Origin of the sequence: Pseudomonas sp. CVAP#3, assembly GCF_018986375.1 — a bacterium.
GTDB lineage: Bacteria > Pseudomonadota > Gammaproteobacteria > Pseudomonadales > Pseudomonadaceae > Aquipseudomonas > Aquipseudomonas helvetica.
On record NZ_JAHMSC010000015.1, the window covers coordinates 55,324 to 112,473 of the forward strand.

At 60.4% G+C, this 57,150-nt stretch carries 52 protein-coding genes (2 of these 52 cut by a window edge); 27 read left to right on the forward strand and 25 right to left on the reverse strand.

The features are described from left to right. Positions 1–53, forward strand: the end of a protein-coding gene (locus KRR23_RS21995) for a plastocyanin/azurin family copper-binding protein (RefSeq protein ID WP_216744231.1). 268 nt of this gene lie to the left of the window's left edge; the window shows 53 of its 321 coding nt (coding positions 269–321); its start codon lies off the left edge, out of view; the stop codon is at positions 51–53. 1,153 nt (positions 54–1,206) lie between these two features. On the opposite strand, the gene KRR23_RS22000 is transcribed toward KRR23_RS21995, so the two are convergent. The 4 genes from KRR23_RS22000 to glcD all read right to left on the reverse strand — a co-directional run bounded on the left by KRR23_RS22000 (position 1,207) and on the right by glcD (position 6,493). Continuing rightward, positions 1,207–2,604: a VOC family protein gene (locus tag KRR23_RS22000; RefSeq protein WP_216744232.1), complete on the reverse strand. Its 1,398-nt coding sequence runs from the start codon at positions 2,602–2,604 to the stop codon at positions 1,207–1,209. A 110-nt stretch (positions 2,605–2,714) separates the two neighbouring features. Then, complete coding sequence (glcF, locus tag KRR23_RS22005) at positions 2,715–3,932, reverse strand: glycolate oxidase subunit GlcF (protein WP_216744233.1); 1,218 nt, start codon at positions 3,930–3,932, stop codon at positions 2,715–2,717. Positions 3,933–3,935: 3 nt separating this feature from the next. Further along, on the reverse strand, positions 3,936–4,994 hold the full coding sequence (gene glcE, locus KRR23_RS22010; RefSeq protein ID WP_216744234.1) for a glycolate oxidase subunit GlcE: 1,059 nt from the start codon (positions 4,992–4,994) through the stop codon (positions 3,936–3,938). Next, positions 4,994–6,493, reverse strand: coding sequence for a glycolate oxidase subunit GlcD (glcD, locus tag KRR23_RS22015; RefSeq protein ID WP_216744235.1), 1,500 nt, complete (start codon positions 6,491–6,493; stop codon positions 4,994–4,996). The genes glcE and glcD overlap by 1 nt, the downstream gene beginning before the upstream one ends. A gap of 240 nt (positions 6,494–6,733) precedes the next feature. Here glcD and KRR23_RS22020 point away from each other — a divergent pair, with 240 nt between their 5' ends. Further along, positions 6,734–7,807 carry a diguanylate cyclase gene (locus KRR23_RS22020; RefSeq protein ID WP_216744236.1) on the forward strand — a complete coding sequence of 358 codons (1,074 nt, stop codon included), beginning with the start codon at positions 6,734–6,736 and terminating at the stop codon, positions 7,805–7,807. A 576-nt stretch (positions 7,808–8,383) separates the two neighbouring features. Next, on the forward strand, positions 8,384–8,686 hold the full coding sequence (locus KRR23_RS22025; RefSeq protein ID WP_216744237.1) for a hypothetical protein: 303 nt from the start codon (positions 8,384–8,386) through the stop codon (positions 8,684–8,686). 53 nt (positions 8,687–8,739) lie between these two features. Here KRR23_RS22025 and KRR23_RS22030 read toward each other — a convergent pair whose 3' ends face one another. Next, positions 8,740–9,351 (reverse strand): glutathione S-transferase, encoded by a 612-nt coding sequence (locus tag KRR23_RS22030; protein WP_216744238.1) that lies wholly within the window; start codon positions 9,349–9,351, stop codon positions 8,740–8,742. Between the two features lie 166 nt (positions 9,352–9,517). On the opposite strand from KRR23_RS22030, the gene KRR23_RS22035 reads away from it, so the two are divergent. After that, entirely contained in the window at positions 9,518–10,414 is an 897-nt protein-coding gene (locus KRR23_RS22035) for a patatin-like phospholipase family protein (RefSeq protein ID WP_216744239.1), read from the forward strand. Here KRR23_RS22035 and KRR23_RS22040 read toward each other — a convergent pair. Beyond that, a complete protein-coding gene (locus KRR23_RS22040; RefSeq protein WP_216744240.1) occupies positions 10,387–11,307 on the reverse strand; it encodes a MurR/RpiR family transcriptional regulator in 921 nt (306 codons plus the stop codon). The two genes, KRR23_RS22035 and KRR23_RS22040, sit on opposite strands and share 28 nt — an antisense overlap. A gap of 312 nt (positions 11,308–11,619) precedes the next feature. On the opposite strand from KRR23_RS22040, the gene iolC reads away from it, so the two are divergent. From iolC to KRR23_RS22120, 16 genes are all read left to right on the forward strand, one after another. Continuing rightward, on the forward strand, positions 11,620–13,557 hold the full coding sequence (gene iolC / locus KRR23_RS22045) for a 5-dehydro-2-deoxygluconokinase (protein ID WP_216744241.1): 1,938 nt from the start codon (positions 11,620–11,622) through the stop codon (positions 13,555–13,557). 212 nt (positions 13,558–13,769) lie between these two features. Beyond that, on the forward strand, positions 13,770–14,663 hold the full coding sequence (gene iolE / locus KRR23_RS22050) for a myo-inosose-2 dehydratase (RefSeq protein ID WP_216744242.1): 894 nt from the start codon (positions 13,770–13,772) through the stop codon (positions 14,661–14,663). Further along, a complete protein-coding gene (gene iolB, locus KRR23_RS22055) occupies positions 14,660–15,469 on the forward strand; it encodes a 5-deoxy-glucuronate isomerase (RefSeq protein ID WP_216744243.1) in 810 nt (269 codons plus the stop codon). Before iolE ends, iolB begins: the two co-directional genes overlap by 4 nt. Before the next feature lie 30 nt (positions 15,470–15,499). Then, complete coding sequence (locus KRR23_RS22060) at positions 15,500–17,002, forward strand: CoA-acylating methylmalonate-semialdehyde dehydrogenase (RefSeq protein WP_216744244.1); 1,503 nt, start codon at positions 15,500–15,502, stop codon at positions 17,000–17,002. Positions 17,003–17,029: 27 nt separating this feature from the next. Continuing rightward, positions 17,030–17,851 (forward strand): TIM barrel protein, encoded by an 822-nt coding sequence (locus KRR23_RS22065; protein WP_216744245.1) that lies wholly within the window; start codon positions 17,030–17,032, stop codon positions 17,849–17,851. A 154-nt stretch (positions 17,852–18,005) separates the two neighbouring features. Next, positions 18,006–19,937, forward strand: a complete 1,932-nt coding sequence (gene iolD, locus KRR23_RS22070; protein ID WP_216744246.1) for a 3D-(3,5/4)-trihydroxycyclohexane-1,2-dione acylhydrolase (decyclizing) — start codon at positions 18,006–18,008, stop codon at positions 19,935–19,937. Positions 19,938–19,971: 34 nt separating this feature from the next. Continuing rightward, entirely contained in the window at positions 19,972–20,982 is a 1,011-nt protein-coding gene (locus KRR23_RS22075; protein ID WP_216744247.1) for a Gfo/Idh/MocA family protein, read from the forward strand. A 130-nt stretch (positions 20,983–21,112) separates the two neighbouring features. Next, on the forward strand, positions 21,113–21,973 hold the full coding sequence (locus KRR23_RS22080; RefSeq protein WP_216744248.1) for a sugar phosphate isomerase/epimerase family protein: 861 nt from the start codon (positions 21,113–21,115) through the stop codon (positions 21,971–21,973). Between the two features lie 212 nt (positions 21,974–22,185). Further along, a complete protein-coding gene (locus tag KRR23_RS22085; RefSeq protein ID WP_216744249.1) occupies positions 22,186–23,238 on the forward strand; it encodes a Gfo/Idh/MocA family oxidoreductase in 1,053 nt (350 codons plus the stop codon). Positions 23,239–23,595: 357 nt separating this feature from the next. Then, positions 23,596–24,522, forward strand: coding sequence for a sugar ABC transporter substrate-binding protein (locus KRR23_RS22090; protein ID WP_216744250.1), 927 nt, complete (start codon positions 23,596–23,598; stop codon positions 24,520–24,522). 70 nt (positions 24,523–24,592) lie between these two features. Next, positions 24,593–26,158: a sugar ABC transporter ATP-binding protein gene (locus KRR23_RS22095; RefSeq protein WP_216744251.1), complete on the forward strand. Its 1,566-nt coding sequence runs from the start codon at positions 24,593–24,595 to the stop codon at positions 26,156–26,158. Positions 26,159–26,334: 176 nt separating this feature from the next. Further along, a complete protein-coding gene (locus tag KRR23_RS22100; RefSeq protein WP_216744252.1) occupies positions 26,335–27,357 on the forward strand; it encodes an ABC transporter permease in 1,023 nt (340 codons plus the stop codon). 179 nt (positions 27,358–27,536) lie between these two features. Then, positions 27,537–28,886, forward strand: a complete 1,350-nt coding sequence (locus KRR23_RS22105) for a carbohydrate porin (RefSeq protein WP_216744253.1) — start codon at positions 27,537–27,539, stop codon at positions 28,884–28,886. A 325-nt stretch (positions 28,887–29,211) separates the two neighbouring features. Beyond that, complete coding sequence (locus tag KRR23_RS22110; protein WP_019691009.1) at positions 29,212–29,616, forward strand: TraR/DksA C4-type zinc finger protein; 405 nt, start codon at positions 29,212–29,214, stop codon at positions 29,614–29,616. Between the two features lie 215 nt (positions 29,617–29,831). Continuing rightward, positions 29,832–31,442 (forward strand): methyl-accepting chemotaxis protein, encoded by a 1,611-nt coding sequence (locus KRR23_RS22115; protein WP_216744254.1) that lies wholly within the window; start codon positions 29,832–29,834, stop codon positions 31,440–31,442. A gap of 135 nt (positions 31,443–31,577) precedes the next feature. Beyond that, a complete protein-coding gene (locus KRR23_RS22120) occupies positions 31,578–31,781 on the forward strand; it encodes a hypothetical protein (RefSeq protein WP_216744255.1) in 204 nt (67 codons plus the stop codon). Between the two features lie 42 nt (positions 31,782–31,823). Here KRR23_RS22120 and KRR23_RS22125 read toward each other — a convergent pair whose 3' ends face one another. Both KRR23_RS22125 and KRR23_RS22130 read right to left on the reverse strand, forming a co-directional pair. After that, a complete protein-coding gene (locus KRR23_RS22125; RefSeq protein ID WP_216744256.1) occupies positions 31,824–32,054 on the reverse strand; it encodes a hypothetical protein in 231 nt (76 codons plus the stop codon). A gap of 107 nt (positions 32,055–32,161) precedes the next feature. Then, entirely contained in the window at positions 32,162–32,413 is a 252-nt protein-coding gene (locus tag KRR23_RS22130; protein WP_253912210.1) for a hypothetical protein, read from the reverse strand. Between the two features lie 431 nt (positions 32,414–32,844). Between KRR23_RS22130 and KRR23_RS22135 the strand changes: the two genes are divergently transcribed. The 4 genes from KRR23_RS22135 to KRR23_RS22150 all read left to right on the forward strand — a co-directional run bounded on the left by KRR23_RS22135 (position 32,845) and on the right by KRR23_RS22150 (position 35,208). Further along, the gene (locus KRR23_RS22135; protein WP_123583363.1) at positions 32,845–33,294 is read left to right on the forward strand and encodes a hypothetical protein; all 450 of its coding nucleotides are present in this window, start codon (positions 32,845–32,847) and stop codon (positions 33,292–33,294) included. Continuing rightward, positions 33,295–33,498, forward strand: coding sequence for a hypothetical protein (locus KRR23_RS22140; RefSeq protein WP_054596749.1), 204 nt, complete (start codon positions 33,295–33,297; stop codon positions 33,496–33,498). Positions 33,499–33,617: 119 nt separating this feature from the next. After that, positions 33,618–34,631: an ABC transporter substrate-binding protein gene (locus KRR23_RS22145; RefSeq protein ID WP_216744257.1), complete on the forward strand. Its 1,014-nt coding sequence runs from the start codon at positions 33,618–33,620 to the stop codon at positions 34,629–34,631. 139 nt (positions 34,632–34,770) lie between these two features. Then, positions 34,771–35,208 carry a DUF3995 domain-containing protein gene (locus KRR23_RS22150; RefSeq protein WP_216744258.1) on the forward strand — a complete coding sequence of 146 codons (438 nt, stop codon included), beginning with the start codon at positions 34,771–34,773 and terminating at the stop codon, positions 35,206–35,208. A gap of 86 nt (positions 35,209–35,294) precedes the next feature. Here the strand turns inward: KRR23_RS22150 and KRR23_RS22155 are convergent, their stop codons facing one another. From KRR23_RS22155 to KRR23_RS22185, 7 genes are all read right to left on the reverse strand, one after another. Further along, positions 35,295–35,663: a Na+/H+ antiporter subunit G gene (locus tag KRR23_RS22155; protein ID WP_216744259.1), complete on the reverse strand. Its 369-nt coding sequence runs from the start codon at positions 35,661–35,663 to the stop codon at positions 35,295–35,297. After that, a complete protein-coding gene (locus KRR23_RS22160; RefSeq protein WP_216744260.1) occupies positions 35,660–35,938 on the reverse strand; it encodes a K+/H+ antiporter subunit F in 279 nt (92 codons plus the stop codon). Before KRR23_RS22160 ends, KRR23_RS22155 begins: the two co-directional genes overlap by 4 nt. Next, positions 35,935–36,423, reverse strand: a complete 489-nt coding sequence (locus KRR23_RS22165) for a Na+/H+ antiporter subunit E (protein WP_216744261.1) — start codon at positions 36,421–36,423, stop codon at positions 35,935–35,937. Before KRR23_RS22165 ends, KRR23_RS22160 begins: the two co-directional genes overlap by 4 nt. Next, positions 36,420–38,105, reverse strand: coding sequence for a monovalent cation/H+ antiporter subunit D (locus KRR23_RS22170; protein WP_216744262.1), 1,686 nt, complete (start codon positions 38,103–38,105; stop codon positions 36,420–36,422). The genes KRR23_RS22165 and KRR23_RS22170 overlap by 4 nt, the downstream gene beginning before the upstream one ends. Further along, positions 38,102–38,446: a Na+/H+ antiporter subunit C gene (locus KRR23_RS22175; RefSeq protein ID WP_003202835.1), complete on the reverse strand. Its 345-nt coding sequence runs from the start codon at positions 38,444–38,446 to the stop codon at positions 38,102–38,104. The genes KRR23_RS22170 and KRR23_RS22175 overlap by 4 nt, the downstream gene beginning before the upstream one ends. Further along, positions 38,446–41,364, reverse strand: coding sequence for a monovalent cation/H+ antiporter subunit A (locus KRR23_RS22180; RefSeq protein WP_216744263.1), 2,919 nt, complete (start codon positions 41,362–41,364; stop codon positions 38,446–38,448). Before KRR23_RS22180 ends, KRR23_RS22175 begins: the two co-directional genes overlap by 1 nt. A 173-nt stretch (positions 41,365–41,537) precedes the next feature. Continuing rightward, positions 41,538–42,566, reverse strand: a complete 1,029-nt coding sequence (locus tag KRR23_RS22185; RefSeq protein ID WP_216744264.1) for a DMT family transporter — start codon at positions 42,564–42,566, stop codon at positions 41,538–41,540. On the opposite strand from KRR23_RS22185, the gene KRR23_RS22190 reads away from it, so the two are divergent. Both KRR23_RS22190 and KRR23_RS22195 read left to right on the forward strand, forming a co-directional pair. Next, a complete protein-coding gene (locus KRR23_RS22190; protein ID WP_216744265.1) occupies positions 42,561–43,124 on the forward strand; it encodes an XRE family transcriptional regulator in 564 nt (187 codons plus the stop codon). The two genes, KRR23_RS22185 and KRR23_RS22190, sit on opposite strands and share 6 nt — an antisense overlap. Before the next feature lie 71 nt (positions 43,125–43,195). Then, on the forward strand, positions 43,196–44,623 hold the full coding sequence (locus KRR23_RS22195; RefSeq protein ID WP_216744266.1) for an FAD/NAD(P)-binding protein: 1,428 nt from the start codon (positions 43,196–43,198) through the stop codon (positions 44,621–44,623). Positions 44,624–44,651: 28 nt separating this feature from the next. Here the strand turns inward: KRR23_RS22195 and KRR23_RS22200 are convergent, their stop codons facing one another. The 3 genes from KRR23_RS22200 to KRR23_RS22210 all read right to left on the reverse strand — a co-directional run bounded on the left by KRR23_RS22200 (position 44,652) and on the right by KRR23_RS22210 (position 47,853). Continuing rightward, a complete protein-coding gene (locus tag KRR23_RS22200) occupies positions 44,652–45,767 on the reverse strand; it encodes a Gfo/Idh/MocA family protein (protein WP_216744267.1) in 1,116 nt (371 codons plus the stop codon). A gap of 212 nt (positions 45,768–45,979) precedes the next feature. Beyond that, positions 45,980–46,747, reverse strand: coding sequence for an SDR family oxidoreductase (locus tag KRR23_RS22205; protein ID WP_216744268.1), 768 nt, complete (start codon positions 46,745–46,747; stop codon positions 45,980–45,982). A 38-nt stretch (positions 46,748–46,785) separates the two neighbouring features. Continuing rightward, the gene (locus tag KRR23_RS22210) at positions 46,786–47,853 is read right to left on the reverse strand and encodes a phosphotransferase family protein (protein WP_216744269.1); all 1,068 of its coding nucleotides are present in this window, start codon (positions 47,851–47,853) and stop codon (positions 46,786–46,788) included. Between the two features lie 189 nt (positions 47,854–48,042). Here KRR23_RS22210 and KRR23_RS22215 point away from each other — a divergent pair, with 189 nt between their 5' ends. Further along, positions 48,043–48,435, forward strand: a complete 393-nt coding sequence (locus KRR23_RS22215; RefSeq protein ID WP_216744270.1) for a DUF4280 domain-containing protein — start codon at positions 48,043–48,045, stop codon at positions 48,433–48,435. Positions 48,436–48,444: 9 nt separating this feature from the next. On the opposite strand, the gene KRR23_RS22220 is transcribed toward KRR23_RS22215, so the two are convergent. The 7 genes from KRR23_RS22220 to tssE form a co-directional block, all read right to left on the reverse strand. After that, positions 48,445–48,987 (reverse strand): toxin-antitoxin system YwqK family antitoxin, encoded by a 543-nt coding sequence (locus tag KRR23_RS22220; RefSeq protein WP_216744271.1) that lies wholly within the window; start codon positions 48,985–48,987, stop codon positions 48,445–48,447. Positions 48,988–49,000: 13 nt separating this feature from the next. Then, the gene (gene tssI, locus KRR23_RS22225) at positions 49,001–51,010 is read right to left on the reverse strand and encodes a type VI secretion system tip protein VgrG (protein WP_216744272.1); all 2,010 of its coding nucleotides are present in this window, start codon (positions 51,008–51,010) and stop codon (positions 49,001–49,003) included. A 44-nt stretch (positions 51,011–51,054) separates the two neighbouring features. Next, positions 51,055–51,564 (reverse strand): hypothetical protein, encoded by a 510-nt coding sequence (locus KRR23_RS22230; RefSeq protein WP_216744273.1) that lies wholly within the window; start codon positions 51,562–51,564, stop codon positions 51,055–51,057. Between the two features lie 89 nt (positions 51,565–51,653). Then, entirely contained in the window at positions 51,654–54,203 is a 2,550-nt protein-coding gene (gene tssH, locus KRR23_RS22235; RefSeq protein WP_216744274.1) for a type VI secretion system ATPase TssH, read from the reverse strand. 2 nt (positions 54,204–54,205) lie between these two features. Beyond that, on the reverse strand, positions 54,206–55,231 hold the full coding sequence (gene tssG / locus KRR23_RS22240; RefSeq protein WP_216744275.1) for a type VI secretion system baseplate subunit TssG: 1,026 nt from the start codon (positions 55,229–55,231) through the stop codon (positions 54,206–54,208). Next, positions 55,195–56,985 carry a type VI secretion system baseplate subunit TssF gene (tssF, locus tag KRR23_RS22245; protein ID WP_216744276.1) on the reverse strand — a complete coding sequence of 597 codons (1,791 nt, stop codon included), beginning with the start codon at positions 56,983–56,985 and terminating at the stop codon, positions 55,195–55,197. The genes tssG and tssF overlap by 37 nt, the downstream gene beginning before the upstream one ends. Then, positions 56,969–57,150, reverse strand: partial view of a type VI secretion system baseplate subunit TssE gene (gene tssE / locus KRR23_RS22250; RefSeq protein WP_216744277.1) — the 3' portion only. It continues 262 nt past the right edge of the window; 182 of the gene's 444 nt are visible here — the last part of the coding sequence; the start codon falls outside the window, past its right edge — the gene reads right to left on this strand; the stop codon is at positions 56,969–56,971. The genes tssF and tssE overlap by 17 nt, the downstream gene beginning before the upstream one ends.

Below are 57,150 nucleotides of genomic sequence, written 5' to 3' on the forward strand. Positions count from 1 at the left end.
GCGCACTGCACCCGCAAATGGTTGGGAAGATTATTGTCAGTGGGGCGAAGTGAGGGGAGGGGCGTTGCAACGTGGCCAAAAAAAGGCGATCCAGGGGTTAATGCTGGTCAGTAAGAAAGCTCAGCGTCTGGACACTCTGTGCTGATCCGAAATCCCCCTCACCCTAACCCTCTCCCCGGAGGGGCGAGGGGACTGACCGAGGAGCTCTTCCGAAATATTGCGACCTGAAATATCGAGTTGAACTCAGGACTAGAAACCACTGGAGATCAGCTCCCTTCCCCCTCTCCCCACTGGGGAGAGGGTTGGGGAGAGGGGTGGATTTTGGATCAGAACAGAGCCTGTCAGGCGCAACTGACAGACATCAACCCTAGGGGGTTCCCTTTTTTATTGCGGCGCCAACACCTGCGCTTGCAACCGTCGCCCGATCACATCCAGCAAATCACAACCGTCGCGCAGCGGAATCGCCAACACCCGCGCGAAGTCCTGCAAAAACACGTTGTCGTTTCGCGAGACCCACCCGGCACAAGTTCACCAAAACCGCTACAACGTGCAGGAAATGTCCGAAGCCTGTGTTTCTGCTGATGATCCGCCTATCTCCGTGATTAATTTGTGCCTTGACGGCCTTGCGAGTGGTCTCAACGTGATTCGACAAGGTCTGTCGACTGTCGTCATTGTTTACTGATGGATTTTACGGATGAAGCCACTGATGCCCCCTAAGCGCTCTATAAAAAACATACTGGCCGTAACCGCAATATCCATGTCTCTCACTGGCTGTGTCGGGGTAGTGGTATCAATGCCAGAGCAAGAAAAAGAGCGCATCCCCTTGACCTACCAGAAAACAGACAGCGACCTGACCACGCGAGAGTGGTGTGGTATCACGCTATGGGCTGTCATTCTCCCCATTCCATTAAAGTTGCCTGTGTGCAAGCTTCACGCTGGACAATCCTTGGAATCTCCATTTTATGCATGCGGCCCTCTTATGGTATTAGGGCCTATCGTTCATGGTTATCAGGGAAATGCACTGTGCGGAGTATTTCCTAAGTGAATGTATGAAGGGGCGCCTGTAAAAATGATTGTCATTTTACTTTCGTCGTTAAAGTCTCAAAAAGACCACTACGTCGCGCACTCTGCGGCTTGCTGTGTAGGTGCTGCTGCCCTCGAAAACTCTTAGGGCTGGCGTGCCGGTTTCGGTGGGGCAAGAGTCGCCTAGCTCAGCGACGGCAAATTAAGTGCGGCGCAGCACTCCTCAATCGACCTCCGCTGCGTATCGGCATACAACGCCAGTTCATCAATAGTCGATCGTCCCAATGCTTGTTCAAATGCTTGCCGGTTCGAATGCTCGCCATAGTGAGTCTGCGCGGCATCCCCGAGATTCGACTGGAAAATCCCCGCTGCACTGACCGGTAGAAAATCTTCGTACACCAGCGGCACTGCACGGATGTACTCGGCCTTCAGCAAGCCTTGCAACGATGTAGCCCCCAATTCGTCGCTAACAGCCGCCAAGCCTTTTTCGGTGACGAAGTAGCGGAAGTAAGCCAGGCCTTGTTCGCGCATTTCGCTGTAGCTGTCCGGGAATGCCTTGAAATGCTGTTCCATCAAACTGTTGTAGCGCGCCGCGTTGGCTTCGTTGGGGAAGTCCTTGAGTTCATCGCGGGCGGCGTTGAGCAGGCGGTCGTAGAGTGCGCGGCCTTCAGGCGTGAGTGCAGCGCCGCGTTGTTCGATTTCACCGAAGCGGGCGCTGTGGCTGCCGTGGGCTTGCTGCTGATCGGTGAACGCAATCGGCTCGTCCAGCGCTTTGAAACTGGTCTGGCGCAGCAGGATCGGGCACTGGCGGCGCGGCGGGCCTTCGATCACCGCTTTGGGGGTGATGCCGTGTTCCGGCATTTTCGCCTGCACGATATCGATATCCAGCGTGCGTGGCGTCAGGTGGTTGATGTGCGGGCCTTTGAAGGCGACCACGTCGGCGATCAGCCGATGCTGGGCGCTGAGTTGCTGGTATTGCGCGGCGGTGACGGTGGCGCGGTGGTGCCAGCGGAAGGTTTCCAGGGCCTGTTCGACAAAATCCTCGGCTTGTTGCTCGTTGAGTCCGCCGTGTTGTTCTGCGTGCTTGATCAGCGTTAGCGCCTGTGCGGTGAAGATCGAACGCTTGGCCAGCACCGATTCGGCAAACGCACGCAGCTCGGGGTTTTCGATCAGCTCCAGGCGCAGCAGCGAGGTGAATACCCGGAACGGGCTGACTTGCAATGAACTTTCATGCACGGCGCGGAACGCCGTGGAATGCACCGGCACCCCGGCCGGTGTCAGGTCGTAATAGCCGACCGGTTGCATGCCCATCACTGCGAACAAACGGCAGAGGGTCGCCAGCTCTTGCGCGGTGCCGACGCGGATCGCCCCGTGGCGCTCCAGGTCCAGTCGCTCGATTTCGCCTGTGCTGCGTAACTGTCGGGCAATCGCCGGATCGCTGTCGAGCACCTGGGCGTTGGTCTGCGCCACCAGTTCCATCAAGGCGCCGTACAGCGGCACTTCTTCGCGGTACATGTCTGACATCGCCCGCGAGAAGCGTTGGCGGATCAGGTCTGGGCTGACGAAGTTCTGGTTGCTCATAAACACGAATCCCGGCGCAGTGACAGTGGAGTAGACCGATTCTGTTCGGCACAGGCGGCGCTGACAAACGAAGTTTCTTCTGAACTTCATTCTGCAAATGACTGCTGCGTTCAGCGCAAAACCTGATCCACCAGTTCGATCCAGTGCCTGACCTGCGTCCGTCCGGCGCTGGCGAGGTGGCTCTGGCAACCGATGTTGGCGGTGACGATCAGCTCCGGCCGGCCGCTTTCCAGAGCGTTGAGCTTGTTGTCACGCAGTTGCCGGGCGAGCACCGGTTGGGTCAACGAGTAAGTCCCGGCCGAACCGCAACATAGGTGACTGTCGGGCACGCTGGTGAGATTGAATCCGAGGCGGGTCAGTAGTTCTTCGACTGCACCACCGAGTTTTAGCGCGTGCTGCAAGGTGCACGGGCAGTGGAAAGCGATGCGTCGTTCGGTGGCTGCGCACACTCGCTCCAAGGGTTCGTTGCGCAGGATCTCCACCAGGTCTTTGCTCATCTCGCTGACCCGTTTGGCTTTGGCCGCGTAGGCCGGATCGGTTTTGAGCAAATGCCCGTAATCCTTGATGAACGCACCGCAGCCGCTGGCGGTTTGCACGATGGCTTCGGCGCCGTTTTCCAGCGCGGGCCACCAGGCATCGATGTTCTGGCGGGCGCGATTGAGCCCCTGTTCCTGAGCATCGAGGTGATAGTCCAGCGCCCCGCAGCATCCGACCTGGCTAACGGTGCTGACGCTGATCCCCAGTCGATCGAGCACCCGCGCTGCGGCAGCATTGGTGTTCGGTGACAAACCCGGCTGCACACAGCCTTCGAGCATCAGCACTGTTCGCGAATGTACCGAGGTTGGCCATTCTCCCGCTGACGGAATGTCGTGCGGCAGTTTGGCTTCGAGATCGCGCGGCATCAGCGGCCGGAAGGTTGCACCGATCTGCAGCAAGGCCTTGAACAGCCCGGGATTCGGCGCCATCGCCCGCAAGCCCTGGCGCAACATGCGCTGGCTCGCCGAGCGCGGTACCGCCTGATCGACCACGGCGCGGCCGATGTCCAGCAGGTTGTGATAATCGACTCCGGACGGGCAGGTGGTTTCGCAGGCGCGGCACGACAGGCAGCGATCCAGGTGCAATTGGGTCTGGGCGGTGGCGGGGTGGCCTTCGAGCACTTGCTTGATCAGGTAGATGCGCCCACGCGGGCCGTCCAGTTCATCGCCGAGCAACTGATAGGTCGGGCAGGTGGCGTTGCAGAACCCGCAATGCACGCAGGTGCGCAGAATGCTTTCGGCTTCTGCCGCGCGGGGTAGGCGTTTGGCCTGTTCGCTGAGGGTGGTCTGCATGCTTCAGAACTCCGCGTACATCCGGCCAGGGTTGAACAAACCCTGAGGGTCGAGTTGGGCCTTGAGTTGTTGGTGGTAACGCAACAGCGCAGGCGCCAACGGCTGGAACGGGCTGTCGCTGACACCGTGGCTGTAGCAGGTGGCATGGCCGCCCAGATCAGCGGCCAGCGACTGGATGTTCAGCGCCTCGGATTTCAACCAGCGTTGCGCACCGGCCCAATCGATCAGCTGTTCGCCGGGCAGTGTCAGTGGACCGAGATTGTTGGGCAGTGACAAACGCCAAAGCGGCAAGCCTTCATCGAAAAACTCCAGCTGTTGTTCATTCAACGCCTGCCAGTAAGCAGAGTCCAGCACCTCGCCACCGAGGCGTTGATGGGCAGCGCTGACCGAACCTTCGCCGCCCTCCAGCCGCAGGTGCAATTGCCGGCCGTCATGGCACGCCGCGCTGATGGGCAGCGGTTGCTGGCCCCATTCGGCGAGTTTGCTCAAGGCGTGGGCGCTGTCGAGTTCCAGGCTGATGCTCAGGCACTGGCGCGGTTTGGGCAGGACCTTGAGCGAGACTTCGGTGATTACTCCGAGGCAACCGAAGCTGCCGGTCAACAACCGCGACAGGTCATAACCGGCGACGTTTTTCATCACCTCGCCGCCAAAACGCAGCTGTTTACCGTTGCCGGCGATCAGCCGGGTGCCGAGCACAAAGTCACGCACCGAGCCGGCCCACGGGCGACGCGGGCCCGATAGCCCCGAGGCGATCATGCCGCCGACCGTGGCGTCCTCACCGAAGGAGGGCGGTTCACAAGGGAGCATTTGCCCGGCCGCATCCAGCGCCGCCAGCAACTCCCTCAGCGGAGTGCCGCAGCGGGCGCTGATCACCAGTTCGGTCGGGTCATAGCTGACGATGCCGCAATGGACGCGGGTGTCGAGCACCTCGCCAGCCACCTCGCGACCGAGGAAGGCCTTGCTGCTGGCGCCTTGAATGCGCAGCGGCGTGGCGTTCTCCCGGGCCTGGTTGATCTGTTCCAGTAATTCCGCGCTGGCATCCCGGTCCTGTTCGGCATGCATCAGAAACGCTCCAGATCGGGGAAGGGCAGTTGCCCGCCGTGGACATGCATCGCACCGAACTCGGCGCAGCGGTGCAGCGTGGGAATGTTCTTGCCGGGATTGAGCAGGCCTTTGGCGTCGAACGCGATTTTGATTGCGTGAAACACCGTCAGCTCGTCGCTGTTGAACTGCGCGCACATCTGATTGATTTTCTCCCGACCGACACCATGCTCGCCGGTGATGCTGCCGCCGACCTTGACGCAGAGTTCGAGGATTTTGCCGCCGAGGGCTTCGGTGCGTTCCAGTTCGCCGGGCTGATTGGCGTCGAACAGGATCAGCGGGTGCATGTTGCCGTCGCCGGCATGAAACACGTTGGCGACTCGCAAACCGTATTCACTGGCCAGTTCGGCAATCCCCTTGAGCACCCGAGGTAACTCGCGTCGCGGGATGGTGCCGTCCATGCAGTAGTAATCCGGCGACAAGCGCCCGATTGCCGGGAACGCCGCTTTGCGTCCGGCCCAGAACTTCACCCGTTCCGCCTCGTCACGCGCCTGGCGCACTTCACTGGCGCCGGCCTGTTCCAGCACGGCGCGAACCCGCAGGCAATCATCGCGTACATCGGCTTCGACGCCATCGAGTTCGCACAGCAGAATCGCTTCGGCGTCCACCGGATAACCGGCGTGAACGAAGTCTTCGGCGGCGCGCAAGGCCAGGTTGTCCATCATCTCCAGACCCGCGGGGATGATCCCGGCGGCGATGATTTCCGCCACGGCGCCTCCGGCTTTTTCCACGGAGTCGAAACTCGCCAGCAGCACTTTGGCGGCCTGCGGTTTGGGCAGCAGTTTGACCGTAACTTCGGTGATGATGCCCAGCAATCCCTCGGAGCCGTTGAACAGCGCCAACAGGTCAAAACCCGCTGAGTCCAGTGCGTCCGAACCCAAGGTCAGGTGTTCGCCTTCAATCGTCAGCACTTCCAGTTTCAGCACATTGTGGACGGTCAGGCCGTATTTCAGGCAGTGCACACCACCGGCGTTTTCCGCGACATTACCGCCAATCGAGCAGGCGATCTGCGAGGACGGGTCCGGCGCGTAATACAGGCCAAGCGGTGCGACGGCCTGGGAAATCGCCAGGTTGCGTACCCCCGGCTGAACCCGTGCGGTGCGGGCGGCGGGGTCGATGTGGAGGATCTGGTTGAAGCGCGCCATCACCAGCAGCACGCCTTTTTCCAACGGCAGCGCGCCTCCGGACAACCCGGTGCCGGCACCACGCGCCACCACCGGCACCCGATGGGCGTGGCAGAGTTTGAGCACGGCTTGAACCTGCTCGACATAACGCGGCAGCAGCACCAGCATCGGCGTGGTTCGATAGGCCGAGAGCCCGTCGCACTCGTAGGGTTTGAGCTCTTCTTCGCAGTAGAGAATGTCCAGTTCCGGCATCTGCTCGCGCAAGGTGTTGAGCAAGGCATCCTTGTCGACCGGAGGCAGGGCCCCGTCGATGCGTTCGTCGTAGAGAATGTTCATCAGATGACAAGCCTCGTAGCAGCGGCCGAACGCAGCCTTCGGCAGCTGCTACGGGTGTGTGTTCAAGCCCGGGTTCTTTGTCATTTATAGTCAAAATTTCGACAGTGGGCCTGCCGGCAGGGCTATTTCGGGCCGCCAAGCGGTGATGGCTATTTGATCTCGCCCTGATAGACTTCCAGACATCCCTGTCCGAGTTACTCGAAGTTTCAGGTCAGTAGTGAAGAGGAGCTTTGTCCCCTTATGCACCATAACGGAGGAAAGGGACTTTCACTGGCACGGAGGCTTTACACATCGCGAACCCTGGGAATGGTCCTGGGCCTGCTCTGCGTGGGCGCGGCGATCATTCCACTCAAACCGCCGCATTGGCTGTTGGCGCTGATGCTGTTCAACGGCCTTGTCTGGCCGCACCTGGCCTATCAATGGGCGCGCCGTTCGCCCACGCCTTATCACGCCGAACACCGCAATATTCTGATCGACGCGTTCATGGGCGGATTCTGGGTCGCGGCCATGCAGTTCAACCCCTTACCCAGCACTGCCACGTTGTCAATGATGGCGATGAACAACGTCGCCATTGGAGGCCTGCGTTTTCTACTCCTCGGCACGGTGGCTCAGTTGCTGGGGATGGGCGTTGGGTGGCTGATCTTCTTTCCCGTGTTCATCGCGCAAACCAGCCCTGTTCAGTTGTATGCCTGTTTGCCGTTGCTGACGTTTTACCCCTTGGTGTTGGGCTGGATCTGCTTTCGTCAGGCCCACACGCTGGGCAAACACAAACGCGAACTGTTGGCCCTGAGTCGCACCGACAGCCTCACCGGGCTGTTGAACCACGGCGCCTGGAAAGATGCGCTGGAGGTCGAGTTCCAGCGTTGTCAGCGCCAGCAGCGGGGCGGTGCGATTGCCTTGATCGACATCGACCACTTCAAAACCATCAACGACAGCTACGGCCATGTGGCTGGCGATATCGTGTTGCGTCAGTTGAGCAAAATCCTCAAGCAAAACCTGCGCGCCAGCGATGTGGCCGGGCGTTATGGCGGCGACGAGTTCTGCGTGATCCTGCCCGACGTGCCACTGGCCCATGCTGCCCAGGCAATGGACGCCTTGCGCGATCGGTTTTCGGGGGTGGGTTACGAACAGAATCCGGCGTTGAAAGTCAGCCTGAGCATTGGTCTGGCTGCGTTTGACCCGATGCACACCGAAGCCCTGCAATGGCTCAACGATGCCGATGAGGCGTTGTATGCGGCCAAGACCACCGGGCGTAATCGGGTGATTTGCCATGCCGATGGGCTGGTGCAGCGGGTGGCGATGGGGGCGGTTTGAGGGTGTGCCTCTTGAGGCCACCCCTCACCCTAACCCTCTCCCCAGAGGGGCGAGGGGACTGACCGAGGTGTTCTGGCAAATGACTGCGACCTGAATAACCGAGTTGAACTCGGGTACTAGAAACTATGGGTTGTTGATCACAGGTGTGTTCGGCGCGATTTTTCAGGTCGCAGTAACTCCCGAAAACACCTCGGTCAGTCCCCTCTACCCTCTGGGGAGAGGGCTAGGGTGAGGGGTGGTTCTCAACCTGATCGCAACCCTCAAAATCCCCCCACAACTTTCCAAGACCTTTCCGACACCGTACCCTGTTGCCGCGTCTCAGCGTCGGGTCCTATAGTTCGAGCTCGCGGAAAGAATCCGCGAACGACCTTGGCCGGTCGGACAATGATCACGCTTCAGCGTCAAAAACACCGTTGCAGACGCTTTTTTTGTGTCTGCAACATCGTGTTATGGCAGCTGTGCGCGGGACACCTTTGGGTGTGCCGGTGTGGTCGTTACCGGTCGGCCAACCCTCGCACAGCTGCCACCTCTCTCGTTTGGCCGCGAATGGTGGAAGCTCAACAAAGAGTAAAAACCATGAACGACCAAGTCATGCCTCGCTACCTCCCCGTCGACACCTACGACTCCGCAACCCCCGTGCTCTTCATCAACACCCACAAAGAACTCAGCGACCTGGCCGCCTGCGCCGCGCACCGCTTTACCGTGGTCCGCGACCTGATGGACACCTTGACCAGCCTGTCCCTCAAAGGCATTTCCGATTGCGACCTGACCCGCGTCACCCGTGGTGTGCATTTACTCACCCGTGAAGGTTGCGCGGTGCTGGAAGTGATTCAGCTGCGGGTGGGGCAGTTGGAGGAAGGGTACAAAACGAAGCCCTAGCGGCTACCGCCAGTCAGTTAAGAATTTGAATGACCAAATCCCACAGGTCAGTCTCAGGTAATCGGTGTACTGACGAACGCCGGCAGCTGTTCGGCGTAAGCAGTGAACGCGCGGATCTTCGGAAACTGCGCGTCACTGACCTGATCCGGCACTACCAGATTGCTGAAGCTCCAGGCCACGGCGAGGGTGATGCCGTCCTGCCCGAGGGAGCCATCCATCTTCAGTGGCTGCTTTTCCAGTTCCCGTTCCAGCGCTGAATACGCTGCCAGCAACTGTCCGCCAACGCGCTCCAGCCACGGTGCATGCTGTTTTTCGGCCGGCCGCAAAGTGCGCTCGTAGTAGATCTGCACCGACTTCTCGCAGGCCGCCAGGGCCAGGCCGATCAGCCGCAATGAACGCACGCGCTGGTCCAGTTGCGTCGGCATCAGGCTCTTGTCTGGTCCGCTCAAGGCTTCCAGGTAGTCGATGATCAAGGTCGAGTCCATCAGCACTTCGCCGTTGTCCAGCACCAGCGTCGGGGCCTTGACCACCGGGTTGATCTGCTGGAATTCCGCAAAATGCCGGAACACCGACACCGAGGCATGCTCGAACGGGATATCGAGCGACTTCAGGCTAATGGCGACGCGTCTTACATAAGGTGAGTCGAGCATTCCGATCAGCTTCATGTACAGCTCCTTTGATAATGCGTAGACAGTGCGCCGCCAATTTAGCGGCAAACCCATGACCTTCGCCACTGTCACAAACGTTTAATGCGCTGGCATCGAACCGACTGCCCTTGGGCTCAACCGCTATGCTTGAGTATCTAAACCCGAACGGTTCTGGAGGTCTGTCATGCCCGCCGAAAAAACTGCGCTCGTCCTTGCCGGTGGCGGCAGCCTCGGTGCGGTTCAGGTCGGCATGTTGCAGGCGCTGGTCGAAGCGGGCGTATCGTTCGATATGGTGATCGGTGCCTCGGTCGGTGCCATCAACGGTGCGTACTTCGCTGCGCGCCCGAACGCGCAAGGGGTGGCCGAGCTGGCGGATTTCTGGCGCGGTTTGCGCAAGGCCGATGTGTTTCCGTTTTCGTTGCTCGATAGCCTGTCGGCGATTTTTCGGCGCAGGGGCTTTCTGTTGCAGTCTGCGGCGCTGGAGCATCTGGTGCGGCGGGCATTGCCCTTCAAGCAGATCGAAGACACCGAACTGCCGCTGCACATCGTCACCACCAATTTGCTCACCGGCGCCGAAGAACTGCTGTCCAGCGGCAGTGTCGAGCAGGCGTTGCTGGCCAGCGCGGCGATTCCATTGGTGTTTCCGTGTGTGCAGATCGGCGGCAAGCTGTTGATCGACGGCGGCGTGGCCAGCAATACGCCGATTGCCAGTGCGGTGTACCTGGGCGCGACGCGGGTTGTGGTGGTGCCGACCGGTTTTGGTTGTGACTGCCCCAGTCCGCCCTCGGGGCTGGTGGCGTTGGCGCTGCACACCTTGAACCTGATGAGCATGCGTCAACTGGTGCGCGACATTGAACTGTATTCACCGCGAGCGGCGATCCATGTGGTCGCGCCGCTGTGTCCGCTGGGGATCTCGGTGTTCGATTTCACCCAGACCGATCAACTGCTGCAGCGCGCTTATCAGTCAACCCAGGCCTGGATCGAAAGCGGCGGGCTGAATCGCGCCGGGGTGCCGGGCTCATTGCAGGCCCACACCCATCATGGCGGTGAGGGTCAGTCCTCGAACCCGACCTGCTCGTGAATCTCATCCATTTTCAGCTCCAGGCGATAGGCCACGGCGATGAACAGCGCCTGGCACAGGCACAAGGTCGCACTCAAGGAGCGGAATGCAAACGAGGAACCTTCATTGACCAGCAGCACGGTATTTGCCCGTTTGGCCAGCGGCGACAGGTTGCTGTCGGTGATGATCAGGGTTTTCGCCTGATGGTGCTGGGCGATACGCAGGCAGTGTTGGGTTTCCTTGCCGTAGGGCGTGAAGCTGATGGCAATCACCAGGTCATTGGCCCGTACGCTGCGCATTTGCTCGCGGTAGCTGCCGCCCAATCCCGAGATCAGGTGAATGCGCTTGTTGGTGTGCTGCAGGTTGTACACCAGGTAATCGGCTACCGCGAACGAACGGCGCACCCCGACCACGTAGATGTTGTCGGCATTCACCACCAGGTCCACGGCTTTCTCGAAGGACTGGTCATCCAGCTCCAGGCCCAGGCGTTCGATGCCTGACAGCGTGGCGTTGATGCACTCGCGCGCCAGGTCGCCGCCGCTGGCCTTCTGCGATTTGTTGGCGATCATGCTGCGAATGCGCTGCTGGTAGTTCTGCACCGGCGTGGTCTTGTGGGTGTACGCCTCGCGGAACAACGCCTGCATTTCGCTGAAACCGCTGAAACCAAAGCGCTGGGAGAAACGCACGATGGCCGAAGGGTGCACTTCGCATTCGCGGGCGATGTCGCTGATTCGGTCGACCATGATCCGGTCGCTCTGCTGGCTCATGTAGCTGGCGATGCGTTTGAGCTGGCGCGGCAGGCTTTCGTATTCGTTGGTGATCAGCTGCAGCAAGCGTTCGGCATTGATCGGGGGGCTGGCGAGGTCGCTTTGCGGCGTGGTCTCGGCGGTAGCCGGCTGATCGGTGCGGGACATAAATGATCCTTCTGGCTTGTTCTTATTGGGCCGCTCGGTGAAGCGCTGCCCATGACAATAGGTTGGCTGTGCGCAGTCTACAGGGTAGGCGTGAATAAAATCTTGAGCCGTGGGTCAGCCGGACATGTGCTGAAACGATGCACGGTGTCTGGAGCGGTTCTGTAAAAGTTTATTGGAAAAAATATTCCACGTAAAAATTTATTGGAATAAATATTGATTTGTGAGCGCCACACGTTTTAGTCTGCATCCACCAAGAGTGTTCGGCGCCACCATCGCCCCGAACGCAGGCTGATAAAAATAACAGGAGCCAGCATGGGCCAGACTCGTTTTGCCAGTGGGCGTCAATTGGATCTGATTTGCCTCGGGCGCCTTGGCGTCGACCTCTATGCACAGCAAGTCGGTGCACGGCTGGAGGATGTCTCGAGCTTCGCCAAATACCTCGGAGGTTCGTCCGCCAACATCGCCTTCGGCACGGCCCGGTTGGGGCTGAAGTCGGCCATGCTCAGTCGGGTGGGGGATGACCACATGGGGCGCTTCCTGGTCGAATCCCTGGCCCGTGAAGGTTGCGACGTCAGCGGCATCAAGGTCGATCCGGAGCGCCTCACCGCCATGGTTTTGCTGGGTCTCAAGGACCGCGAAGCCTTTCCGTTGGTGTTCTACCGCGAAAACTGCGCCGACATGGCCCTGCGCGCCGAAGACATCAGCGAAGCCTTTATCGCCTCCAGCAAAGCCTTGCTGATCACCGGCACGCATTTCTCTACCGACGGAGTCTACAAGGCGAGCATCCAGGCGCTGGAGTACGCCGAAAAGCACAACGTCAAACGCATTCTCGACATCGATTACCGCCCGGTCCTTTGGGGCTTGGCGGGCAAGGCGGATGGCGAAACCCGTTTCGTCGCCGACCAGCAGGTCAGCCAGCACGTACAGAAAATCCTCCCGCGTTTTGACCTGATCGTCGGCACCGAAGAGGAGTTTTTGATTGCCGGTGGCAGCGAGGACTTGTTGAGTGCACTGCGCAACGTCCGTGCTCTGACGGCGGCGACCCTGGTGGTCAAGCTCGGGCCGCAAGGCTGCACGGTGATTCACGGGGTGATTCCGGTTCGCCTTGAAGACGGCGCGATCTATCCCGGTGTGCGGGTCGAAGTGCTCAACGTGCTGGGCGCTGGCGATGCGTTCATATCGGGCTTCCTCAGTGGCTGGCTAGAGGATGCCAGCGATGAGCGCTGCTGCCAGTTGGCCAATGCCTGCGGCGGGCTGGTGGTTTCTCGCCACGCCTGCGCCCCGGCGATGCCGACCCGCGCCGAACTGGATTACCTGTTCAACAGCCCGGTGCCGATCACCCGGCCGGATCAGGACGCAGTGCTGCAACGCCTGCATCAGGTCAGCGTGCCGCGCAAAAACTGGAAGCAGCTGTTCATCTTTGCCTTCGACCATCGTGGGCAACTGGTGGAGCTGGCGCAAAAGGGCGGTCGCGACCTGAGCAGTATTTGCGAGCTTAAGCAGTTGTTCATCAAAGCCGTGGAGCGCGTCGAAGCGGATTTGCGTAAACAGGGCATCGAAGCGGATGTCGGTCTGCTGGCTGACCAGCGTTTCGGTCAGGACTCGCTGAATGCCGCCACCGGTCGCGGCTGGTGGGTGGCGCGGCCGGTGGAGGTGCAGGGCTCACGGCCGCTGGCCTTCGAACATGGTCGTTCGATCGGCAGCAACCTGATCGCCTGGCCGCAGGAACAAATCATCAAGTGCCTGGTGCAGTTTCACCCGGACGACGAACCGCTGCTGCGTCTGGAACAGGAGGCGCAGATCAAGGGTTTGTATCAGGCGGCGCAGGTCAGCGGCCATGAGTTGCTGCTGGAAATCATCCCGCCCAAGGATCACCCGTCAGCGCATCCGGACGTGCTCTATCGCGCGATCAAGCGCCTGTACAATCTGGGCATTTTCCCGGCCTGGTGGAAGATCGAGGCGCAAAGCAGCGAGGAGTGGAAACAGCTCGACGAGCTGATCCAGGAGCGCGACCCCTATTGCCGAGGCGTGGTGCTGCTGGGGCTGAATGCACCGGCGGCAACACTGGCCGAAGGCTTTGCGCAAGCGAGCCAGAGCAAAACCTGTCGCGGGTTTGCAGTCGGCCGGACGATTTTCCAGGAGCCGAGTCGAGCGTGGCTCGCCGGTGAGATCGATGACGAAGCGCTGATCCAGAGAGTACAGGGCACGTTTGTCGAACTGATCAATGCCTGGCGCACCGCCCGCGCTTGACGATTGTTTTGTGGCGACGGGCTTGTTGTGGCGAGGGAGCTTGCTCCCGCTCGGCTGCGAAGCAGTCGTAAAACCTGTCGACTTGGTTTACCTGTTGCACTGTGCTGTCCGGTTTGGGCTTGCTTCGCAGTCCAGCGGAAGCAAGCTCCCTCGCCACAAGTGTTCGGTCGAAACTTTCAGCGTTTATTTAGAAAACAATAAAAGGTGCAGCCATGCCCGCTATCCGAATTGGCATCAACCCGATTTCCTGGAGCAACGACGATCTGCCGGCACTCGGTGGGGAAACGCCGCTGAGCACTGCCCTGAGCGAAGGCAAGGAAATTGGCTACGAAGGTTTTGAACTCAACGGCAAGTTTCCCAAGGACGCCAAAGGGGTAGGCGATGTACTGCGGCCTTACGACCTGGCGCTGGTCTCCGGCTGGTATTCCAGCCGTCTGGCACGGCGTTCGGTGGCTGAAGAAATCGACGCCATCGGCAGTCATGTCGAGTTGCTGGCGAAGAACGGCGCCACGGTGCTGGTCTACGGTGAAGTCGCCGATTCGATTCAGGGCCAGCGGATGCCGCTGGTCGAACGCCCGCGTTTTCACAGCGAGCAGGCCTGGCAGGCATACGCCGACAAACTCACCGAGCTGGCGCGTTTCACCCTGTCCCGGGGCGTGCGCCTGGCGTATCACCACCACATGGGCGCTTACGTCGAATCGCCGGCAGACATCGATAAACTGATGTCCCTGACCGGTAGCGAAGTCGGGCTGCTGTTCGATTCGGGCCATTGCTACATGGGCGGTGGCGAACCGCTCGAGGTACTGCGCAAACACATCGGACGCATCTGCCATGTGCATTTCAAGGACGTGCGCAAACCGGTGGTGCAACTGGCGCGCAACAATCTCTGGAGCTTCCCTGACTGCATCATCAACGGCACGTTCACCGTGCCGGGCGACGGTGATATCGACTTTGCCGCGCTGCTGGATGTGTTGCTGGCCGCCGATTATCACGGCTGGCTGGTGGTCGAAGCCGAGCAGGATCCGGCCGTCGCACCGAGCTACGTCTATGCCAAGAAGGGTTACGAGACTTTGCGCGCCTTGCTCGATCAGAGGACCGGACAATGAGCCTGCTGGTCAAGAGCAACGCCAAGGGCCGGACCCTGGTCGAGTTACCCGCCGGAGCGCTGGAATACGTCGGTTTCGCCGCCTACCGCCTGAGCCTCGGCGAAACCTTGCCGGTCAGTGCGGGCGATAAAGAACTGTGCCTGGTGCTGCTCAGCGGCCGGATTGATGTCAGTGGTGAAGCGCCAGGGCAGGGCGCGTTCAACTGGGACAACATCGGCGACCGCCAATCGGTGTTCGAAGACAAATCACCGTTCGCCGCTTACCTGCCACCTGGCAGTCAGGCGCAGATAGTCGCACTCAGCGAAGTACAGATTGCCGTGTGCGCCGCTCCCGGTTCGGCCTCGGCAGGTTTCGGCCCACGCCTGATCACCCCCGACAGCATGAAGCGCAGCGTGCGCGGCAAGGGCGCCAATACCCGTTACGTCTGCGACATCCTGCCCGACACCGAGCCTGCGCACTCACTGCTGGTGGTGGAGGTGCGCACGCCGTCCGGGCATTCGTCGAGCTACCCGCCGCACAAGCACGACACCGACGACCTGCCGCATCAGAGCTTTCTCGAAGAGACCTATTACCACCAGATCAACCCGCCGCAAGGCTTTGTTTTTCAGCGGGTCTACACCGACGACCGCTCCATCGATCAGGCCATGGCCGTGGAAAACAGCGATCTGGTGGTGGTGCCCAAGGGTTATCACCCGGTCAGCGTGCCTTACGGCTACGAGTCGTATTACCTGAATGTCATGGCCGGCCCGAAACGGGTCTGGCAATTCCATAACGATCCGCAGCACAGCTGGCTGCTGGACCTCTGAATTCTGAAGACTGAGTGGAGAACAATAACAATGAGTGATGCCCCGGTTATCGGCCACTACCTGAACGGTCAGGTACAGGACACTGGCAGTGAGCGCTTCAGCACTGTTTTCAACCCGGCCACTGGCGCGATTCAGGCGCGGGTCGGGTTGGCCAGCCAGCAAACCGTCGATGAAGCCGTGGCTTCGGCGCTGCGGGCGTTTCCGGCCTGGTCCGAGCAATCGTCGCTGCGCCGCTCGCGGGTGATGTTCAAGTTCAAGGAACTGCTCGACCGTCATCACAATGAGCTGGCGGAAATCATCAGCCGCGAACACGGCAAAGTCTTTTCCGACGCCAAGGGTGAAGTCACTCGTGGTATCGAGATCGTCGAGTACGCCTGTGGTGCGCCGAACCTGCTGAAAACCGAATTCAGCGACAACATCGGTGGTGGCATCGACAACTGGAACCTGCGTCAGCCGTTGGGCGTTTGCGCCGGGGTCACGCCATTCAACTTCCCGGTGATGGTGCCATTGTGGATGATTCCGCTGGCGCTGGTCACCGGCAACTGTTTCATCCTCAAGCCTTCGGAACGTGATCCGTCGGCCAGTTTGCTGATGGCGCGTCTGCTCAGCGAAGCCGGTTTGCCGGACGGTGTGTTCAACGTGGTGCAGGGCGACAAGAGCGCGGTCGATGCCTTGTTGCAGCACCCGGACATCGAAGCGATTTCGTTTGTCGGCTCGACGCCGATTGCCGAGTACATCCACCAGCAAGCCACGGCCCGTGGCAAACGCGTGCAAGCGCTGGGCGGGGCGAAGAACCACATGATCGTGATGCCCGACGCCGATCTGGATCAGGCCGCCGATGCCTTGATTGGCGCTGCATTCGGCTCGGCCGGCGAACGCTGCATGGCAATCTCGATTGCCGTGGCGGTAGGCGATGTTGGCGACAAACTGATTGCCAAACTGCTGCCGCGCATCGATCAGTTGAAGGTCGGCAACGGTATGCAGGGCGACAGCGACATGGGACCGCTGGTTACCGCCGAGCACAAGGCCAAGGTCGAAGGTTTCATCGATCAAGGCGTGGCCCAGGGTGCGCAGCTGATTGTCGATGGCCGCGACTTCAAGGTGCCGGGTGCGGAGAATGGCTTCTTTGTCGGTGCGACCCTGTTCGACAAAGTCACGACCGAGATGAGCATCTATCAGCAGGAAATCTTCGGTCCGGTGCTGGGCATTGTTCGGGTGCCGGATTTCGCCAGCGCCGTAGCGCTGATCAACGCCCATGAATTTGGCAACGGTGTGTCGTGCTTCACCAGCGATGGTGGTATCGCCCGGGCGTTTGCCCGCACCATCAAGGTCGGCATGGTCGGCATCAACGTACCGATTCCGGTGCCCATGGCCTGGCACTCGTTTGGTGGCTGGAAGCGCTCGTTGTTCGGCGATCACCATGCCTATGGCGAAGAAGGCATTCGTTTCTACAGCCGCTACAAAAGCGTCATGCAGCGCTGGCCGGACAGCATCGCCAAAGGCCCTGAATTCAGCATGCCCACTGCCAAATAAACACCTTGAGTGCGGAGAACAAGAATAATGAGCCAGCCCCTGCGTTTCGCCCTGAACCGTATGGTCGCCCCACGTTTGTCGCTGCCTGAATTCATTGAACTGGCGGTAGCCCTGAAAGCCGATGCCATCGAGATCCGCAACGACCTCAAGGGCATCGAAATTGAAGACGGTACGCCGGCCGAGCGCGTGCGCCAGTTGTGCCGGGCCAACGGGATCAGCGTGCTATCGATCAATGCGCTGTACCCGTTCGATGTCTGGAACGACGAGCGCCGCGCGCACGCCCTGAAACTCGCCGCCTATGCCCGCGATTGTGGCGCGCAAGGGCTGGTGATGTGCCCACTGAATGATCGTGCCGATCCACGCTCCGACGCTGAGCGCAGCGCGGGCCTGCGCACCGCGTTGAGTGAACTGGCGCCGATTCTGCGCGAATACGGGATTCTCGGTTTCATCGAACCGCTGGGCTTCGAGGAATGTTCACTGCGGCGCAAACGCACGGCAGTGGACGCGATCAAGTCTATTGGCGGGCTGGATGTGTTCCGTCTGGTGCATGACACCTTCCACCATCATCTGGCCAGTGAACACGAGTTCTTTCCCGAACTGACCGGGCTGGTGCACATCTCCGGTGTCGAGGACGCGCAAGCGCCGCTGGCGACCATCCGTGACGGCCATCGGGTGCTGGTGGGCGAGGGTGACATCCTCGGCAACGCGGCGCAGATCGATACCTTGCTCAGCACCGGCTATACCGGTTACCTGTCGTTCGAACCGTTTGCCGAGAGCGTGCATGGGCTGGTGGATATCCGGCAGGCAATCGGCGCGAGCATGGATCACCTTAAGAACTCCCTGGCCTGACATAGCTATCGGGTTGATGGAGAACCCATGTGGGAGCGAGCTTGCTCGCGATGGCGATTTACCAGGCACCACCGTGTCGCGCCCATCGCGAGCAAGCTCGCTCCCACACTGGATCTCCTCGCGGCCCCTGGATTTGAATTTACAAGGTGCGCACATGACCACAACACGACTGACCATGGCCCAGGCCCTGGTGAAATTCCTCGATAACCAATACGTCGAGGTCGATGGGGTTCAAAGCAAATTCGTCGCCGGGATCTTCACCATTTTCGGCCACGGCAATGTGCTCGGCCTCGGCCAGGCGCTGGAGCAGGACAGCGGCGACCTGATCGTCCATCAGGGCCGCAACGAGCAGGGCATGGCCCACGCCGCCATCGGTTTTGCCAAACAGAATCTGCGTCGCAAGATTTACGCCTGCACCTCCTCGGTCGGCCCCGGTGCGGCGAACATGCTGACCGCTGCGGCGACGGCCACCGCCAACCGCATTCCCTTGCTGCTGTTGCCCGGCGATGTCTACGCCAGTCGCCAGCCGGACCCGGTGCTGCAACAGATCGAGCAGTTTCACGACCTGAGCATCAGCACCAACGATGCCTTCAAAGCGGTGAGCAAATACTGGGACCGCATCAACCGCCCCGAACAACTGATGAGCGCCGCGATCCATGCCATGCGCGTGCTCACCGATCCGGCGGAAACCGGCGCGGTGACGCTGGCCTTGCCGCAAGACGTGCAGGCCGAAGCCTACGATTACCCCGATTACTTCCTGCAAAAACGCGTGCACCGCATCGACCGTCGCCCGGCCACCGAAGCCATGCTCGGCGATGCCGTGGCACTGCTCAAAGGCAAGCGCAAGCCGCTGATCATCTGCGGCGGCGGGGTCAAATATTCAGGCGCGAATGCCGCGTTGCAGGCATTTGCCGAGCGTTTCGACATTCCATTCGCCGAGACCCAGGCCGGCAAGAGTGCGGTGGTTTCCAGTCATCCGCTGAACGTCGGCGGGATTGGCGAAACCGGCTGCCTGGCGGCGAACCTGCTGGCCAAGGAAGCCGACCTGATCATTGGCATCGGCACCCGCTACTCGGACTTCACCACGTCGTCGAAATGGCTGTTCCAGCATCCCGAGGTGAAGTTTCTCAACCTGAACATCAGCCCTTGCGATGCGTTGAAGCTCGATGGCGTGCAGGTGCTGGCCGACGCCAGATCCGGCTTGCAGGCGTTGTCTGAAGCCTTGACCGATTACCGCTCCAGTTGGGGCGATCAACCGCGTCAGGCCAAGGCGCAACTGGATGAAGAGGTCGATCGGGTCTACCAGGTCGAGTACCAGACCCAGGACTTCATCCCGGAAATCAACGACCACATGGACCCGGCGGTGCTGCGCGAATTCATCGAGCTGACCGGTTCCTGCCTGACCCAAAGCCGTGTGCTCGGCGTGTTGAACGAAACCCTGGCTGATGACGCGGTGATCGTCGCGGCTGCCGGCAGCTTGCCCGGCGACTTGCAACGCAGCTGGCGCAGCAAGGGTGTGAACACCTATCACGTCGAGTACGGTTATTCCTGCATGGGGTACGAGGTCAATGCCGCGCTCGGGGTGAAACTCGCCGAACCGACGCGCGAAGTCTATGCGCTGGTGGGCGACGGCTCCTACATGATGCTGCACTCGGAGCTGGTCACCTCGATCCAGGAGCGGCGCAAGATCAATGTGATCCTGCTCGACAACATGACCTTCGGCTGCATCAACAACTTGCAGATGGAGCACGGCATGGACAGCTTCGGCACCGAGTTCCGTTTCCGCAACCCTTCCACCTGCAAGCTCGATGGCGGCTTCGTCCCGGTGGACTTTGCCATGAGCGCGGCGGCTTACGGCTGCAAGACCTACAAGGTCAACACTGTCGAGCAAATGCAAGCGGCCTTGGCCGATGCGCGGTTACAAACGGTGTCGACGCTGATCGACATCAAGGTCCTGCCCAAGACCATGATTCACAAATACCTGTCCTGGTGGCGGGTGGGCGTGGCGCAAGTCTCCACCAGCGCCCGCACCGATGCGGTAGCCAAAACCCTTAATGAACGACTGGCCAAGGCCCGTCAGTACTGATTGCTCTGCCATATCAACAGGAAGGAGTCTTCGCATGTCTTTAAAGCTAGGCGTCATCGGCACCGGCGCCATCGGTCAGGATCACATCCGTCGTTGCAGCCAGACCCTGCTCAACAGCCAGGTGGTGGCGGTTACCGACATTAATCTGCAGCAGGCCGCCAAAGTGGTTGCCGACCTGAAGCTGACCGCCGAGGTGTACCCGGACGGTCACGCGCTGATCAAGGCGCCGGAAGTCGAAGCGATTCTGGTCACCTCCTGGGGGCCGAGCCACGAAGAGTTCGTGCTGGCGGCGATTGCGGCGGGTAAACCGGTGTTCTGCGAGAAGCCGCTGGCGGTGACTGCCGAAGGTTGCCGCAAGATCGTCGAGGCGGAAGTGGCCCACGGCAAACGTCTGGTGCAGGTCGGTTTCATGCGCCCGTACGACGAGGGCTATCGAGCACTCAAAGCGGTGATCGACAGCGGCCAGATCGGCGAGCCGCTGATGCTGCATTGCGCTCACCGCAATCCGACCGTGGGTGAGAACTACAAGACCGACATGGCGATCACCGACACGCTGATCCATGAACTGGATGTGCTGCGCTGGTTGCTCAATGACGATTACGTGTCGGTACAAGTGGTGTTTCCGCGCAAGACCAGCAAGGCCCACGCCCACCTGAAAGACCCGCAAATCGTCCTGCTGGAAACCGCCAAGGGCACGCGCATCGATGTCGAAGTCTTCGTTAACTGCCAGTACGGCTATGACATTCAGTGCGAAGTGGTTGGCGAGACCGGCATCGCCAAGCTGCCGGAGCCGTCGCAGGTGCAGATGCGCAGCGGGGCCAAGCTGTCCAACGCGATTTTGATGGATTGGAAAGACCGCTTCATCGCTGCTTATGACGTTGAGTTGCAGGCCTTTATCGATGGCGTACGCGCCGGGCAGGTCGGTGGGCCGTCGGCCTGGGACGGTTTTGCCGCGGCGGTGGCGGCGGACGCCTGCATCGAAGCGCAGCAGAGCGGGGCGATTGTCAACGTCGCGCTACCAGACCGCCCCCGTTTCTACGGCTAACCACATGATCGTTCCCACGCTCCGCGTGGGAATGCCGCCATGGACGCTCCGCGTCCGCTCCAGGATGTGACGCGGAGCGTCACGGGATGCATTCCCACGCAGAGCGTGGGAACGAGAGGAGAGCTGAAAAATGCGCATCGCACTAGACCCCTACATGTACCGCACTCTGTCCCTGGGCAAGATGGTCGACAAGGTCGCCGAGCTGGGTTACGAGCACATCGAGCTTTCGCCCCGGGAAGATTTCCTGCCGTTCTACAAGGCCCCGCGCGTCGACAAGGCGCGGATCAAGGAGTTTCGCAAAGCCCTGAGCGACACCGGAGTGAAGCTCTCGTCCTTGCTCCCGATGTACCACTGGGCCGCCGCCGATGAAGGCTTGCGCGTGGCGGCGGTGCGTAACTGGAAGCGCGCGATCCAGATTGCCGTCGAGATGGGCTGTGAACTGGTCAATACCGAATTCACCGGTCAGTCGGACAACCCGTTGGTTTGTGAAAATCAGTTCATGCGCTCCATGGACGAACTGATTCCCGAGTTTGAACGCGAAGGCATCAAGCTCGATATCCAGGCGCATCCGTATGATTTCTGCGAGCGTAATAACGAGTCGGTCGACATCATTCGTGGCCTCGATCGCGACTGGATCAACTACCTCTATGCCGCGCCGCACACCTTTTTCTACGACGATGGCAAAGGCGACATCGCCTCGATGCTCAAGTACGCGGGCTCCAAACTCAGCCACCTGATCATTGCCGACACCTACAACCACAAGGCTTCGTCAGGGCTGCGCTACATCGTCAACCCGCCGGGCGTTACGGCCACGGTGCACCAGCATCTGGACATCGGTCAGGGCGAGGTCAACTGGGACGCGTTCTTCAGCACCCTGCGCGAGATCAAGTTCGACGGCATCGCCACGGTCTCGGTGTTCGCCTGGGAAGATCGCCCGGACGAATCCAACCGAATGATGCTCGAGCGCGTGACCCGCGAGTTGTGTCGATAAACATTTTTGGGAACGCCTCCAGACATTGTGGCGAGGGAGCTTGCTCCCGCTCGGTCGCGTAGCGAACGTAAAACCTGCCAATGGGCTCTATCTGGAGGAACCGGTTGCAGGTTTCAGGACTGCTGCGCAGTCCAGCGGGAGCAAGCTCCCTCGCCACAGGATTGATGTCTGATCTTATTCCCCGTTTTGTTCAGCGCCAAAAGGAAAGCTTCATGCGAATCGGACTTGTCGGTTACGGCCATGGCGGTCGGTTTTTTCATGCGCCGCTGATCAGCAGCTTGCCAGCGGCGACTTTTGTCGGTGTGGTGACGCATTCCCCCGAGCGTCGTCAGCTATTGGCGGCTGAATATCCCGGCGTCCCGGCTTTCGACAACATTGGCCAATTGGTGGAAGCCGGGGTCGATGTATTGGTGATTTCCACCACACTGGAAGGGCGGGCAGCGCTGGTGCTCGAAGCGATTGAGTACGGGGTAGCGGTGGTCTGCGACAAACCCTTCGCTGCCGATGCGCAGCAGGCCGAAGCGCTCGTAACCGCTGCTGAGCGTCGCAAGGTCGCGCTCAGCGTTTATCAGAACCGCCGCTGGGATTCGGACTTCCTCACGGTACGCAAACTCGTCGAATCCGGTGCGCTGGGACAAGTCACCCGCTTTGAGTCCAGCGTAGAACGCTATTCGCCGCAGTCGGTGGGCAGGGGCAGCGGCGGCGGGTTCCTGCGCGATCTGGGCAGTCATCTGGTGGATCAGGCGCTGCAACTGTTTGGGCCAGTGACGCGGGTTTACGCCGAGCTGGATTACCTCACTGAAGATCAGCGTTACGACAACGCCTTTTTCCTCTCGCTGACCCATGCCAATGGCGTGATCTCGCACTTGAGTGGCAGTTGCCTGCAAAACAATCCTGGGCCGCGTTTTCGGGTCAACGGCACGGCAGGTTGCTACAGCGTCGACGGTCTGGATGGGCAAGAGGCCTTGGCGCTGGCCGGGCTGACACCAACGTCCGAAGGTGATCGCTGGGGCGTTGAAGAGCATCGACGCTGGGGCTGGTTCGAGCACGGTGAAGAGCGTGAGCGGGTTCCGTCTGAGCGTGGTTGCTGGAATCAGTTCTATTTACAGCTGCAAACCGCGTTGCAAAGCGCTGGCCCATTGCCGGTCGAGGCCCGTGATGCACTGGCGACCACCCGCATTCTAGACGCCGCACGGCTGAGTTTCGAACGCCGTCAGGTGGTTGAAATGAAGCCTGCGTGTGGGCATGGAATAAAAACAGAATAAAATTCTAAAATGAGTTGATATGGAAATTAAATTCCAATAAAGTCGTTTCCAGGTTGCCGACTATCAACGTCCCGATCGACCTCAAGCCAGCCTTGAGTGCGGGGAGGGCGAAACAAAAACAAGAAACAACGATAGGTGCCGTCGATGAAAACCTTCAGCTCTGCTCTGCACGTTTTACGTAGCGCGCTGCACCTGCCTCGCGCTTGCTTCCCGTCCCTTTCCGGTTTCCTTTGCGTTGAACGCAAAGGCGCCCTGGTGTGCTGCATTCCCGGTGCACCGATCGTTCGCTTGCCCACTGACTGAATTCGTCCCGCGCCTTATCCATAAAACCAACAAGAATGTGGAGAAAGACTTTTCATGAAGACCAAGATCCGTTTCGCCTCACTTGCCCTGTCCCTGATGCTTGCCAGCGGTGCTGCACTCGCTGACCTGAAGATTGGCGTCAGCATGTCGCAATTCGATGACACCTGGCTGACTTACCTGCGCGAATCCATGGACAAGCAAGCCAAGTCCATGCCCGATGGCGTCAAGCTGCAATTCGAAGACGCTCGCAGCGACGTGGTCAAGCAACTGAGCCAGGTAGAAAGTTTCATCAGCCAGAAAGTCGACGCCATCGTGGTTAACCCGGTGGATACCGCCGCGACCAAAAAAATCACCGAGGCGGCGGTCAAGGCCGGGATTCCGCTGGTCTACGTCAACCGTCGTCCGGATGACCTGAACCTGCCCAAAGGCGTGATTACCGTGGCCTCCAATGACCTGGAAGCCGGCCAGATGCAGATGCAGTACCTGGCCGAAAAGCTCAAGGGCAAGGGTGACATTGTCATCCTGCTGGGCGACCTCGCCAACAACTCCACCACCAACCGCACCAAAGGTGTCAAAGAGGTGCTGGCCAAGTATCCGGGCATCAAGATCGACCAAGAGCAGACCGGGACCTGGCTGCGCGATAAAGGCATGACGCTGGTCAACGACTGGCTGACCCAGGGCCGCAAATTCGACGCCATCGTGTCCAACAACGACGAGATGGCCATCGGCGCGGCCATGGCCTTGAAACAGGCTGGAGTGGAAAAGGGTAGTGTGTTGATCGCCGGTGTCGACGGTACTCCTGACGGTCTGCGCGCCGTGAAGAAAGGCGATCTGGCGGTCTCGGTGTTCCAGGATGCCAAGGGCCAGGCTGTCGGCTCCATCGACGCGGCTGTGAAGATGGCCAAGAACGAACCGGTCGAGCAGGCGGTGTGGGTACCTTATCGGCTGATCACCCCGGAAAACGTTGACCAGTTCAAATAGTCAGTCCGTTCAATAACAACAATAAGCACGCAAGGTGGCACTGCCAACCTTGCTGATGGAGTACCTGATCATGTTCGCTTCAGCGACTGCTTCGAGCACCCCGTTGGTGGGTATCCAGCCAAACGCCGTACCTGTCGATGAGCCGTACCTGCTGGAGATCATCAACGTCAGCAAGGGTTTCCCCGGTGTGGTGGCCTTGTCCGATGTCCAGCTACGGGTGCGTCCGGGTTCGGTGCTGGCCTTGATGGGCGAGAACGGAGCCGGCAAATCCACCCTGATGAAAATCATCGCCGGCATCTACCAGCCGGACGCCGGTGAGCTGCGTCTGCGCGGTAAACCGGTGAGGTTCGATACGCCGCTGGCTGCCTTGCAGGCCGGGATCGCGATGATCCACCAGGAACTCAACCTGATGCCGCACATGAGCATCGCCGAGAACATCTGGATTGGTCGCGAACAGCTCAACGGTTTCCACATGATCGACCACCGGGAAATGCACCGCTGCACGGCGCAATTGCTGGAGCGACTGCGGATCAACCTCGACCCGGAAGAACAGGTCGGCAACTTGAGCATCGCCGAGCGGCAGATGGTCGAGATCGCCAAAGCAGTGTCCTACGACTCGGACATCCTGATCATGGACGAACCGACCTCGGCAATTACCGACAAGGAGGTCGCCCACCTGTTCTCGATCATTGCCGACCTCAAGGCCCAGGGTAAGGGCATCATCTATATCACCCACAAGATGAACGAAGTGTTCAGCATCGCCGACGAAGTCGCGGTGTTTCGTGACGGCGCCTACATCGGCCTGCAACGGGCCGACAGCATGGATGGCGACAGCCTGATCTCGATGATGGTCGGGCGTGAACTGAGCCAGTTGTTCCCGGTGCGCGAGAAGCCGATTGGCGATCTGTTGATGTCGGTGCGTGACCTGCGCCTGGACGGCGTGTTCCAGGGTGTTTCCTTCGACCTGCATGCCGGCGAGATCCTCGGCATCGCCGGGCTGATGGGCTCGGGCCGGACCAACGTCGCCGAAGCGATTTTCGGCATCACCCCGAGCGACGGCGGTGAAATCCGTCTCGACGGCCAGCCGGTACGTATCAGTGATCCGCACATGGCCATCGAAAAGGGCTTTGCGTTGCTTACCGAGGATCGCAAGCTCAGTGGCCTGTTCCCGTGCCTGTCGGTCCTGGAAAACATGGAAATGGCGGTGCTGCCGCATTACGCCGGCAACGGCTTTATCCAGCAAAAAGCCTTGCGCGCCCTGTGCGAAGACATGTGCAAGAAGTTGCGGGTGAAAACCCCGTCGCTGGAGCAATGCATCGACACCTTGTCCGGCGGTAACCAGCAAAAAGCCTTGCTCGCCCGTTGGCTGATGACCAACCCGCGAATCCTGATCCTTGACGAGCCGACCCGCGGCATCGATGTCGGCGCCAAAGCCGAGATTTACCGACTGATCTCCTATCTCGCCAGCGAAGGCATGGCGGTGATCATGATTTCGTCGGAGCTGCCGGAAGTGCTCGGTATGAGCGATCGGGTAATGGTCATGCACGAGGGCGACCTGATGGGCACCCTCGACCGCAGCGAGGCGACTCAGGAGCGGGTCATGCAACTCGCCTCGGGCATGTCTGTACGCCATTAAGTCAAGGGTGAGCGCTGTATCTGTGGCGAGGGAGCTTGCTCCCGCTGGGCCGCGGAGCGGCCCCAATGTCTCGGATATACCGTAGATCTGGCGAGCGCTACGCACTCGAACGGGAGCAAGTTCCCTCGCCACAGGTCTGTATTCGATGCCGGATTTCATTTGAAGGGTGAGTGGTTATGAACGCGATACTGGAAAACAAGCCTGCAATGGCGCCGGTCAAGAGTCGTCGGCGCTTACCGACCGAGTTGAGTATCTTTCTGGTGCTGATCGGCATTGGCCTGGTGTTTGAAGTGTTCGGCTGGATCGTGCGCGACCAGAGCTTTTTGATGAACTCCCAGCGGTTGGTCCTGATGATCCTGCAAGTGTCGATTATCGGCTTGCTGGCGATTGGCGTGACCCAGGTGATCATCACCACCGGTATCGACCTGTCATCGGGTTCGGTGCTGGCCTTATCGGCGATGATCGCCGCCAGCCTGGCGCAGACCTCGGATTTCGCCCGGGCGGTGTTCCCGTCGCTGACCGACCTGCCGGTGTGGATTCCGGTGATTGCCGGGCTCGGGGTCGGGCTGTTGGCGGGGGCAATCAACGGCAGCATCATTGCCGTCACCGGGATTCCACCGTTCATTGCCACCTTGGGCATGATGGTCTCGGCCCGTGGCCTGGCGCGTTACTACACCGAAGGCCAGCCGGTGAGCATGCTCTCGGATTCCTACACGGCCATCGGTCACGGCGCGATGCCGGTGATTATCTTTCTGGTGGTGGCGGTGATCTTCCACATTGCCTTGCGCTACACCAAGTACGGTAAATACACCTACGCCATCGGCGGCAACATGCAGGCGGCGCGCACCTCAGGCATCAACGTCAAACGCCATCTGGTGATTGTCTACAGCATCGCCGGGTTGCTGGCGGGGCTGGCGGGCGTGGTGGCGTCGGCCCGGGCCGCAACCGGGCAGGCCGGGATGGGCATGTCGTATGAACTGGACGCGATTGCCGCAGCGGTGATCGGCGGTACCAGCCTGGCGGGTGGCGTGGGGCGCATTACCGGCACGGTGATCGGCGCGCTGATCCTCGGGGTGATGGCCAGCGGGTTCACCTTCGTCGGTGTCGACGCCTACATCCAGGACATCATCAAAGGTCTGATCATCGTGGTCGCGGTGGTCATCGACCAATACCGCAACAAGCGCAAACTCAAGCGCTGAAAGTCCCCCTGAAATTCCCCCGTAGGAGCAAAGCTTGCTCGCGATGAACGATAACGCGGTGTAACAGGTAAACCGCATTACGCCCATCGCGAGCAAGAGCTGGGCGCCCCCCAGCTCCTACATAAAACCCATTTAATCGTCGAAAAAAACTCCTAATAACAATAAAGGTGAGCTTTGCCATGGGCGTAAGAAAATCAACCTTGTACCTTTCACCGTGCCTGCTGCTGGCGGCCATGGGCGTCGCGGGACACAGTCTGGCAGCGGATGCCTTCTCGGCCGGTTCGAAATGGCTGACCGGTGATTGGGGCGGTCTGCGCACCGACTGGCTGGAAAAGGGCTACGACATTCAGCTGGAGCACGGCGGTGAATTTGCCAGCAACCTCAAGGGTGGCTACAACGACGACAAGACCGCACGCTGGACCGAGCAGTTCGTGTTTGGGCTCAAGGTCGATCTGCAAAAAGTCATGGGCCTTGAGCACGCGACCTTCAAAATGGCGATCACCGAGCGCGACGGTCGGAGCCTGACCAATGACCGGATTGCCGACCCGCGCGTGGGTGGTTACAACTCCTCCCAGGAAGTCTACGGTCGTGGCCAGACCTGGCGCCTGACCCAGTTGTGGCTGAGCAAGGGCTTTCTCGATGACGGCGCGCTGGACATCAAGGTCGGTCGCTTTGGTCCCGGCGAGGACTTCAACAGCTTCCCTTGCGATTTTCAGAGTTTGACCTTCTGTGGCTCCCAGGTCGGTAACTGGGCCGGCGGTATCTGGTACAACTGGCCGGTGAGTCAGTTGGCCGGGCGGGTCAAATACAGCCTCAATCCTGAAGTGTTTGTGCAGGTCGGTGTCTACAACCAGAACCCCTCGAACCTGGAAGTCGGCAACGGCTTCAAGCTCGATGGCAGCGGCACCAAGGGCACGATATTCCCGGTAGAGCTGGTCTGGTCGCCGAAAGTCCAGGGGCTGCCGGGTGAATACCGGGTCGGCTACTACTACAGCACCGCGAATGCCGACGATGTGCTCAAGGACGTCAACGGCCAGCCGCAACCGCTGACCGGCAACGCGTTCAAGTCTCACAGCAGCAAGTCCGGTTACTGGCTGGTGGCTCAGCAGCAGATTACCAGTCATCACGGCGATGCCAGCCGAGGTTTGTCGCTGTTCGCCAACCTGACGTTGCATGACAAGGACACCAACCAGGTCGACAACTTCATACAGGCGGGGATGGTTTACACCGGACCATTCGATTCACGGCCCAAGGATGCGATCGGCTTTGGTGTCGCCCGGGTTCACACCAACAGCGACTACCGCGAGCGCGCGCAATTGCAGAATCAGGTCAACGGTGCGACCGATTACAACGACCCGGCGAGTATTCCGCTGCAGCACAGCGAATACAGTTCCGAGCTGTATTACGGCTTCCATGTCACCAACTGGCTGACCGTGCGACCGAACCTGCAATACGTGCGTTACCCCGGTGGTGTGCGTGAAGTCGATTCGGCGGTGATCGGCGGGATAAAGGTCGAAACCGTGTTCTAAAGGCACTTTTCGCGGTGAATTACGCCACGCTGACCTGCGTGGCGTAGCCGTTTGTCTTCTATATACAGCCGCTCGATTGAATTTCTTGCTATAAACGCACTCCGATAAGCGCCTCAAAGCTTGCCATAGAGCAATTTAAGGGCTTTATCGGACAAATTCCCTGTCTTTTCAGTTGCTGAGGTTGCAAGTCGGCCTTAGACTGCCGCCCCTCGTAAATTGAGTGCCGGGTGGCGCTTGGAATGTACGGCGCCTTTCCGAGGCCTTGCAGGTCGACCGGAAAGCTCCCTGATTCGCCTTAATGCACGTATTTTTTATAGAGAAATCAATGACAAAGGAAAAGTTGCTGGCCATGCCGGCGGATGACTACATGAATGCCGAGCAACAGGCTTTTTTCACCGAGCTGTTGCAAGCCATGAAAGTGGAAACCCACGAGCGCATCGAACAGAACCGCATCGCCATTGAGAGCCTGGATACCCCGGCTGACCCGGCTGACGCGGCTTCGGTCGAAGAAGAGCGCACCTGGCTGGTCAACGCCATTGATCGCGATCAGCGCATGCTGCCTCAGCTGGAAAGAGCGCTGGAACGTATCGGCGACGATACCTTTGGCTGGTGCGACGACAGCGGCGAGCCAATCGGCCTGAAACGCCTGCTGATCAGCCCGACCACCAAGTACTGCATCGAAGCTCAAGAGCGTCACGAGCAAATCGACAAGCACCAGCGTCAGGCTTGATTCAGTAGCGCCCATTCGCGGGCAAGCCCGTTCCCACAGGTCACACTTCACCTGAGGGAGCGGGTTTGCCCGCGAAGCTTTTTGCCGCCCGGAAAATATCCCCGCACTTCTATTGATCTGCTGCAAGCACCACGACTAATGGACCATAGATAATGGCCTTCTAGTGGCGCTTAATGCTGACACAACAAATAGAAGACGCAGTGGGGGTAACGAACATGGCACGCGACGGATCTCTGGCTGGCACAGCAACGCAATCACGGGTTTCACCCAAGACGGATGCGCGCTGGTTGATGCCTGCGCTGCAAAGCGTCGCCTTGATGGCGTTGCTGTGCGCCTTGGCACTCGGCGGCTGGTCGCTTTACCTCTGTTTACCGGTGGCGGTGCTGATTATCTGGTTGCCCCGACTGCGTTCGCGGGCACCCGTCGATGTTCCCGTCGCCGACACGTCCAGTGCGATCACCGAACTGACCCGCGATCTGTCCTATTCCACCAGTCATAACGCGTTGTCTGCCGCTGGCGTGGCCTATTCGGTCAAGCAACTGGCTGGCAAACTGCAGTCGCAACTCGATGCTGCCGCGCAAATCGTCAGCAGTGCCGAAGTCATGATCGGGACTGAGAAGGCGACCTCACAACTCAGCCAGCAAGCCTTGAGCGCCGCCAGCGAAGCCCACCAGAGCAGTGTCCTGGGAAGCACCGTGCTGGCCGAATCCATTACCCGGATGCATCAGCTCAGTGTGCGCGCCAACGACAGTCGCGAGCTGATCGAAGCCCTGAGTGTGCGCAGTGAAGACATCCAGCGAGTGACGCTGGTGATTCAGACGATCGCCAGCCAGACCAATTTACTGGCGCTGAATGCGGCGATTGAAGCGGCGCGGGCCGGAGAGCATGGCCGTGGCTTTGCAGTGGTTGCCGATGAAGTTCGCGGGCTGGCCGGGCGCACTGCAACCGCTACGGGAGAGGTCGGGTTGATGGTGGCCGACATCCAGCAGCGCACAGCGCAGGTGGTCGAGCAGATCCGTCAGTTGTCCAGCGACCTGAACAGCGGTGTCGAGCAAGTCGAGCACACTGGGCAACAATTGCAAAACATTGCCCGACTGGCCGCCGGGGTTGAAGCCCGGGTCGGTGAGATCGCCAGTGGTTCCAGTAACAATCACCAACAACTGGACAGTCTGTTTCATGCCGTCGAACAGATGCGCAGCGATCTGGCAGTCAGTGATCAGCAAACCCGGCACCTGGCGCAAGCGGCGGTGCAAATGGAGGGGCAGGCCGAGACCATCAGCGAACGCCTCGCCGAAGTCGGACTGGACGACTACCACCAGCGGATCTATGACCTGGCACGCGAAGGTGCCAGTCAGATCGCTGAGCGTTTCGGGCAGGACATCGACCAGGGACGCATCAGTCTGGAGGACCTGTTCGACCGCAACTATCAGGCAATTCCCAACACGGTGCCCACCAGGTTCCAGACCCGTTTTGATCGCTACGCCGATCAGGTGCTGCCGGGGATACAGGAACCCTTGCTCAAGCGTCATGAAGGTCTGGTGTTTGCGATCGCCTGCACCCAGCAAGGCTACGTACCGACGCACAACGCGATCTTCAGTCAGCCGCTGACCGGCGACGTAGATGTCGACACGTTGCAGAACCGCACCAAACGCAAATTCAGTGACCGTACCGGTATCCGCTGTGGCAGCCATCAACAGCCCGTATTACTTCAGACCTATACTCGTGATACGGGCGAATTGATGCATGACTTGTCGGTTCCGATCATGCTCAAAGGGCGGCATTGGGGTGGACTGCGGTTGGGTTACAAACCTGAAAGCCCACGGTAAGGCTGGTCCAGGGGACGCGTGATTGTTACCGGTTATGCAAGGAAATTGTGCAGGCAGGCGGCTATTTCCAGGGAGCGGTACTCATTAACATTTCTACATTGTTAGGAAGCTAATGAAAAATTCCGAGGTGCTCTCATGCAACGCAAAGTCGATGTGGCGGTAATGATTGGCAGTGGCGTGCCTGCTGGGTTGCGGGCAGCGGGGCAAAGCGTGTGCTGGGTCGTCTTGCTCAATGGCGAGCAACGTGGCACTGCATTCTCAAGCCGTAATGAGGCCGAGGAATGTAAAGCTGCCTGGTTGGCGCAACTGAACGCCGAAAAGCCCGACAGCCTGCATTAAATCGTTTTCGCTAATGAGTCTGCTCAAGTCGCGACCTGTCGATCAGGCTTTCAGCGCGCCTCCATCAACGGCAAGCTTCAGCGCTTTGGCAGATTCCATGGCAGCGAGTGCGGCAACGTCCGAGGTCTTGAACCAGCGGTCTTTCTCGACCTGGTGGTAAGTCACGGTGGTCAGCGGCGGCTTGGCGCGCATTACAATGACAGCCTGGAATTCGCCGTCGACTTCTCTGGCTTCGCCCCAAATAAAAAATTCGCCGATATCAAATTCGGTCACGTACGCCTTCCCTTGGAAATTATTCTGTTGTTTTCAACGCAGCCCGCCGAAGGGGCTGAGTTTCAATGGTCGGGCAGTATGGCAGTTGTTGCTTGCTGGCGGCGCAGTTAAGTCATCGGTGTGACGAAACGACAGTGCAGGCAAACACAATCCGGGGTGTCAGAAGCGGGTTTCGAGGTTTCGAGGTTTCTGGCGAGGGCGCAGGCTTCGTTGTGGTCACCACGGAAGCCTCTTACACGACCCGTTGCGGTTTCTTTGATATGGAAAAAGCGCTTACCTGCCAGAACCACCTGATAACGCAGGTGAGGGCTATAGGTCGGGGTGTTTGTGTGCTGGGCAGGGAGGGTCAGCGTGCTCATATGAATTCCTTTTCTATGGTTTGCCGACGGATACACGTCGCTTTAGGTAGTCTAGGGGCGCATGGCTGCTCTAGAATCGCCTCCACGGGTTGGAGGTTCATGCTTATCTAAAGCAATTTTTTTCTGGCGATATGTCAGAAAAGTGCTTTTTTTAAGGAGTTTTCTCCCTAAAGTAGATAGTCCAGTATTCTCTGGCCGTTAGAAGGGCGATTTCCTTCAGCATCTGACGACCGCCAGGGAAGACGGGAGGATGGGCACTCCAGTAGTCTTTTCCTACCCTGCGATGAAGGAGCTTTCTGCTCGCTTCACGATTTCAGCTTGGTCATTGTTGCGACATTTTCGGTATGACCGTTTTTCTGCTGCCTGTTTTTTCTGCGGGTAGCGTCATTTTCAGATGTGGGGATGTTTCCTTGGCAGTAAGTAATCTCGATATGCATGCTTTGTTCGTGCTGGGTGATCTGCGCGCAAAGCTGGTCAAACAGTTTCAATCACGTTTCGTTTACATCACCGAGCAGACCCCAGAAGGTATTTACGTCGCCGAGATCGACACCGAGTCGGCACTGGTGGTGGACGACAAGCCTCGCCTGGAACTCAAGGTCGGCGATCATTTCCGCGCAGCGGTATTGCCGAGTCGCGAAGGTGGCAAATTCGAAATCAAGTTTCGCGAGATCAAACTGACGGTCTACGGCCTCGGTGATTACGCATTTGTGACCACGGCAGACGGTCACGCCATTCTGTTCAAGGAAGGCCATAGCGTAGTGACGGTGTTTGCCGCTCACCAACAGTTGCAAGAAGGCCTGACCAAAACCTTGAAAGCGGTGACCGGTAAAGCTGCCAAGTGGCGCAAGGGCGAGCTCACGACGTTCAAGGCCAGCGAATAAATGAGCCTGTCCCGGGCCGACTTCCATGAGCAAAACCTCGACAGTGCTCGTGCACAAGCCCAGCGCCTGTTCGCTCAGAGGGCTGTTCTGCAGGGCGCCTGGCTAAGCTGGGTGGCATCGCAGATCTACACCTTGCGTCCGGCGGAGTACGCCAGCATGGTGCGAAGGGAGTTGCAGCACTTGCAGGACTCTTCTGAAAGTTGATCGTTTGGCCTCGAATGCACAAACCTCTACTACAGTCAGTTGACTGAGTATTCGCAGGTGCGCGGCCTTTGTGCGCAAAGCCGTCCTGCCATGGCTGTGAACAGCACGAGGTGCAACGCATGAAAGGGTTTCGACTGCTGCTGGGAAGTCTGTTAGCCACTGTTGGTCTGTTGGTGTCGCCCGTGACCGTAATGGCCGCCCCGGCGCCGATCCACTTCGCTGACCTGAACTGGGAAAGCGGCAGTCTGATCACCGACATTTTGCGGATCATTGTCGAGAAGGGTTACGGCCTGCCGACCGATACCTTGCCGGGCACCACCATCACCCTGGAAACCGCGCTGGCCAACAATGACATTCAGGTCATTGGCGAAGAGTGGGCCGGTCGCAGTCCGGTCTGGGTCAAGGCCGAGGCTGAAGGCAAGGTGGCGAGTATCGGCGATACGGTCAAAGGCGCAACCGAAGGCTGGTGGGTGCCGGAATACGTGGTCAAGGGCGATCCGGCCAAAGGCATCAAGCCATTGGCGCCGGACTTGCGCAGCGTGTCGGACTTGCCGCGCTACAAGGATGTCTTCAGCGATCCGGAAAGTCCCGGCAAGGGACGTTTTCTCAATAGCCCGATCGGCTGGACCTCGGAAGTGGTCAACAAGCAGAAGCTCAAGGCCTATGGCCTGACGGACAGCTATGTGAATTTTCGCAGCGGTTCCGGTGCGGCGCTGGACGCAGAGATCACCTCGTCCATTCGCCGTGGCAAACCGGTGCTGTTTTATTACTGGTCGCCAACGCCATTGCTCGGGCGCTTCAAGCTGATTCAGCTGGAAGAGCCGCCGTTCGATGCCGAGGCCTGGAAGACCCTGACCGATGCCGATAATCCCAACCCAAAACCAACACGCTCGCTGCCCTCGAAGCTGTCGATTGGGGTGTCTGCGCCTTTCCAGAAACAGTATCCGCAGGTGACGGAGTTTTTCAGCAAGGTTGATCTGCCTATCGGGCCTCTGAACAAGGCCCTGGCCGAAATCAGCGAGAAACATACAGCGCCGCGCCAGGCGGCAGAAGCCTTCATGAAGGCGCACCCGGAGGTCTGGCGGGCGTGGCTGCCCAAGGATGTCGCAGACAAGGTCTCTGCAAGTCTGTAGGGTACCCGGTCGATCAATGAACGGTCAGAGTTCAGGCGAATTTTATGCGGCGTGACTGCAACATTGTCGTGGAACAACGCACTGACAAAAAGTCTGGTCTAGGCTGTTTCTTCTGCCATCGATTCCCGGAACCCTGCTCATGACGTTTGTGCTTGCTCAATGGATCGTCGCCGCGTTTGTGCTGATCAGCCTGATTCATTTGTACTGGGCGCTCGGCGGTCGTTGGGCCTTTGACGCCGTTGTGCCGCAGGTACAAGACGGTGCAGAGGAAGGGCTGCGGCCGGCTTTCAAACCTTCCGCACTGGGAACCCTGGCGGTGGCTGTCGGGTTGTTGCTGATTGCCTTGATGGTCTGCCTGAGAGTTGGCCTGTTTGTGCCGGCAGTCGGGCACTGGTCGCTGCAATGGCTGATCAGTGCAATCGCCTTGCTGATGTTTGCCCGCGCGATTGGCGATTCGAATCTTGTCGGCTTTTTCAAGGAGCAGGCCGGATCGAAGTTCGCGCGCCTCGACACCTGGGCCTATTCACCGCTGTGTGTGGTGTTGGGGGCGGGGTTGTTGGGCGTTGCGTGGGGGTGAGTTCAATCTTCAGGATCGCAGCCTGCGCCAGCTCCTACAGAAGCATGCGATAGTGCAGGAGCTGCCGCAGCCTGCGATCTTTCGGCTCAACGCTCGCTTTGTGTCCGTCGACTGCTGACCTCAGCCGGCACATCATCCCCGGCCATACGCTTGCGGAACAACGCCGCACGCGCCAGCAGCAGGGTGGTGACCGGCATGGTGATCGACAGCAGTATCGGAATCAGCCAGGCGTGCAACACCGGACTCGACTGGAGTGCCGAGAAAAAGATGATCGACGCCAGTGCCACGCACCAGGCGCCCAAGGTCGAGGCCAACGCCGGCGGATGCATGCGCTGAAAGTAGTCTTTCAAGCGCAGCAGGCCGATGGCGCCGATCAACGCAAACAGGCTGCTGGCCACCAGCAGGATCGCCACCGGGATCTCGACCCACAAAGACAACTGACCCAGCTCATTCATTCGATCACCTCGCCACGCAGCAGGAATTTCGCCAAGGCAAACGAGCCGACGAAGCCGAACAGCGCGATCAGCAGCGCCGCTTCGAAGTAGGTGTCACTGGCATAGCGGACCCCCAGCACCAGCATCATCAGCATGGCGAGGATATACAGGTAATCCAGCGCCAGAACCCGGTCCTGTGCCGATGGACCTTTGAACAGGCGAATCAGCGTCAGCGCCATCGCCAGGGAGAAAATGAACAGGCTGAACAGAACCGCATTCGAAAGCAGTGTGCTCATTCGAAAATCTCCATCAAGGGGCGCTCATAAGTCGCCTTGAAGTGCTGGATGAAGTGCGCTTCGTCATCCAGATCGAATACATGCAACAGCAGAATGCTGCGATCCAGTGCCAGCTCCGACCAGACCGTACCGGGAATCACCGTGGTGATCATCGACAGCGCCGCGAGCCCGTTGGCGTCACGCAGGTCCAGCGGCACCTTGATGAACTTCGAGCGCGGTGGTCGTCGACCGGCGTTCAACACGCCCCACGCGACCGCGAAGTTGGACGCCAGCACGTCGCGCCCGACCTGGAAGAACAGGCGCAAGATCACCCCGGGACGACGAATACGGATCGGCAGCGGTCGCAGCTTGCGCATCATCAATGGTGCGCAGAAACCCAATATCGCGCCCAGCAGCAGGTTGCCTGGACTGATGGACAGGTTCAGCACCAGCCACAAGACCCAAAGCGCCAGCGATAACCAGGGTGCCGGGAACAGACGTTTCATGGTTGCACCTCCTGCATTGCGGCTTTGGCTTCGGGGCTGGGTACGGCGCGGGTGCCGAGCACCGCCATCACGTATTGCTGCGGGTTGTTCAAGGTGTCGGCGGCCGCCTGGGTGTAGCGCATCAGCGGTTCGGCCTTGAAGGTCAGCAATATGCTCAAGCCCAGCAAGGCAAAGATCGGCACGCATTCCAGGCGTCGCAGCACCGGCGACGGGCGCTCTGCCGGCGTCCAGAAGCGCTGGATGCCCAGGCGCGAGAAGGCGATCAACGAGGCCAGCCCGGACAGAATCAACAGCGCCAGCAGGCTCCACGCGGCGTTCGATATCGGCTGCTCCCCCGAGGTGCCGAGGCCCAGCGGGTTGAGCAGGGCGCTGAGCAAGCCGAGCTTGCCGATGAACCCGGAGAGCGGCGGCATGCCGATGATCAGCAGTGCGCAGGCAATGAAGCTCAAGCCAAGGAACGCCATGGTCCAGGGAATTACCTGCCCGACCACGGCTTTCTGCTCGTCGTCGAGGTTGATGCCCTTGGTTGGCGGCGAGGATTCCAGCGGTCGTGGCAGCGCTTCGATTTCATCGTCCAGCGGCATCTCGATGGCCGTACGCGAACGCTCGATAAGCTCCGCCAGCAGGAACAGCGCGCTCAGCGCCAAGGTTGAGCTGACCAGATAGAACAGCGCCGCGCCGATCAGGCTCGGCTGGGCAAAACCGATGGCCGACAACAGGATGCCCGCCGACACCATGATGCTCAGGCTGGCCATGCGCTCCAGTCGCTGCGTGGCCAGGATCGCCAACGCCGCGCAGATAATTGTCGCCATGCCGCCGTAGGTCAGCCAGTCACCGCCAAAGTATGCCGAAGCACCGGCCTGGCCGGAGAACAGCAGGGTCCACAGACGCAGCAAGGTGTAGACGCCGACCTTGGTCATGATCGCGAACATCGCCGCCACCGGAGCGCTGGCCGAGGAATAGGCCGGGGCCAGCCAGAAGTTCAGCGGCCACATCCCGGCCTTGGCCAGGAAGGCCACAGCCAGAATCGCCGCGCCGGCATGCAGCAAGCCGCGATCGGCTTCCGGCACCAGCGGGATCTTCAGCGCCAGGTCGGCCATGTTCAGGGTGCCGGTGACGCCATAGATCAGCGCGGCGCCAATCAGGAACAGCGACGAGGCCAGCAGGTTGATCGAAATGTAATGCAGACCCGACGACACCCGCGCGCGCCCCGAACCGTGCAGCATCAAGCCGTAAGACGCCGCCAGCAGCACTTCGAAAAACACGAAGAGGTTGAACAGGTCGGCGGTCAGGAAGGCTCCGTAGAGGCCCATCAGTTGAATCTGGAACAGCGCGTGGAAGCTTGCGCCGGCACTGTCCCAGCGGGCCATGGCGAACAGCAGGGCGCTGACGCCGATGATTCCGGTCAGCACCAGCATCAGCGCTGACAGGCGATCGACTACCAGCACGATGCCAAAGGGTGCCTGCCAGTTACCCGGCAGGTACACGCCGATGGAGCCGGGCACGCCTTGCGCCTGGGTCCACTGCAGCAACAGTACGGAAATCCCCAGGCCCAGCAGGCTCGAGAACAGGTTGATCCGGGCTTTGAGCGGACGGTGTTTTTCGCCGAGCATCAGCATCAGTGCCGCCGTCAGCAACGGCAGCAGTATCGGTGCAGCGATCAGATGGGGCATCCAGCTCATTCTTTAGGCTCCCGGCCATCGACATGGTCGGTACCGGTCAGGCCCCGGGACGCCAGCAGCACCACCAGGAACAATGCGGTCATGGCGAAACTGATGACGATGGCGGTGAGTACCAGCGCCTGGGGCAACGGATCGGTGTAATGCAGCAGGTCTTGCGGCACGCCGTCCTTGATGATCGGCTCCTTGCCGATGAACAGGCTGCCCATGCTGAAGATGAACAGGTTGACCCCGTAAGACAGCAGGCACAGGCCCATGACGACCTGAAAGGTCCGTGGGCGCAGCACCAGCCAGACCCCGGAGGCTGCCAGTACGCCAATGGCGATCGCGATGACTTCTTCCATCAGGCAGCTCCTGGCTTGGCAATGGGTTTAGGCTGGCTGCTCGGCTTGTGGCCACGCACCGATTGGTGCGCCAGGGCAGTCAGGATTAGCAGTGTCGAACCCACCACCACGGCGTACACGCCGATGTCGAAGCCCAGCGCACTGGCGATATGAATCTCGCCCAGCAGCGGCAACCCGAAATGCCAGGTGTGGGTGGTCAGGAACGGATAACCGGCGACCATCGCACCCAGGCCGGTGAGCGTGGCGAAGAGCAGTCCGGTGCCCATCCAGCGCACCGGTCGCAGGCTCATCTGAGCTTCGACCCACTGAGTACCGGCGACCATGTATTGCAGGATGAACGCCACCGACATCACCAGTCCCGCGACAAAACCGCCACCCGGTTGATTGTGCCCGCGCATGAACAGGTAGAACGACACCACCACTGCAATGGGCAATAACAACCGCACCAGCACCGCCGGGACCATCATGAAGCCCAGCGCGGTATCGCTGGCGTGACGCGGGTTGACCAGATCGGTGACTACGTCCGGTGCCAGCAGGCGCTGTTGTGCCGGTAGTTGCATGCTTTCTTTCGGTGGACGGAAGCGTCGCAGCAGGGCAAACACTGTCAGCGCCACGGCCACCAGCACGGTGATCTCACCGAGGGTGTCGAAGCCGCGGAAGTCCACCAGCATCACGTTGACCACGTTGCTGCCGCCGCCTTCGGGCAACGCGCGACTGAGGTAGAACGAGGAGATGTCGTTCGGTGTCTGGCGGGTCAGCATGGCGTAGGCGAGCAGTGCCATGCCGATGCCGACCGCGCTCGACAGCAGCAAGTCGCGCAAACGGCGAGCCCGCGCCTTGGGCACGCTGCTGGGCAGTGGCGAGACCTCTTCGATCCGCCGTGGCAACCAGCGCAGGCCAAGCAGGATCAGCACGGTGGTCACCACCTCGACCACCAATTGGGTCAGGGCCAGGTCCGGCGCCGAGAACCAGACGAAGGTGACGCAGGTCATCATGCCGCAGACACTGACCATCGTCAGGGCCGCGAGTCGGTGGTACTTGGCTTGCCAAGCGGCACCCAGCGCGCAGGCAATCGCCAGCAACCAGAGCGTGACGAAGACGATCGAGCCGGGGATCTTCGGCCGCTCGCCCCAACTCAAGCCGCTGTGCAGCAGCGGAATCAACCCCGCCAACACGGCCACCAGCACCAGCAGGAACAATTGGGTTTGCAGGCGCTTGGTACTGACCCGCCGCTCAAGCCGTCGAGCCAGACGCATCATCACCACCAGGCTGCGTTCGAACAGGCGCTTGCCGTTGAGCCGGCCGATGATCGGCGGGTAGTTGAACCGCCCGCGTTTGAGCTGATTGCGCAGCAGCAGGTACACAACGATACCGGCGGACATGGCGATCAAGCTCATGATCATCGGCGCGTTCCAGCCGTGCCAGATCGCCAGGCTGTATTCGGGCAAGGTTCCACCCACCACCGGCAGGGCCGCGGCGGCGAGCAATGGGCCGACCACCTGGGCCGGGAAGATCCCCACCACCAGGCAGGTAAACACCAGCAATTCCACCGGCGCCCGCATCCAGCGCGGCGGTTCGTGCGGGGTGTGCGGCAGGTCGGTGGCGGTTGGGCCGAAGAACACATCAACGGTAAAGCGCAGGGAGTAGGCGACGCTGAAGGTCCCGGCGATGGTCGCGACGATCGGCAGGGTGGTCTCGATCCAGGCCGAGGCATTAATGAACACGGTTTCGGCGAAGAACATCTCTTTTGAAAGGAAACCGTTGAGCAACGGCACGCCGGCCATCGAGGCGCTGGCGACCATCGCCAGGGTCGCGGTGAACGGGATCAGTTTGATCAGGCCGCTGAGCTTGCGAATGTCGCGGGTGCCGCTTTCGTGGTCGATGATCCCGGCAGCCATGAACAGCGAGGCCTTGAAGGTCGCGTGGTTGAGAATATGAAACACCGCCGCGACGGCGGCCAGCGGGCTGTTCAGGCCCAGCAACAGGGTGATCAGGCCCAGATGGCTGATGGTCGAGTAGGCCAGCAGGCCTTTGAGGTCGTTCTGGAACATTGCGCAGTAAGCGCCGAGCAACAATGTACAAGCGCCAGCCCCGCTGACGATATAGAACCATTCTTCGCTGCCGGACAGCGACGGCCACAGCCGTGCCAGAAGGAAAACCCCGGCCTTGACCATGGTCGCCGAGTGCAGGTAAGCCGAGACCGGTGTCGGAGCGGCCATGGCGTGGGGAAGCCAGAAGTGGAAGGGGAACTGGGCGCTTTTACTCAACGCGCCGATCAGGATCAGCGGCAGCAGAATAGGGTACAGCGCATGGGCGCGAATCAGATCGCCGGCGGCCAGGACCTGGTCCAGGTCATAGCTGCCCACGACATGGCCGAGCAGCATCACCCCCGCCAGCAGGCATAAACCACCGGCACCGGTCACCATCAGCGCCATGTAGGCGCCACGGCGCGCATCGGCGCGGTGGTGCCAATAGCCGATCAACAGGAACGAGATGAGGCTGGTCAGCTCCCAGAAAAACACCATCTGAATCAGATTGCCCGAGATCACCAGCCCGAGCATGGCGCCCATGAACGCCAGGAAGAATGCAAAGAAGCGTGGCACCGGGTCGTCCGGCGACATGTAATACCGCGCGTACAGCGACACCAGCGTGCCGATGCCCAGCACCAGCATCGAGAACAGCCAGGCGAAACCGTCCATGCGCAGGACGAAATTCAAGCCCAGGCTCGGTAGCCAGAAAAACTCTTCGCGAATCACGCCACCATGGGCGATCTGCGGATACAGCAACGCCACCTGGACGGTGCCGATCAAGGCAACCAGGCCAGCGAGTATCGATTCGGTATTACGCGCGTTGTGCGGCAGCAAGGCCGCCAGACAGCTGCCAATAAAAGGCAGAAGCAGTAGAACTATCAGGGACATAGGCTTCTAATCTGCGGAAGTTTGTCAAGGATCATACGTGCCGGGCCCCGGATCACCAACTGCCAAGCTGTGGCAGGATCCTACAAGGTAGGCTGAAAACGCCTGATTCACATTGTTTCGAAGGTTAGAAGTGATCATTCCTACGCAGAGTGGGAACGATGGTATTTCCAGGCTTACTCCACGGACTCTCGCTCCAACTCATCCGCGGTTTCAGCCGCAGCTTTACCCTTGGTCTTCAACTCACTAACAATCACCGCCGCGACAATCAACCCCGCACCAAACAGCGCCAGCCCCGGCAGCCGCTCGCCCGCGATACGCCCGGCGATACCGGCCCAGACCGGTTCGCCGGCGTAGATCAGCGTCGCGCGGGTCGGTGAAACGCTTTTCTGCGCCCAGTTCATCGCCACCTGAATCGCCGCACTGGCGGCGCCCAGGCCCACCGCGCTGGCCAGCAGCAACCAGGAAAAACCGGGAAGCGCTTCCTGAGTCGGCACAATCATCAAAAATGCCAGCACCGAAGTGGTCGCCAGTTGCACCACGGTGACCCGACGCACGTCGACCCGGCCAGCATAAGTGCTGATCAGAATGATTTCGGCGGCAATGGCGACGGCGCTGATCAGCGTGGCGATTTCCCCCGAGCTGAAATTCAACGACGCGCCGGCTGGGCCTGAAAGCAGCATCAACCCGGTGAACGCTAACATGATGCCAATACTCGGCATCAACCCCGGCCGACGCCCGAGCACCAGCCATTGCAGCAAGGGTACGAAAGGCACGTAAAGCGCAGTGATGAACGCCGATTGGCTGCTGAGGATGGTCTGCAAGCCAACGGTTTGCAGGCCATAGCCGAGCATGATCGCCACACCAATGAACGCGCCGGCCTTAAGTTCAAACAGGGTCAACTCACGCAGGCTGCGCCAGGAGAACAGCGCGACAATGCTCGCCGCTGCAGCAAAGCGCAGGCCGACGAAAAACATCGGCCCGCTGACCGTCATCGCATGCTGCACCAGCAGGAACGTCCCGCCCCAGACCATGGTGATCAGCACCAGCACGCATTCAGCCTTGCTGAACCGTGAGAAAAAGGTAGAGGGTTTGGAAGTATTCACCGACGTCATGGCCTTGCGCACTACCTGAGGGGGACGCACAATGCGCCCGAAGTTGGGCAGTATACTGCGCAAACCTACTAAGTGAGCAATATAGTGCACAAAGATTCCGGCCAACGGGCCTCGGTCCTTCAACACGTCAGCCAGAACGTCCGACGCCTGCGCCATGCCGCAGAGCTGAGCCAGACCGCATTGGCGGAAAAATCCGGGGTCAGCCGCCGGATGCTGGTGGCCATCGAAGCAGGTGAGAAAAACGTCAGCCTGACCACCCTCGACCGGGTGGCCGAAGCCTTGGACGTAGCCTTCAGCGACCTGATTCAGGCCCCCGAGGTGCGCGACCCGAGCCGCATCAACGAACTGGCGTGGGCCGGCTTGATCCCCGGCAGCAAAGCCGTGCTGTTGGCCAAGGCCAACGCCAGTCGAGAAGTCGAACTCTGGGAATGGCGGCTGGAGCCGGGCGAGGAATACGTTTCGGAGCCGGATGCCGATGGCTGGAGTGAACAGCTGTATGTCTTCGAAGGCAGCCTGACGTTGGTGCTGGGGGATGAAGAGCGCATTCTCGCGACAGGTGAGTTTGTCAGCTTCGCCAGTAACCGGCCTCACGCCTATCGCAATGATGGGGCGGTGGCGACGCGGTTTGTGCGTAATGTGGTGCTCTGAAACGGATCATCGGTCCAGATAACCATGCAGTGATACATTTCAGACATTCCCCCTCGATCCGTGAGAACCGCATGACTGAAACCCCAGGCGGACAGACAACAAACGCCATCCGCAATGCTGACATCCTGATCGTCGGCGGTGGCTTGAGCGGCGCATTACTGGCCATGCAGTTGATGCGTTTGCCCGGCAAGCGTCAGGTGCTGGTGATCGAGCCTCGCGCCGAGTTGGGCCGGGGCGAGGCCTATAGCGCGGTTGAATTGGGCCACACGCTGAATGGCAACGCCGCACGGATGAGTGTCGACCCGGACAACGCCGATGACCTGACCCAATGGTTGGGTGCATTTATTGCCAACGGCGGCTGGCCGGAGTCGGACCAGCAGTCGGTGCCGGTCGCCGAGTTGTTCCCGCCTCGGGGCATTTTCGGCCTGTATGTGCAGCAGCGGTTGGCCGAAGCCCAGGCCGTCGGCGCGCGTTATGGTTCAAGCGTCGAGCATGTGCGCGGGGAAGTGGTCGACCTGCAAACCGATGAACACGCGACGTTACTGACCTTGAGTGATGGAACACGCTTGCGCGGCGCTTTTGCGGTGCTGGCGACCGGCTTGTTCCCGGCTGCGCGAACCCCGCAAACCGAGTCCAGTGGCTTGAACGCTGCAGCCGTCGATCCTTGGGATGTGGCGGCCATGACACAGCTTGATCCGCAATCGACGGTATTGATCATCGGCTCGGGCCTGACCATGGTCGATGCCGTGGTGTCGCTGGAGCAGGCCGGGCATCGTGGACCGATCGAAGTGTTTTCCCGTCACGGCTTGCTGCCGCATGTGCGTCGGCAACCGCCGGCGTGGGTGGATTTTCTGGCCGAGGATCCCGACATTCGCAGTCCGCGTCAGTTGATGCATGAACTGCGGCGCCATTGCCGTACGGCGACGGCGGAGGGTATCGACTGGCAGGCGCCGCTGGATACCGTGCGGGCGCATATCGGGCGGCTCTGGAGCCAGGCAACGGATGTGCAACGCCGGCAGTTTGTGCGCCATGTGCGGCCATGGTGGGAAAGCCATCATCATCGGTCGCCGCCCTTGAGTGCAGAGCTGGTAGCGCGTTTGCATCAGTCAGGGCGCTTGCGGATTCAGGCTGCGTCGTTCAAAGGTCTGGCGCCCTCGGCGGACGGACGGGTGAGCATTTGCATCCGTCGGCGCGGGGAGTCTGAAGTGACCGTGGTCAGTGGCGACGCGCTGGTCAACTCCAGCGGCATCGAATACGACTGGCGCCGGGTCGCCCGACCCTTGCCGCAGCAACTGCTGGCCCGCGGCTTGATAAAACCGGGGCCATTGGCGCTGGGGATCGCCGCGGATCCTAGCGGGGCGGTGATCGATGCCGAGGGGCAGGTTGCCCAGCGCTTGTTCGCCATGGGCCCGCCCCTGCGTGGCATGTGGTGGGAAAGCACGGCGGTGACTGACGTGGCGAGCCAAGCCAAGGCGTTGGCACTACAGCTGGCGCGCTGAGCGTTGCCATAACGCAGCGCTGGAGCGATCAGACCTCCCTGATATTGACCCAGCGCTGCTCCCGCGCCGCCAGCCGAATCGCCGCCGCCAAGCGCTCCACTTCCCAGGCCTCCTCGAAATCCGTGCCGTCCTGGCCTTGTCCGGCCAGGGCCATGATCAGCGCATGCACTTCCAGCGTCTTCAACTCGTTGTAGCCCAGTTGATGCCCCGGTGCAGGGCTGAATGCCGCGTAGCCGGGCAGATTCGGTCCGGCCAGTAAACGCTGGAAACCGTCCTGGCCGGCGCGGCACAGGCGTAACTCATTCAAGCGCTCCTGATCGAATGCCAGGGTGCCTTTGGTGCCGCTGATCTCGAAACTCAGGTGATTCTTGTAGCCGTGCTTGAGCCAACTGCTGCTGAAGGTGCCACGAGCGCCGTTGGCAAAGCGCAGCAGGGCGTGGGCCTGATCGTCGACGGCAATGCTGCGTTGTTCCAGGCTGCCCGCCGTGGCCGGACGCTGGCGGTGCACCGTTTGGGTATCGGCGCACACCGCCTCGACATCGCCCACCAGATAGCGCGCCATGGCCAGCAAATGACTGCCCAGGTCCGCCAGCGCGCCGCCGGCATGTTCAGCTTCACAGCGCCAGGACCACGGCGAGTTCGGGTCAGCCATGAAGTCTTCGCTGAATTCGCCTTGAAAGCTGATGATCTCGCCCAGGTCGCCGTTTCGAATCAGCTCGCGAGCCAAACCAATGATCGGGTTGTGCTGGTAGTTGTAGCCCACGCGGGTGACCACGCCAGCTGCTTTGGCCGCCAGGTGCATGGCGCTGGCTTGCTCAAGGCTGACTGCCAGTGGTTTTTCGCAATACAGCGGTTTGCCGGCGGCGATTGCAGCCATGGCCATCGGGTAATGAAGATGGTTGGGGGTGGTGATAGCGATCAGGTTGACCTTGGGATCGTCGATCAACTGTTGCCAGTCACTGTGGGCCTGCTCGAAACCCCAGGCAGTGGCGCACGCTTGTGCGCGAGCGGGATCGGCGTCGGCAAGAGCCGCGAGCCGCAGCGTGTAGGGCAGTTCGAAAGCCGCGCTGACATTGCGAAAGGCCAGGGCGTGGGCACGGCCCATGAAGCCCGTGCCGATAAGTCCGATTCCGAGTTCGCGCATAACAGGATCCTTTGGATTATTGTTTTCGGGATGCCTAGTTATGGAATAAATATTCTCTAAATGCAATTGGTGGAATTAAAATTCGTTAAGCTCTGGGGTGACCTTCTTCCCTGTGGGAGCCGGGCTTGCCCGCGATACAAGCGCCACGGTACGACAGATGCACCGCGCTGATGCAATCGCGGGCAAGCCCGGCTCCCACAGGAGACAGAGAATCAGGACAGGAAACCACCGTCCACATTCAGCGAAACTCCAGTCGTATAGCTCGACGCATCACTCGCCAAATAAAGCACTGCGCCGGCCATTTCGCTTGGATCCGCCACACGCTTGAGCGGAATCTGTTGCAACGCGGTCTTCAGAATCGCGTCGTTCTTCACCAGCGCCGAGGCAAATTTGGTGTCGGTCAGGCCTGGTAGCAGGGCGTTGCAGCGGATGCCGAACTGCGCGCACTCCTTGGCAAAGACCTTGGTCATGTTGATCACTGCCGCCTTGGTCACCGAGTAGATGCCCTGGAAGATGCCCGGCGAGATGCCGTTGATCGACGCAACGTTGATGATGCTGCCGCCACCGTTTTCGCGCATCAGCTTGCCGGCTTCCACCGACATGAAGAAGTAGCCGCGAATGTTCACGTCGACGGTTTTCTGGAAGGCGCCGAGGTCGGTATCCAGCACATTGCAGAACTGCGGGTTGGTCGCGGCATTGTTGACCAGGATGTCCAGGCGACCGAATTGCTCGCGGATGCCGGCGAACACTTGAGTGATTTGTTCCATTTCGCCGATGTGGCAGGCGACGGCAGTGGCTTTGCCGCCGTCAGCGATGATCGCGTCGGCCACGTGCTGGCAGCCGTCGAGTTTGCGACTCGATACGATCACGTGGGCGCCTTGCTGGGCCAGCAGTTTGGCGATCGCTTCACCGATGCCACGGCTGGCGCCGGAGACGAAAGCGATTTTACCGTCGAGGTCGAACAACTGAGTCTTGGACATGGTTTTTCCTTGTAATGGGCGTGGCGCCAGGGGCGCGATCAGAGGCTGGATTTCTGGATGACTTGCAGGCTCATCTGCTCCAGCAGCTTGTTCATGTGAATGAACTGCGCGAAGCGTTTGTCCTGGGTCTGGCCATGGAAGAAGCGGTAGTAGATCTGCTGCACGATACCGGCCAGGCGGAACAGCCCGTAGGTGTAGTAGAAGTCGAAGTTGTCGATCTTGATCCCCGAGCGTTCGGCGTAGTAATCGACGAACTCGCGACGGGTCAGCATGCCCGGGGCATGGCTCGGTTGACGGCGCATCAGTTGCACCGGTGCCGGGTCGCCGGCTTCGATCCAGTAGGCGAGGGTGTTGCCCAGGTCCATCAGCGGATCGCCGAGGGTGGTCAGCTCCCAATCCAGTACACCGATGATCTGCATCGGGTTGTTCGGGTCGAGGATCACGTTGTCGAAGCGGTAGTCGTTGTGGACGATGCTCGACGTCGGGTGGTCGGCCGGCATCTTGTCGTTGAGCCAGTCCTTGACCGCTTGCCAGTTCGGCGCATCAGGCGTCAGGGCTTTTTCGTAGCGCTCGCTCCAGCCACGAATCTGCCGGGCGACATAACCTTGCGGCTTGCCCAGGTCGGCCAGGCCACAGGCCTGGTAATCGACGCGGTGCAGTTCGACGAACTTGTCGATGAAACTCTTGCACAAGGCTTCGGTTTTAGCGGCGTCGAGGCCCAGTTCCGGTGGCAGTTCGGAGCGCAGGATGATCCCCTTGACCCGTTCCATTACATAGAACTCGGCACCGATCACCGATTCGTCAGTGCAGTGAACGTAGGCTTTCGGACAGTACGGAAAGCCGTCCTTGAGTTGATTGAGAATGCGAAACTCACGGCCCATGTCGTGGGCGGACTTGGCCTTGTGGCCAAACGGCGGCCGGCGCAGCACGAACTCTTGCTCGGGGTATTCGAGCAGGTACGTCAGGTTCGAAGCGCCACCGGGGAACTGGCTGATCTTCGGCAACCCGCTCAGGCCCGGAATGTGCGCCTTGAGGTACGGATCGATCAGGCTGGCATCAAGTTCTTCGCCAGAGCGGATACGGGTGGACTGGTCAGTAAGCGCCATGCTTATCCCTTCTGCTTATTATGGAGGCCAGACATCATTGACTAATCTAATGGCGTGCCGGGGGCGCCACAAGCGCGGCAAGGTCTTATAGGTTAGCGTGTTGCTGGATAATCAGCGTTCCTGATGTGCGAGAACAGGCTCGGCGGACTATGGTTCAGAGGAGTATCGCGTCCAGGAAGGAGATTCGACATGGGCTGTCCGCAAGTGTGCGCCACCGCGACCCTGCAATGCAGTTTCGGTGCGGCACCGGGGGTGCTCAACGTGCTGCCGGTAAACCGCACGCTGACCGGCGGCATGCCGGCGGCGAACATCATGGATCACATTCCGCTGCTGAACATCATGCCGTTTGGCATGTGCATGAGCCCGGCCAATCCAATGGTCGCAGCGGCCACGGCGGCCGCCCTCGGCGTGCTGACGCCGATGCCATGCATTCCGGCCACTGCCGCCCCGTGGATGCCCGGAGCGCCGACCCTGTTGCTGGGGGGGATGCCTGCCCTCGACGCCAACTGCAGCTTGATGTGCAACTGGGGCGGGGTGATTAAAGTCGCGATGCCGGGGCAGATGCAGATGTTGATTCCTTGAACGACAGGTTTAGGCTTGCTGAGGATCCGTCCAGCGCATCCACCACCAGCGCATCCGCGAGATCGGCTTGCCTTCGGCGTTGAGCGGCCTTCCATCGCTGGCAAAGGCTTGCTCCGGTTCCAGCAACTGTCCGTTGAGATAACGGGCGTTGACCGCTTGTTTGCCATTGGGATGGAAACGCTGGTAAAGCCCCTCACGTACACCGTCACGGTAGAACTCGACCTCCGCGACGTGCCCGTCGGGAAAGTAGTTGCTCGCTTCACCATGAAGCAGGCCTCGACGGTAAGTGGCTTTGCGTTGCAGGCACCCCTCGGGTGCATAAAAGCTCGCGACACCTTGTAACTTGTCGCGCAAAAAAGGCAACTGCGCCGACACCTTGCCGTTGGGGTGATACAGCACGCTGATGCCCTGCAACTCGCCTTTGCTGTAATTCAGATCTGCCTGAGGGCGCCTGGCTTCTTTAATGTGCAGCGGACCGTCCAGTTGATCGTCCGTGAGGCGGCCACTCATTTGGCTGTCACCACGCTCCAGTTCTACCTTGCTGGATGCCATCTTCGGTTGCTCCTCAATTGACCTTCACCAGTCCGCCCTTGATGGTCAGCATGCCGCCGCCGTCCACGGTCTGCTCGGCACCGCCCTTGTTGGTCAGGCTGACCCCGGCATCATTGGTCAGCGAGGTGCCGGCCTTGTTGGTCAGCTCCGTGCCGGCCTGATTGCTCAGGGAGGTGCCGGCCTTCTGACTGATCGAGGTACTGGCCTGGGCCGCCAGATCGGCGCCACTTTTGATCGCGAAACTGCCACCGCTTTGCAGTGTGAGGGTGCCGCTCACCTTGATGGTCAGGTTGCCGTCCACCGTCAGGCTGTAATCGCCAGTGACCTTGTGCTCGTAGTTGCCGCCGGTGCTGTGCTTCTGATCGGCGCCGACCTTCACCGTGCGGCTGTCCTTGACGTCGAGGCTGTCGCTGCCGGTCTGGATCGTCACGCTGCGTTTGCCTTTTTCCAGGGTCACGGTCTCGTCGCCTTCCTTGACCGTGCGGGTGCGGGCGTTCTTTACCGTAAGGATTTCATCATGGCCGACGCTGGCGGTGGTGTCGTTGAGTACATTGATCTTGAAGTCCTTCTGCGCCTGCAGAAACACCTCTTCGGCGTCCTTCTTGTCCTCGAAGCGCAACTCGTTGAAACCGCCGCCACCTTTGGATGAGTTGGTCTTGATCCCGGACTGGGTCTGGTTCGCTGGCAGCGCATAGGGCAGGGCGTTGTCACCGTTGTAGACGCAACCGGTGACCAATGGCCGGTCCGGGTCGCCGTCGATAAAGGTCACGATTACTTCCTGACCTATCCGTGGCACGAATTGCATGCCAAAACCCTTGCCGCTCCACGGCAGCACCACGCGAACCCAGCAGGAACTGCTTTCGTCATTCTTGCCGTCGCGATCCCAGGGGAACTGCAACTTGATCCGACCATACTCGTCGGTCCAGATTTCCTCGCCGGATTTGCCGACCACCAGCGCCGTTTGCGTATGCATCCGCGGCTTGGGCGTGAGCCGCGCCGGGCGATAAGGCGTGGCTTTGGGGATGGCTTCGAAGCGGTTGCGGTAGCTGTCATGACTGGCCTCATGAGTGACCGCCGTCACCACCCAATCGATATTCAGCGTCGGGTCATCGTGACCGGCCAGCGTGAACCAGTGCCCCGGCACCAGCCAACGGCAATCGCTCTCGCCGACGAAGCGTTTCTCCTGACTGCGCAAACCGTCCACCCGCTGCTTGGTCAGCGCATCACCTCGAGCCTTGGCATGGTAACCGCCCGGATGCTCATAGATGGAACGCGGCCCGGCCACGGCTTCAGCCTGATCGTAGAGGGACGTGGTCGGTGTGGTGAACTCATAATCCGTCGCCCGATACACCCCGGCCACCGCCTGCACACAGACTTGCCCGGAACGGATGCCATGCAATTCGCGCTCGCCCATCCGTTGCCCGAGATAGCTCACCTTGGGTCCATTGGGTATCGGCACGAACGCATCGTTACTGTCCCCGAGCATCAGCGTGTGCTTGCCATCCGCGTGGGTGAAAAACCAGAAAATCCCTTCTTCTTCCAGCAACCGCGAGACAAAGGCGAAATCGGTTTCGCCGTACTGCACGCAGTACTCGCGTGGGGTATAACTGCCGGTGAGTTTCAACTGGAAATCGGTGAAGCCGTGGGCCTTGAAGATCGTGGTGACGATGTCCGAGGTGGCGAGGTTCTGGAAGACGCGGTTGTTGCTGGCCAGGGTCAGCCACCAGAGCCATGGCCTTAAGACAAGCTGATAACGCTCGGCAGTGGCGTCGGCGGGGAGCTGGCGGATTTCGGCGACCAGTGCATCGAGCGGGCGGGTTTGGGCGTCGTTGTGCAAAGTGGTGGTGAGGTGGGTGGAGATGGCTGAGTTGAGCGTGAGCGAGGTGCCGTCGTTGAGGCCGTGCAGGGTTTGTGACCCCAAAGCGTTGAGGGCCTCTTCGCCGGAAAGGGATTCAGGGTAAAGCGCCGACAGCGAGGAGGCGGTGACGGAAAGGGTGGTGTTGCTGTCGGTGGTGCGGGGCATTGAGAGTCCTTATCTAAAGGCGATGGTGAACGGCCAATGGGCTTTCAATGCAAATCGACCCACGGCAACGCGTCTCCCAACAGCATGTTGATGGTCATGGGCGTCGGACCGAAATGGCCGACGCCAAACAGCAGGACCACACCCACGGCATTCGGAACGGCAGCATGGGGCACGCCAGGTGCATGCTCATTAATGAAACTGGCCACAATCTGGTTGTTTCGAAAGGCGAGACTCTGGGCCATGGTAAGTCCCAGTTGATCACCCGGGTCCCAGCCGCGAACTTCGATGTTCAGGTTTTCCGCCAGCGTCCATAAGTCCAGCAAACCAATATCATTACCCCACTGGTTGTCGATAAAGCCGAGGACCTGCACCGTTTCGCCGAGTGGGACGTTGGCGAAATCATCCAGTTCCAGGACGATCTGCGTCACCAGACCGCTGAGCATCCAGTCATAGAGATGATGGCGCGCTGTGTCGCTGTCGTGATGCTCACCGACGCCGACGGCACCATGGAGCAAAGACACTCGTGCAGCGTTAGCGGTGGGTAGTTGTGGCATGACGTTCTCCTTCCCTACACATTCATGGGGTGTGACTGATAACAACGATCCTGTTACGAGCCATGGTCAAAACACGGATTGGCTGTGAGTTACTCCAACACCCACTCCGCCAACTTCCCCGTCACCTGCGTCATCAGCACATTCTCGACATCCCGCGCACCCGCCGCACTGCACTTGGCCAGCACCGCCTGCACAATCCCGGCATCAAACTCGAACTGCTTGCCGGTCGCAGCTTTGTAGCGGCCACGCAATTTCTCCAGTTTGGCCAACACAATCCCTTCCAGCGTCACCTCATCCAGCGGCCGATACGCGACCACGGTCATGCGCGCCAGAAACGCCGGACGGAAGGCTTTCAGCAGGACGTTGTGCAGGGCTTCGGTGAAGGCATCGCTGTCCAGTTGCGCGGTCGGTGTGTCGAGTAGCAGTTCGGCGCCGACGTTGCTGGTGGCGAGCATCACGGTGTTTTTGAAGTCCACCACCAGGCCGGTGCCGTCTTCCATCAGGCCTTTGTCGAAGACGTTATAAAAAGCCTCCAGCACATCCGGGTGGGCTTTTTCGATTTCGTCCAGCAGCACAACAGAATAGGGTTTGCGGCGCACGGCTTCGGTGAGCACGCCGCCGCTGCCGTAACCGACGTAACCGGGCGGGGCGCCTTTGAGTTGGCTGACGGTGTGGGCTTCCTGATATTCCGAGAGGTTGATGCTGATCAGGTTGCGCTCTCCGCCATACAGCGCATCTGCCAGGGCGTAGGCGGTTTCAGTTTTACCGACGCCGGTGGGGCCGACCAGCAGGAACACGCCGACCGGTTTTTGCGGGTCAGTGAGGCCGGCGCGATACGCCTGCAAGCGTTGGGCGATGGTGTTCAGCGCAGTGCGTTGGCCCATCACCCGTTGGCTCATGCGCTGGCCGAGGGTGCGCACGGCGTGGGCTTCGTCAGCGAGCATCTTGCCGACCGGGATGCCAGTCCAGCCGGCAATCACCGCGGCGACGGTTTTCGCGTCGACTTGCTCCGGCACCAGCGGGTCGTCCTGGCGAATGGCGTCGAGGCCGGCTTCCAGGCGCAGCAGTTCGGCGGCCAGATGGTCGAGGCGTCCGTCAGTGACGTCGTCCGGTTTGTCGCTGTCGGCGCGTTCGCTCAGGGCCAGCAGTTCGCGCCGGGTTTCCAGCAGTTCGCGCACGGCGACGCGTTCTTCGCTCCAGCGGATCTCCAGTTCGCGAATGGCCTGCACGTTGCTGGTGGACTCGGTCTCGAGCACGGTAATGCGCTCACGGTGATCGAGGCCGGTGGCCTGTTCGCGGCGCAGGCGTTCGACCTCATCCTTAAGGCTTTGCTGGCGATGACGCAGGCTCTCCAGTGGTGGCGGTACGTCGTGTTGACCGAGGGCGACCCGCGCGCAGGCGGTGTCGAGCACGCTGATGGCCTTGTCCGGCAGTTGCCGGCCAGAGATGTAGCGATGGGACAGCTTCACCGCTTCATGAATTGCGGCGTCGAGGACTTGCACACCGTGGTGTTGTTCGAGTTTGGCGGCGACCCCGCGGAGCATTTCCACGGCAGTAATTTCATCCGGTTCTTCGACTTGCACCAGCTGGAAGCGTCGGGCGAGGGCCGGGTCTTTCTCGAAGTATTTCTTGTACTCAAGCCAGGTGGTTGCGGCCAGCGTCCGCAGTTCACCACGGGCCAGCGCCGGTTTGAGCAGGTTGGCGGCGTCGCTGCCGCCCTCGACACCCCCGGCGCCGATCAGGGTGTGGGCTTCGTCGATGAACAGGATGATCGGTTTTTCCGCGCTGCGGACAGCATCGATCACACCTTTGAGCCGCTGCTCGAATTCACCTTTGACCCCGGCGCCGGCCTGCAACAGACCAAGGTCGAGGACTCGCAGACTGACTTCTTGCAGCGACGGCGGTACGTCCCCGGCGGCGATGCGCAAGGCCAGGCCTTCGACTACCGCAGTTTTGCCGACGCCCGGCGCGCCGACCAGGATCGGATTGTTCTGGCGACGGCGCAGCAGGATGTCGATGCACTGGCGAATTTCACCGTCACGCCCGACGATGGGATCGATGCGCCCGGCATGCGCGTCGGCGGTCAGGTCCTGAGTGAACTGGTCGAGCAGCGAGTCCTGTTTCTGCTGCGGCTTGCCGGCGGTTGCGGCGACCGAGCGGGCGCCGCCGACATGCTCGCGGGAGCTTTCGGTCCATTCCAGCAGATTGCTGCGCAAGGCATCCCGAGGAATCCGCAGCAGCGACGAAGCACTGTTGAGCAACAGGCTGCGGCGTTCATCACGGTCAAGTAGCGCCAATAACAACAGGCCGGAACGGATGCTTTCAAGGCCAAGCACGCTGGCCTGCACCACGGCGTCTTCCAGCAAGCCGATGGTGTGCGCCGAGAGTGCCGGGGTGCGGGTGCTGCCGGTCTTGAATAATTCCAGGGCCTTGTTGATTTCCGCCGTCAGGGCATCGCGTTCCAGGCCGAAGCGCGGCAGCAGATAAGCAAAGTCGCCGCCTTCGATTTCCAGCAGTTCAAGCAACAGGTGCTCGATTTCAACGTAATGATGACCGCGTTGCAGGCAACGCTGGGCGGCCCGTTCCAGGGCGCGGCGGTTGTCCGGGTTGAGGCGTCCGATCAGGCTGGCCAGTTCCATGTTCAGGTGATCTCCAGCTGACGAAGACGAGTCTCGATGCGTTGCAGGGTGAGGCTGGACTGGCGTTGCAGGCCACCGTTCCAGCTCAACAGTGGGGGAGTCTGACGACCGAGTTTTATCGGGTTGGCGCCACGGACCAGCAGCACCAGTGTGCACTCCAGGTCCGGACCGAAATACAGCGCGCTGAGGCTGGCCAAGGCCGCGTGCGTTTTACCGTCCGGCAAGAAGGCGGCGGTCTGGGTAGGCGTCAGCGGGCCGAGGGTCAGACGGATTCCGGCATGTTCGTCCCAGACTCGCGTGCCGGCCACGGCGCTGCGCCCCAGTTGCAGGTTGCGTCCACCGGGCTGCAAGCGGCTGCGACTGGCGGGTGGAATCTCGCGCCAGGCACCTTCATAGGCGTTGAGCTCGACCGGCAATTCGAACTGTTCGCGCACGATGGCAGCGAAGCCTGCGAGCGAACGGCGCCCGTCGGCAAACAACGCGCTGCACGCCAGCACGGCGGCATCGGGAATCGCCTGACGCCCGTGCAGGGATTTGGGCAGCAGGCCGGTCAACGCTCGCAACTGGGCGTGCACCGGTGTCGCGCCCGGCACTGAAAAGCCCACGGCAATCCGGTGTTTGCGCAGCACTTTGTAGAGCAGGCTGAGCAGGCGGTGCTGGAACAGGTCGAGGAACTCGGCCGGCGCATAATCCTTGGCGCGGGCCCGTTGTTGCAGCCATTCCTGATAGGCGTAGGGCAGGGGTCCGTCTGGTCCGCCGAGACCGAAAACCGGGGTGGTCAGGGTCGGCTTGTGATCCGTTTCCTCGGTCAAGCTTTCAACCTGGCTGGCGGCGAACAACGGCGTCAGCGGACCGCGCAGACGCAGCGCTTCAGCCTGCGGCGCAGTGCCGCTACCCAGCGATTCGGCTTGTGGATGCTCGCGTTCGAGCAGCAACAAGGCCTGCAACAATTCGAACGCCTGAGGATCGCGGCGCAGCCGTTGGCTCAGGCTCAAAGGGAGAGCGGCATGCCGGCTTGGGGTTGCCATGCCTTGATCTCCTTGTCTGATTCAACCAGCACCGTACGCACGAAGCGATTGGCCGTGGCATAGAGTGAGAAAAACTGCGCCAGCACCGCTGAAAACAGCACCGCGCTAGTGCCGACAAAATGCTGCGGATCGAGCTGCAAGCGAACTTCCAGACCATTGCGCCACCCGCGCCAGGCGTCTTCACCGACATGCGCAATGACCCGCTCGCAGCTCAGGCTCAACAGGCCTTCGATTTGCCTCCGGCCGCTGGCCTCGTCACGCAGGTTATGCAACTCGAGGATTTCCTTGAGCGCATCCAGCGCCTTGGGACCTTCGACCAATGACAAATGATTGAGCGTCAGTTGCGAAACCAGTCGCCAGCGTGACTCACCGTCCAGCCGCGGCAGGCTTTGCGGGCTCGGCGGATTACGCAAGCGCGCCGAGGCAATCGGCCCCGGCCGCTCGAAGCCCAGCGGTGTTCCGGCCGACAGGCTCTGGGCCAAGTGCCGATTGGTGCAGAGCAGCTCGGCGGTCAGGCTCAGTTCAGTCACTTCTTCAAACGGGTCGAGCTGGGTGTCCACCAGACTCAGCATGAGGTCAGTACCCAAGCGGTTTGGGGTCATGCCGCTGATTCGCCGGGCGTGCCAATAGCAGCGGTGGTTGCCGCCGTGCTGGCTGCCGTAATACGCCGGCACACGCTGCACGCCCTGCGAGGTGCTGGCGCGCAGGGCGCGAATGCTGTGGATTTCGACGCTGTTTTCCCGATGGCTGTCGGCAACCAGGCGGTATTCGCTACGAGTGCCGTCCGGGCGAAGCGGCTCGGAAGTTCGCGGGAACAGGTTGATCACCGGCGCGCAACCCAGCGCGATATCGCTGGCTTGTAAATGCAGGCGGCTGCCGGGTGCCTGGTCGAAAATGATGTACAGATACAGCGTCTGGCTGTTGCTGATTGCACCCGCCAGCGGCACGTCGAAGAAATTGAATTTGTCCGGGAAGGCAAAGTACTCGGCGAGTAAACGCATCCCTGGATGCACGCCGTCTTCATCGGGTAGCAGGACTTCATCGTTGGCGAAACCGACGATTTTCGGCAGCCCGGCCAGCACTTTTGGTGTGCTGCCGGGTGGCCCGGCGAGGAGCTGAATCGCATGGGCACCGAGCAAGTCGTAGAGCTTGGCGTTAATCACCGGCGATGCGGCCAGGTGCAGGCGCAACTGCTCGATGCCGAGTTCTGCCCATTGGCTTTGGCCCAGGCAGCGCAGGCTCAAGCGCAGCGCCGAGCGTGCCTGGGCGACGCCGGTCAGGGCCTGGGCTTCGTCGCTTCCCAGCAGCAAGGCTTCGTCGATTGCCAGCGGCCAGAGGTGAACGGCGGCGCTGGTGCGAAAGTGAATGCTTTCACCGTGGCGGGTGGTGACGAACAACGGCGTGTCGCGCGGAAGCGGGTAACCGCCGGCCAGGTTGCCCTTGCTCGGATCGGGTTCGAACTGGACGATGGCGCAGGACGGCAGCGGCCGCATGGTCAGCGGGTAGAGTTGTTCCAGCAGCGCGTCGCTGAACTCGGCGTAATCGTCGTCGAGTCGCCGTTGCAGGCGCGCAGCCAATAAGGCGAAACCTTCCAGCAAGCGCTCGACATGCGGGTCCGGGCATTCGCCGGGAGACAGTTCCAGGCGTCTGGCAACCTTGGGATAGCGTTCGGCGAAAATGCTCCCGGCATGGCGCAGCCAGGTCAGTTCCCGCTGGTAGTAATCGAGCAGTTGCGGGTCAATCGAGTCGCTCATTGCGCACCTCAAGGCCATCGCCGGCGTTCTCGATGACGAATGCGACAGGCCAATGCTGCTTGCCGCTGCGTAGCTCACCTTGCAGCCTGATACTCAGTTGTTGCGGATTTTCGGGGACCGGCGTGACATCGACCGTGCCAAGTTGCAGGCGTGGTTCGAAGGCGT

Coding starts and splice junctions, on each gene's coding strand:
- KRR23_RS22115 (WP_216744254.1), top strand. CDS start 29,832: ATGGCACGCGACGGATCTCTGGCTGGCACAGCAACGCAATCACGGGTT.
- KRR23_RS22220 (WP_216744271.1), bottom strand. CDS start 48,987: ATGGCATCCAGCAAGGTAGAACTGGAGCGTGGTGACAGCCAAATGAGT.
- KRR23_RS22140 (WP_054596749.1), top strand. CDS start 33,295: ATGAGCCTGTCCCGGGCCGACTTCCATGAGCAAAACCTCGACAGTGCT.
- iolC (WP_216744241.1), top strand. CDS start 11,620: ATGGGCCAGACTCGTTTTGCCAGTGGGCGTCAATTGGATCTGATTTGC.
- tssG (WP_216744275.1), bottom strand. CDS start 55,231: ATGGCAACCCCAAGCCGGCATGCCGCTCTCCCTTTGAGCCTGAGCCAA.
- KRR23_RS22210 (WP_216744269.1), bottom strand. CDS start 47,853: ATGGCGCTTACTGACCAGTCCACCCGTATCCGCTCTGGCGAAGAACTT.
- iolD (WP_216744246.1), top strand. CDS start 18,006: ATGACCACAACACGACTGACCATGGCCCAGGCCCTGGTGAAATTCCTC.
- KRR23_RS22110 (WP_019691009.1), top strand. CDS start 29,212: ATGACAAAGGAAAAGTTGCTGGCCATGCCGGCGGATGACTACATGAAT.
- KRR23_RS22180 (WP_216744263.1), bottom strand. CDS start 41,364: ATGTCCCTGATAGTTCTACTGCTTCTGCCTTTTATTGGCAGCTGTCTG.
- KRR23_RS22040 (WP_216744240.1), bottom strand. CDS start 11,307: ATGTCCCGCACCGATCAGCCGGCTACCGCCGAGACCACGCCGCAAAGC.
- KRR23_RS22205 (WP_216744268.1), bottom strand. CDS start 46,747: ATGTCCAAGACTCAGTTGTTCGACCTCGACGGTAAAATCGCTTTCGTC.
- KRR23_RS22130 (WP_253912210.1), bottom strand. CDS start 32,413: ATGAGCACGCTGACCCTCCCTGCCCAGCACACAAACACCCCGACCTAT.
- KRR23_RS22080 (WP_216744248.1), top strand. CDS start 21,113: ATGCGCATCGCACTAGACCCCTACATGTACCGCACTCTGTCCCTGGGC.
- iolE (WP_216744242.1), top strand. CDS start 13,770: ATGCCCGCTATCCGAATTGGCATCAACCCGATTTCCTGGAGCAACGAC.
- KRR23_RS22200 (WP_216744267.1), bottom strand. CDS start 45,767: ATGCGCGAACTCGGAATCGGACTTATCGGCACGGGCTTCATGGGCCGT.
- KRR23_RS22175 (WP_003202835.1), bottom strand. CDS start 38,446: ATGGAAGAAGTCATCGCGATCGCCATTGGCGTACTGGCAGCCTCCGGG.
- KRR23_RS22025 (WP_216744237.1), top strand. CDS start 8,384: ATGAACGACCAAGTCATGCCTCGCTACCTCCCCGTCGACACCTACGAC.
- KRR23_RS22165 (WP_216744261.1), bottom strand. CDS start 36,423: ATGAAACGTCTGTTCCCGGCACCCTGGTTATCGCTGGCGCTTTGGGTC.
- KRR23_RS22120 (WP_216744255.1), top strand. CDS start 31,578: ATGCAACGCAAAGTCGATGTGGCGGTAATGATTGGCAGTGGCGTGCCT.
- KRR23_RS22065 (WP_216744245.1), top strand. CDS start 17,030: ATGAGCCAGCCCCTGCGTTTCGCCCTGAACCGTATGGTCGCCCCACGT.
- KRR23_RS22145 (WP_216744257.1), top strand. CDS start 33,618: ATGAAAGGGTTTCGACTGCTGCTGGGAAGTCTGTTAGCCACTGTTGGT.
- KRR23_RS22075 (WP_216744247.1), top strand. CDS start 19,972: ATGTCTTTAAAGCTAGGCGTCATCGGCACCGGCGCCATCGGTCAGGAT.
- KRR23_RS22060 (WP_216744244.1), top strand. CDS start 15,500: ATGAGTGATGCCCCGGTTATCGGCCACTACCTGAACGGTCAGGTACAG.
- KRR23_RS22170 (WP_216744262.1), bottom strand. CDS start 38,105: ATGAGCTGGATGCCCCATCTGATCGCTGCACCGATACTGCTGCCGTTG.
- iolB (WP_216744243.1), top strand. CDS start 14,660: ATGAGCCTGCTGGTCAAGAGCAACGCCAAGGGCCGGACCCTGGTCGAG.
- glcD (WP_216744235.1), bottom strand. CDS start 6,493: ATGAACATTCTCTACGACGAACGCATCGACGGGGCCCTGCCTCCGGTC.
- KRR23_RS22000 (WP_216744232.1), bottom strand. CDS start 2,604: ATGAGCAACCAGAACTTCGTCAGCCCAGACCTGATCCGCCAACGCTTC.
- KRR23_RS22105 (WP_216744253.1), top strand. CDS start 27,537: ATGGGCGTAAGAAAATCAACCTTGTACCTTTCACCGTGCCTGCTGCTG.
- KRR23_RS22085 (WP_216744249.1), top strand. CDS start 22,186: ATGCGAATCGGACTTGTCGGTTACGGCCATGGCGGTCGGTTTTTTCAT.
- KRR23_RS22230 (WP_216744273.1), bottom strand. CDS start 51,564: ATGCCACAACTACCCACCGCTAACGCTGCACGAGTGTCTTTGCTCCAT.
- KRR23_RS22090 (WP_216744250.1), top strand. CDS start 23,596: ATGAAGACCAAGATCCGTTTCGCCTCACTTGCCCTGTCCCTGATGCTT.
- KRR23_RS22135 (WP_123583363.1), top strand. CDS start 32,845: ATGCATGCTTTGTTCGTGCTGGGTGATCTGCGCGCAAAGCTGGTCAAA.
- KRR23_RS22030 (WP_216744238.1), bottom strand. CDS start 9,351: ATGAAGCTGATCGGAATGCTCGACTCACCTTATGTAAGACGCGTCGCC.
- KRR23_RS22215 (WP_216744270.1), top strand. CDS start 48,043: ATGGGCTGTCCGCAAGTGTGCGCCACCGCGACCCTGCAATGCAGTTTC.
- KRR23_RS22150 (WP_216744258.1), top strand. CDS start 34,771: ATGACGTTTGTGCTTGCTCAATGGATCGTCGCCGCGTTTGTGCTGATC.
- KRR23_RS22035 (WP_216744239.1), top strand. CDS start 9,518: ATGCCCGCCGAAAAAACTGCGCTCGTCCTTGCCGGTGGCGGCAGCCTC.
- glcF (WP_216744233.1), bottom strand. CDS start 3,932: ATGCAGACCACCCTCAGCGAACAGGCCAAACGCCTACCCCGCGCGGCA.
- KRR23_RS22160 (WP_216744260.1), bottom strand. CDS start 35,938: ATGAGCACACTGCTTTCGAATGCGGTTCTGTTCAGCCTGTTCATTTTC.
- tssI (WP_216744272.1), bottom strand. CDS start 51,010: ATGCCCCGCACCACCGACAGCAACACCACCCTTTCCGTCACCGCCTCC.
- tssH (WP_216744274.1), bottom strand. CDS start 54,203: ATGGAACTGGCCAGCCTGATCGGACGCCTCAACCCGGACAACCGCCGC.
- glcE (WP_216744234.1), bottom strand. CDS start 4,994: ATGCATGCCGAACAGGACCGGGATGCCAGCGCGGAATTACTGGAACAG.
- KRR23_RS22155 (WP_216744259.1), bottom strand. CDS start 35,663: ATGAATGAGCTGGGTCAGTTGTCTTTGTGGGTCGAGATCCCGGTGGCG.
- tssF (WP_216744276.1), bottom strand. CDS start 56,985: ATGAGCGACTCGATTGACCCGCAACTGCTCGATTACTACCAGCGGGAA.
- KRR23_RS22095 (WP_216744251.1), top strand. CDS start 24,593: ATGTTCGCTTCAGCGACTGCTTCGAGCACCCCGTTGGTGGGTATCCAG.
- KRR23_RS22100 (WP_216744252.1), top strand. CDS start 26,335: ATGAACGCGATACTGGAAAACAAGCCTGCAATGGCGCCGGTCAAGAGT.
- KRR23_RS22195 (WP_216744266.1), top strand. CDS start 43,196: ATGACTGAAACCCCAGGCGGACAGACAACAAACGCCATCCGCAATGCT.
- KRR23_RS22020 (WP_216744236.1), top strand. CDS start 6,734: ATGCACCATAACGGAGGAAAGGGACTTTCACTGGCACGGAGGCTTTAC.